Here is a 57,671-nt window from a genome sequence, read left to right on the forward strand (position 1 = left end):
GAGGTGTTATTGCTATCGCGCAGTGTCAGTGTCACCTGTGAAGTATCGCTGCCATTGGCTTCGATATTGTCCGGCGCGGCCACCAAGGTTGAGTTTGTAGGGTTGAAATCACGGCCCTCGCTGTCCAGAGTGACTCTGGCGGGGGTCACATCCAGCGCATTTCCACCCACATTGGCACTCACATTAGCAACTCCTGCAACAATACCCGCAGTCAGGGTGGCTAAATAAACCCCTCCCCCCTGCTCGCTCACACCGCCCAACGTCCCGAGAGTACTGGTAAAGCTGGCGGCCTTACCGGTTACCGGAGTGTTGTTGTTATCACGCAGCGTCAGTGTCACCTGCGAAGTATCGCTGCCATTAGATTCAATATATTCCGGCGATGCTACCAAGGTAGAATAGGTCGCATTTATTCGCGGCTCGTTAACGGTGATAAGCATACTTGCTGGGCTGGAAATATTACCTTGGGTGTCATAAGCGATGGCCGTAAGAATGTATTTGTTACTATTAATCTGATACTCGGGCAGTGTTATCTCCACCTCACTTTTACTGGTTTTTTTTATCCCTCCCCCTGCGGCTATTAGTTTAGATATCTGCCAATCGATACGATCCAATCCATGGGTAGCGACCACTTGCGCAGCTACTGAGAGCAAAGACAGAGGATCACCGGCAAGACTTTCAGGTAATGACAACCGCACCAGACTCTGTTTTTGATAGTTCAAAACAATATTATTGTTACGTTCAACCAAATCATAGCGGCTGCCAGTCAATGTACGGCTATCAACGACTGCTGAAGGGTCAATATGATCTTGCCAGGTATCGCCCAAGCGATAGTTCAACAAAAAATTAATACTGCTGTCGTTCTGCCCACCGGTACCGACGCGATGTTCTGCACCCACGGTGACTAATGGAATAGGTGTATAATTCACGCCGGCAGTAATTGCAGTAGGGTCTTTCTGCCGGCTATCTTTACCAAACAACGCAACTTCATCGCCGCGATATGCTTCATAGATAACCTTACAGCCCAACTGCGGATACGAGGGTAAATAACTTTCAGCTCTAAAGTCATAACCGTTGGCTGGACGTTCGTTGTAATCCCTGGCATCCCGGGATTGATGCCAGTCTGTAATAGCAAAATAGTGATTAGCGGATAATTTAAGATAATCAGTCCAAGCCTCTACGCCCACACCAACACGCCGGTTTTTACCCGTCAGATCATTATCAAAGAAGGTATTCGCGCCGTACATCCAATCACTGTGGAATGTACGCACGCCTCCCCCCATATTGACAGTGTTGCGATTATCTTTATTTCGAATGCCGAGTTGGGTAAACAGTATCGATTCTTTATTGTCATACAATGGGAGCAATACATCTGCCGCACTGCCATCTAAATGAAGATCATCATTAACATTCAACAGTACACGGGCTGTACCAAACTGGCTCAACCACTGCTGGGCGGATTTATTGAATTCATTGCTAGCAGCAGAACGCACTAAACGTTCACCTGATTGAGCAATATCACCCTTTGCTAATGCAGTTGAGGCGATTTTCGCTTGGCTGGCCAACTTGTTGTCCAAGGGAATATCATCATTTTTATTATTAATGGAAAATGGGGACGCCTTACGGGGAATATCAATCTCATCCCCAGATGCCAAATGGACAAATGGCTTAGAAAAAGCACGGTATATATTTATCTCTTTCAACTCATCAACCGTCAGACCGTGCCTTTTGGCCACCGTTGCAACCGTCTCCCCAGCCCTTAATATATAAGGTTGAGTAGGCAAACCAGCCCACTGTTCTGTGGATATGGATGTGGGTGTGGATGTGGATGTGGATGTGGATACTGATGGTTTCGCGACTGCGATTGCAGAAATAAAAGTTATGCTCAGCAGTAAGGCCAGAGGTAATAAAGCCATTAGCCAAGCATGTATTCGAGTTCGGACATTGTTCAGGGAAGTGTATGAGGATTTTTCACTTGGGTTAAGTAATAGCTCAAGTGAAAAATCCTTCGAAAGCACGAATTTCTTATCCATTAAGGACTCCTCAGTTTATTTATCACCAGCTCTCTGCATTAGATTGTCATTAGATAACCTACTGTTTTTAAAAAAGTAATATGGAATATTGCGAATACTAAAAACATTTAACCAGGCTGAACACTCCCGTTAATGTCATAACCCAATATATTCATTGGTATATCGCTGATTAACTGAACTGGCGAAACCTCGAAGAAATAATGGTTGAGCAAAGCATATGCAATCGTGCAACTATGGGTTATCAGGCTAATGCCATTACGGCATAAGATTTTTCGTTGGCATAAGTATGCATTAGCCAACATTCGCTAATTAACGAAATCCTAATCAAAGACAGATACCTATTCTGGCCTCTGGCCAGGTCATTAATTTTCTGCTGACCACCAATAAAAATGCCGCAACTACCTTTGTTATTCCGTAAAATAAACTGCCAAAATGGCGAGCAGGAAGGAAAAGTAATAAATTAAAGTGAGGCGAACATTGCCGCGTCATCTGCCTTCAACACAGAAAAATTAAAGTATAAATATATTGCAACTCACAAGATCAACGCCAGAACCATCCAATATAATTGAATAATTGAAATATCTAGCGATGAATACAGCGCATGCGGACTGTTAAATCATATTAACACCCCAAACGTATTGGTGGTATTTAACCAATCCACATCACACAACATTAAATTATGAGGAATATTAAAACCCCCAATCGTGAGTTTTTGTTATAAATGACATTATAAGAACGAAATGAATTCCCTGGTGATATTTAACAAAATATCATTATTAATAATGTGGCTTTATGATCTTATTTTTATGTAACTTATTTAAATCAAAATGAGAATAGTTATCTTTTCACCTGAAATACTCTTTAAACCAATTACTCAATCTATCCGCACCCATCATTAAGAATAATTAAAAATAGAGGTAATGCAATAGTTTTTATTAGTCCACGTTAAATAATATAAAAGCAGATATCATTACGTACAATTAATTTAAACATTCTTAATCACACCATAAATATGATTTACCGCGCTGACAGCCAGGTTTCCTACTTGAATTCATCCGGGCAGGATTTCAATTCTCCTGCTTGAGGCGAGAGAGTTATCATTGTGATTATCGGCATAAGTGTGGCCATGGTTTGAACCGGCAACATCAAAACCCCAGCGAGTAACACTAGCATCCCCACCAGCAACATCATCATACTTAGTCGCTGACACTTTGCTCACATTCATAAATAATCCTTATGTCGCTCTGTTTTATTTGTGTTCTTGGTAGTTACCAAACACATTAATAACATCATGTTATTATTAAATAAAGCATGAACTCCCGGTATGGTCAAGTAAATTGTCGCAAATAAACCGGCCCTCAGCTCTATTTTTCCAGATCATACGCAAGCGATTGCTAAATAAATCGAACAATTCTGTCGCATTAAGTGAAATAAATAAAAATAACTATATTTCAATTATTTACATCAATATAACCCCAATAAACAGAACCTTAAAACGTCAGTATTATCTCGCCGACATCATCGGTCAGTATACTCCTTAATTTTCCCCTTCCCATTCGGGTTGGCGAAACCGAGAGAAAATGATAGCCAAGTATGATATTGCCCCCTCTTCCTTTACCACGGAGCAATCAGGTTAACATTGTTACTGAATAAAACCTTTCATCATCACTAATGTATAATTGGCCTACTCTGACAAATGGCTTGGTCTATAGCAAAATAAAACTCCAGGACAACATATTTATCACATTGAAAAATATAAACTTTATTACCTTCCCGTGAAGTAAAACCTCTTTTCTTAAAGTGTTCCTATAAGTCCCATAGCCAAAAGAGTAATCATGGATAAAAACTGGGTAATAAAGCAGTTGTAGCGACTCTGTACACAGACATTGCGAAGCAAGACAGCGTCAATATTCGTCAAAATATCCCCTGACGAACCTGATATGACAAGACCACCAAAATATAACGCCACCAACAGGTCCTATATTGAAATTTAAATCACTTCAGTAACTGCAGACTCTATTGGCAAGAATTTAATTGCACCATAGAAAGGCAAAGAATCTCTTTAGTATTACAGATAGTAAGGTTTATCTTTGGGTGAAGCGTTTATTTATTAGCGACGAAAACAGGGCAACCCTATTTCCAGTTGCACTATATTAATGCAAAAAGCCTAATTCCTCATAAGCTTTCAATATGAAGTAATCTTAAAAAGATAATTAAGATTATTCCTAACCGTAAATTGTGATGTAACGCCACTTTCGTTTCCCTTTTCATTACTCATCTCTGTTATAACAAACGCACAATAATTTTAAAGACCCATTTTTATAAAAAAACGTTTTAGTCACGGATAAAAATTCAATCATGGAAGTTTTATAAGGAGATAATAATAAGAAATTTTGATAAGTAAAAAAAGCCAATAACCCAGCAACTTGAAACTTCAACAATATATATCCAATGGATAAGGGAGGTTTACATGACTAAATTAAAAGCCACATATACCATGACGTTATTGACCATACTTATGTCTGCTTCGACCACGATTTTCTCTCAAGACAAGATGGTAGCGCAGAATAAAAACAATAATTATAAACTTGAACAGGTTTTAATTATGAGTCGTCATGGTATACGTGCACCTTTGATGAATTATGGCGAGATGCTTTCTAGCGCAACACCAGATAAATGGCCTGAATGGAATACTCCTGGCGGTTATTTGACCCCGAAAGGGCGAGAAATAGAGGCTATGATGGGCGGATATTTCCGTGAGTGGCTGGCAGAAAACAAGTTACTTAAATCTACAGGATGTCCGACACCTACCTCTGTATTTACCTATGCCAACAGTTTGCCAAGAACGATTGGCACTGCGCAGTATTTCTTATTTGGTGCTTTCCCGGGTTGTAATGTGCCAGTGACTCATCAAAAAAACATTGGCTCAAGAGACCCGGTTTTTAACCCTATAATTACGTTAGATATCACTCCAGAGTTTAAAGAACAAGCCTTGGCTTCGATCAATCAACATGTCGGGCCGGGTGGGTTAGACGGCATGAATAAACGCCTACAACCTAATTATGACCTACTGTCTAACGTATTGGATTATAAAAACTCGCCCGCTTGCCTGGTAGATAAAAAGTGTGATTTGAGTGCGCAACCAACCCAGATTTTGTTAGTACAAAACAAGCAACCCGGTATTACAGGGCCACTAAAACTTGGCACCGGTGCCTCAGATGCTTTCATGCTGCAATATTATGAAGGCTTCCCGGCAAAAGATGTTGCCTGGGGACGAGTCCAGACCGCAGAAGAATGGCGTAAATTAATCGAGATTAAAAATATCTACCATGAAACATTATTCGGCTCTCCTGCCATTGCCGGTAACGCGGCGGAGAAATTAGTCGGTTTCATCAGCTCGGCCCTCTCACCAACGGGTGATAAAACACCGAATGAATTAGCGGCACAAAAAGCCAAACTGGCGGTATTGGTCGGCCATGACTCCAATATTGCATCATTATTGGCTGCAATTAAGACTAAAGAATACCAACTCCCTGGCCAATATGAGAAAACGCCAATCAGCGGTAAAATCGTCTTTGAGCGCTGGAAAGACATTAAACAAAACAAAGACCTGATGAAGATTGAATATGTTTATTTATCAACCGAGCAAATTAGGAATAAAACACCGCTGTCGCTACAGGCACCGCCGAAACGGGTGACACTGGAAATTGAAGGTTGCCCGATTGATAGCAACGGATTCTGTTCAATGGATGACTTTAGAAAAGCGCTAAAACAAAATACTCAAATGTAGTTTGATGCCGCCAAATCTTCGATTTGGCGGCTCGTCAATAAAGGCTCAGCACCAGCAATCCCCCTCTGCTTTAAAAAATGGCCGCTCACCGACTGAGTCAGTCTGCTTTCATTTATTCGCTATAACAAAAAAATAAAACTAAATTTTTAATCACATTACTTGCATATAAATTCATAAACTGGCAATGTAATCACCATAAGTCATCGCAAATAAACTGTGATGAAGCATCACTAGATATAATAAAATCAATAACTAATGACGTAGTCTATTAAAAAATTTCTGACAGGAGTTTAAGCATGAAAAAGTTACTATTGGCGACAATCTTAAGTGGTATGGTTTTCAGTGCTACCGCAGCAGAAACTATTCGTTTTGCCGCCTCGGCGACCTACCCACCTTTTGAATCAATGGATGCCAATAATGAAATTGTCGGCTTTGATATGGATTTGGCAAAAGCCTTATGCAAACAAATGGAAGCCAACTGCACTTTCACCAATCAGGCCTTTGATAGCTTGATCCCAGCGCTTAAATTCAAACGTTATGATGCGGTGATTTCAGGTATGGACATCACGCCAGAGCGCAGCAAACAAGTGGCATTTACCCAGCCTTACTACGCCAACTCCGCCATTGTTATTGCACCGAAAGGGAAATTCAGCTCTTTCGCCGATCTGAAAGGCAAGAAGATCGGGATGGAAAATGGTACGACACACCAGAAATATCTCCAGGATACGCATCCTGAAATCAAAACCGTGGCTTATGATAGCTACCAGAATGCCATTATCGACCTGAAAAATGGCCGTATTGACGGGGTATTTGGTGATACTGCGGTGGTGAATGAGTGGTTGAAAACCAACCCGAATCTGGCAACCGTGGGCGAGCATGTTACTGATCCACAATACTTCGGCACCGGCTTGGGTATTGCCGTGCGCCCAGAAAATACTGCATTGTTAGAAAAACTGAATAAAGCTATTGATGCCGTGAAAGCCGATGGCACCTATAAAGCTATCAATGATAAGTGGTTCCCTAACTGATTCGCGCTGTTAATAACCGGGCTAACACCATTTGAGCCATAGCCAGGTTGTCAGCGAACTTACCCCGATGAGCTTACTTAGGTAAGCGATTCGGGTAAGTAAACCCCCCGTGGCGGCAAGTACTATGGGGTTTAGCCTTTAATTAATAAGGTCAGAACTTCATAGTGGCTGGTGTGCGGAAACATATCAAACAACTGCACCCGCTCAATACGATATTCAGCTAACAGGTTGATATCTTTCGCCATTGTTTCTGCATTGCAACTCGAATAGAGAATAAACTCAGGTGCCATTTGACTCAAATATTCGCAGAGTTGCGCGCCAATGCCACGCCGTGGCGGGTTGACTAAGACTAATTGCGGAACTTGTGTTTCTGCAGTGGCGAAATGGGTTGAATCCAGCGCCGCAAAAGTGACATTTTTTAACCCCAGTTTTTTCGCTGACTGTTGTGCACACATAATAGCTTCAGCGCTGATTTCAATCCCGGTAAGCTGAGTTTGGGTATCGGCGCAATGCAGGCCAAAACCGCCCACACCACAAAATAAATCCCACATACTATCAATATTCAGCGCACGCACCCATTGCCGCGCCGTGGCATACAATGCAGCGGCTACCTGTGGGTTAGTTTGGAAAAAACTTTGCGGGCGGATAAACAGCGGAACCTGATTAAACCACTCCAGCAGCGATTGCTGCTCGGTTAATGCTATCTCCTGCTCGCCTTCCAAAATCGCCATATGTACCGGCTGAATATTGGCCGAGATAACCGCCAACTGCGGTAATTGCTGCTGTAACCAGGGCAATGCTGCCCGAAGTTGCGCCAATTTGGTTTCAGAACGCAAAACAAAGCGCAGCATTAGCTCGCCGCCAGACGTGCTTTCAGTCAATAACAAGAATTTCAGTTCACCGCGCTTACGGGCGACGTTATAGGGTGTCAGGCCCGCACGGGCAATAAAGGTTTTGAGCACCGCAAAAACAGGGGCAAAACTGGCAGGATAAAGTGGGCAGGCGCATAAATCGACGGCGCTACCATCACGATGCAGCATCCCCAATAATGGGCGCTCAACACTGCCACTGACGACCATTTTAGCTTTATTACGAAAAGCATTTTCACGCCCGAAAACCGGATCAAGCCACTGTGACACGCCATGCCCGGATAACAAGCCTTCCAAATGATGTTGTTTGTCAGCCAGTTGCTGAGGATAAGGTTTATCCAGCCACTGACAGGAACGGCAGTTGCCCGCCGTATACTGTGCGCAATGCATTAATAATTAACCGTTATAAACTGAGACATTAAAGAGTTCGCAGCCGAAGCTGTTGATGGGAACGAATTGTAGCACTCTGTCGCGCGAAACACTCATTTTGACGCGATGAAATAGCGATGCCAGGGAAAGAAAAGCAAACCAATAATCACCACATCCGGAATTTTTTGAAGCAGCAGACTGTGCAGGACTTCAGCGCCACTATCACCTTCAATACGAAAAATATTCACATCCAGCGATAACCAATCCAATGAGACCATCAGCAAATAGCCGCTGACCAGTAGCTGGCAAATAAGATAACACCAGCGCGCCCAATTTTGCCGTAGACAAACAGCAATGCCGCAAACAAACTCCAATAATAACAACAAAATACTGGCAATAAAAATCAAGCCAGAACCCCAGCTTTGAAAACTTTCATCGATAAAACTGCCCATACCGCCCCAGCCTAACGCGGCCACCAGCAACACCACGCCGATAAAACGGGTCGCAATAATGGCAGTTCCGGCGATTAATACCGGCACGGGGGTCGTTGCCGCAGTTGAGAACGCTGAGGATGAAAATAACGATTTCATATTGCCCTGTCTGTCTCCCGATTCGGGTTTCACAACCTGATGTTTTCTCTGATAATAATGCCGCTCAAGAGCGGCGTTATAAGAGAACGAAAGACTAACAGCTTTCAGGATAATCAGCTACGGGCAGCTTTGTGTAATTCGCGCAACCGCTGTTTTTCCGTGCGAGACATAAACCACCAGGCAATTAAACCGATGATACCGACCACTAATAAGATAAGTGTCGCCAATGCATTTATTTCCGGATTTACCCCCATGCGCACACTGGAGAACACCAACATCGGCAAGGTGGTGGCTCCCGGCCCGGCGACAAAGCTGGCAATCACTAAATCGTCCAGCGATAAAGTAAAGGCCAACAACCAGCCGGAAATTAACGCCGGCGCTATCATCGGCACGGTAATCACGAAAAACACCTTTAATGGGGTTGCGCCCAAATCCATCGCCGCTTCTTCTATCGACTTATCCAACTCACGCAAACGCGAGCTAATAACCACCGTCACATAGGCGGTACAGAATGTCACATGCGCCAACCAGATGGTGAACATCCCGCGCTCAGCTGGCCAGCCAATCGCATGGCCCATCGCCACAAACAGCAACAGTAAAGACAGACCGGTAATCACATCCGGCATGACCAGCGGGGCTGTCAGCATAAAAGCAAACCCGGTTGACCCGCGAAAACGCCCAAAACGCACCATCACCACGGCGGCGAGAGTTCCCAGCACCACCGCCATAGTGGCGGAGGCGGCGGCAATAGTCAGACTCAGGCCCACCGCGGATATCATCGCCGAGTCATTAAACAGCGCGGTATACCAGCGGGTAGACCACCCCGCCCACACGGTGACCAGTTTTGAGCTGTTAAACGAATAAATCACTAACATCAGCATCGGCGCATACAAAAAAGTGTAACCGACAATCAAAATGACCCGACGCCAGACCGAGCGCACTTCCGGCAGGTTATTCATACCGAACCTCCTGGCTCTTTATTCTGGTGCTTATGGAACCAGAGGATAGGCACAATCAACAACACCAGCATCACCGTCGCGACTGCAGAGGCAACCGGCCAATCGCGGTTATTGAAGAATTCTTGCCACAAAATACGGCCAATCATGATGCTGTCTGGCCCGCCGAGCAGTTCTGGAATAACAAACTCACCCACAGCAGGAATAAAGACCAACATGGAACCGGCCACTATGCCCCCTTTGGTCAGCGGCACAATAACACTGACAAAGGTTTTAAAAGGCTTAGCCCCCAAATCCAATGCAGCTTCGACCAGCGAATAATCCAGTCGGGTGAGCGCGGTATAGATAGGCAGCACCATAAAAGGCAGATAGGAATACACCACGCCAATATATACCGCCAAATTGGTGTGTAAAATAACCAGCGGCTGGTCAATAATCCCCGTCCACATCAGGAAATTGTTCAAAATCCCATTATTTTTCAAAATCCCCATCCAGGCATAAACCCGAATCAGAAATGATGTCCATGAAGGTAAAATCACCAGTAACAATAAGATATTGCGCGTGGATGATTTACTGTGGGCAATCGCCCAAGCCAATGGATAGCCGATAATCAAACAGCAAAATGTGGACACCGCTGCCACTTGCAATGATTGCAGGTAAGCATCGATATACAGGGGGTCATCCAGCAGTTGCAGATAATTGCCAAGATTGAGCGAGATATCCAGCTTGCCGTCCAGCCAGGTCACCAGGTCGGTGTAGGGAGGAACTGCGCGCGCCATCTCCGCCAAACTGATTTTAAATACAATCAGAAAGGGCAACATAAACAACAGGAATAACCATAAATAAGGCACCGCAATAACCAGTTTACGGCCATGCGACATCTGCAAACGTTGAATTAACGCCTTAACCGGCCCTGGCGCAGAGGTCGGTGGTTCGGCGGTTGCGCGGGTAGATTCTGGTATCACAATATTAAGCTCCCGACAGTATTAGCTATTTAACACAACACAGCTATCTGCATCCCAACAAAGTTGCACCTCATCACCCCAGGTTGGCATCCCTTTGCGATAACGATGGCCATTCTGTAACTGCGCACTGAGCATCTGCCCGCTGTGCAGTTTCACGTGATAAATGGACAAATCCCCCAGATAAGCAATGTGCACCACTTCACCCACGGCAAAGTTACAGCCATCTTCCGGCACCTGTTCACACAACATCACTTTTTCGGGGCGCAGGGCCACAAAGACCGGAACACCGTCAACCACCGAAGCATCAGAATCGACTTTTAGCGGATGACGTAAACCAGGGCTGTCGATAATCAACGCCTCGTCCAAACGCTCTTTGAAGACACCTTCAAACACATTTACCGAGCCAATAAATTCAGCACTGAATCTGCTGTTCGGGTGCTCATAAATTTCTTCCGGCTCGCCAATTTGCACAAACTTGCCACGGTTCATAATGGCAATGCGCCCGGCCATCGTCATCGCCTCTTCTTGATCATGGGTAACCATGACGCAAGTAGCCCCAACGCGCTCCAGAATATCCACGACTTCCAATTGCATGCGGTCACGCAATTTTTTATCCAATGCGCCCATCGGCTCATCCAGCAACAGCAATTTTGGCCGTTTAGCCAGGCTACGCGCTAACGCCACCCGCTGGCGCTGACCGCCAGATAATTGGTGAGGTTTGCGTTTAGCAAATTCTTGCATGTGTACCAGTGTCAGCATCTCTGCAACCCGGCTTTTGATTTCATCCGCCGGCAACTTGTCTTGCTTCAGACCAAATGCAATGTTTTGCTCAACAGTCATATGCGGAAATAATGCATATGACTGGAACATCATGTTGATTGGGCGCTGATAAGGCGGTACGTGCGACAAATCTTGCCCATCCAGGACAATCTGCCCTTGCGTCGGCTGTTCAAAACCAGCCAGCATGCGCAACAGGGTGGACTTACCACAGCCTGAAGCCCCCAACAGCGCAAAAATCTCACCTTTATAGATGGTCAAATTGACATCATCTACAGCAGCTTGACCATCAAATGATTTGGTTAAATTGCGAATCTCCAGCAACGGCGTAAACACCTTCTGGGATTTTGACTGCGGGCGGGGAATTACATCATTCACTCAGCGCGCTCTCCGTAACAGCAGAACTGGCCGCACATTAAATGCGGCACAATAAAAAACAGGAACAGGAAGATTCCCTCCCTGTCCCTACCAAATTCTATTTCATTTTTATCAATAGGTTATCAGCACAGAAGCTGAGTCACGCTACTGCTTTATTTACCACTTTTCACTTTAGTCCAAGCCCGGGTAATCACGCGATCGATTTTCGGATCTTGTACTTTTAACGTAAACATTTTGGCGCGCACATCAGCCGGTGGATAAATCCCCGGATTATCACGAATTGCTGCATTCACCAGCGGGGTTGCCGCCTTGTTGGCATTGGCATAAAACACGTGGTTACTGATATTGGCAATCACATCAGGGCGCATCAGGTAATTTAAGAACTGATAAGCTTCATCCTGATTTTTAGCATCCGCTGGCATCGCAAACACATCAAAGAAAGCTAATGCGCCTTCTTTAGGAATGCTGTAGGCCACATTCACACCATTATTGGCTTCTTTGGCGCGATTTGAAGCTTGCAAGATATCGCCAGCCCAACCTACTGCCACGCAAATATCCCCGTTTGCCAAATCATTAATATACTGTGATGAATGGAAATAGCGGATATTCGGTCGCAATTTCAACAATAATTCAGTGGCCGGGCCGGTGTAATCCGTGGCCTGAATACTGTTGGGATCTTTGCCCAGATAATTGAGTACCGTGGCAAAAATCTCACTTGGTGCATCCAGGAAAGAAACGCCGCAGCTTTTCAGCTTCTCAAGATTTTCGGGTTTCAGCACCAGATCCCAACTGTTTACTGGCGCATCTGTCCCTAATGCTGCTTTGACTTTTTCTACGTTGTAACCAATACCGGTGGTCGCCCACAGATAAGGAACAGCAAATTTATTCTCTGGATCGTGTTTGCCAACCAATGCCAACAACTCGGGATCAAGATTTTTGTAATTAGGTAATTTAGATTTATCCAGCGGTTGAAAGACACCGGCAGACAATTGGCGCTCGAGGAAACTGGCTGATGGCACGACCAAGTCAAACCCGGTGCTCCCCGCCATCAATTTCCCTTCCAACACCTCGTTGGAGTCAAACACATCATAAACAACCTTAATGCCGGTTTCCTTCTGGAAATTAGCCAGCGTATCCGGCGCGATATAATCAGACCAGTTGTAAACATGCAGTGTTTTTTCCTCAGCAGATGCTGAGACGGACGCGGCCATTAACAGGCCAGCAGCAACACCCGATAACCACTTTTTACGTTGGGTGAACATCCGTAACTCCTCCAAAACAGGGGGTGAGGTCGTACGCTAAATTTGTATCCGAGAGGGATACAATACCTTTGGCTTACCGAGCGCTATTGCCACATACGCCGGCGCATGATTATGCACGGCGAGTGATTATTAACCTAAGAAGGACAATCACGGATTTTGCAGGAAATATTATGCTCTTTGTAGCACCCGCAGCATAACCGCAGTTGGCAATCCGCACCAGACTCTAGGGTAAAAAACGCCTTTTATCGATTTTTTATGCACATTCTATCTATGTAATGCGCCACTAACGGTATAAACGGCGATAAATATCTGGCAAAGGAGGGCAAAAAGCAGAATATATTATGGTTTCGCAGGAAAAGAGCAACGTGCCACAGGCCGTAACACGCTGATTATTGATGTGAGATGTAAATTAGTGAATAACCGGATAAGCCGTGGCGGTTTGCGGTGACTCATCCTCGTCACTGGTACCAATAAATAACAAATCATTGGCACGCGCTTCCAGAATAATCATTGAAATCTGTTCTTCGCACTGCTGCATATAATAGCCAAACTGGGCTAACGTCACCCCCACTTCGACAGTCAATGACTGGCAGACAATCAGTTTTGGCAGATTATCATCCTGAATATCAATAAACGCTTTTACTGTCAGTGAGCTGGCATTAATTTGGCTAAGATCCGCCACCAGCGGAATCAAGGCCGTCGGCCGGACTTCAGCCAATGCGGAGAACAGGATAATGTTATCAACCAAATCTATTTTGGCATCAAACACACCCTCAAAATTTTGCATATGCGGCAAATGCAGCGCCTGGCAGGAATCGCACTCAAAAAATGAGATACCAAGTTGATCCAGCCAACGCCGTAATAAGGCTAAATCCGGGACGATGAGTGAATCCATAACTATCTACCTCACGATTCTCATGGTACGAAAAGTGGCATAGCTTACGGAATATTGGCCGACAGCGCCACTTCAATCCCGACTAATTTAATGCCCTTAGAAAGACCTTACTCAGATTTATCCTCCTTTTTACTGCGCGCTGCATCTCGCTCTTTTTGAGATTGCGGCCGGGATATCCTATCCGCACTGCCTAATAATGGGCCAAAGCCCTGAGCAACACGCCAAACAATACAGGCTGCCGCCGGAATCATCAGACCCACTCCAACAAAAATCATCAGCACCGCGATTGTCGGTGTACCCATTGCCCCAGGTAATGACAAATAGTCATTAATACTGAGCCAGGCTAAAACCAGCAATACCATCCCCAGCACTTCAAACATGATAACAATACGGGGCATATCTCCTAACGAGCGCATCTTTACCTCCGACAGGCTCTGCACCAACTTTAACTTAGTGTATTGAATCCCCACTATTTGTAACAGTATCGATAAGCAAATAGGTAGAATTAATCAGATTAACAGGCAATTCCTACTTTTTTTTCACTGCGCCAGAGGGCATAGTAGACCTCAGTGAGAACGAGTAATACGCTAGAAGTCATTTAACAGTTGAATGTATCCGTCACTGTTGACGAAGTGATTACACCCCATAGATTTCAAATTGCGAGACGGCGGCAAGCCTGCGAATCTCAGCCCACTGACTAACATCAGTAGCTCGGGTAAGTCAATGCAGCCAACCCCCTGCGAGTTGAAAGATGACGGGGAGCCTCAATTTAATCAAGGAGTTTTACATGTTTGCTGTGATTTTTGGGCGTCCTGGATGTCCTTACTGTGTTCGTGCTAAAGAACTGGCAGAAAAACTGGCAGCGGAGCGTGATGATTTTAATTTCCGCTACGTCGATATTCATGCGGAAGGTATCAGTAAAGCTGATTTGGAAAAAACCGTCGGCAAGCCAGTAGAAACTGTGCCTCAAATCTTTATTGATGAAAAACACATTGGCGGCTGCACTGATTTTGAAGCCTATGCTAAAGAAAATCTGAGCCTGTTCCAGTAATCGGGCTAACAACCAAGCCTGTTTATCTCAGTTTGGTTGGTTTTATCCGAAAAAGGGTGTTTAACACCCTTTTTTACTGCCTGTCATTTCTGACAACACAGTAATAAGCTTGCCTCTCTGCAGTAATTCCCCGGCTATTGATAGCATAGAAGTCCATATCCCGCGGCTAATTAAGCATATCTCTCTGGCTATGCCAAACTTCCTGCTTACTACTGGCTGTCTCGCAGCAGACAGATTAGAATAACCTCGTAATCGCCTTTATTTACCCCATATTGGCGATAAGATTTTTTAATTTAAAGATATGTGCCGCTCTAACATGAAATTAAGGGCGTATACATCGTAAATCATCATCCGGGCAAAATAGAAAGTCATACTAGTGAATATAAACGTCGCAAATTTATTAAACGGCAACTACATCTTGCTGTTATTCGTGGTTCTAGCACTGGGATTATGCCTGGGCAAACTACGACTTGGGCCTATTCAATTAGGTAACGCTATTGGTGTATTGGTGGTATCACTGTTACTTGGGCAACAGCACTTCACCATCAATACGGAAGCACTCAATCTTGGCTTTATGCTGTTTATTTTTTGTGTCGGTGTCGAAGCTGGCCCAAACTTTTTCTCTATTTTCTTTCGCGATGGTAAAAACTACCTAATGCTCGCCTTAGTCATGGTCAGCAGTGCCATGGTGCTGGCGCTGGGGCTGGGTAAGCTATTTGGTTGGGATATTGGTTTAACGGCCGGGATGCTCGCGGGGTCAATGACGTCCACACCTGTCTTGGTGGGCGCTGGCGACACTTTACGCCATACCATCGCCAATAATCCCGCACTGCAACATGCCCAAGACAACCTAAGTTTGGGCTATGCCTTAACCTATCTTATTGGGCTGGTCAGCTTGATTTTGGGTGCGCGCTATCTGCCTAAATTTCAGCATCAAGATTTATCAACCAGTGCGCAGCAAATTGCCCGCGAGCGCGGTCTTGATACCGATAGCCAGCGAAAAGTCTATTTACCGGTGATCCGCGCCTATCGCGTCGGCCCGGAACTAGTGGCATGGGCAGACGGAAAAAACCTCAGAGAATTAGGTATTTACCGCCAAACCGGCTGTTATATTGAGCGAATTCGCCGTAATGGTATTTTGGCGAACCCCGATGGTGATGCGGTGCTGCAAGTCGGTGATGAGATCTCTCTGGTAGGCTATCCAGATGCCCATTCTCGCCTTGATCCCAGCTTTCGTAATGGCAAAGAAGTGTTTGACCGCGACCTGTTGGACATGCGCATTGTCACTGAAGAAATCGTGGTCAAAAACAGCAATGCGGTAGGTAAACGCCTAAGTCACTTAAAACTGACTGACCACGGCTGCTTCCTGAACCGCGTGATCCGCAGCCAAATAGAAATGCCAATTGATGACAATGTGGTATTGAATAAAGGCGATGTTTTACAAGTCAGCGGCGATGCTCGTCGGGTTAAAAGTGTCGCTGAAAAGATTGGCTTTATTTCTATTCACAGTCAGGTTACCGATCTGCTGGCTTTTTGTGCTTTCTTTATTTTGGGATTAATGATTGGCCTGATTACCTTCCAATTCAGTAATTTCAGTTTTGGTATTGGTAATGCGGCTGGCTTATTAATGGCCGGTATCATGCTCGGATTTTTACGAGCCAATCACCCGACTTTCGGCTATATCCCGCAAGGGGCGCTAAATATGGTGAAAGAATTCGGGTTGATGGTTTTTATGGCCGGTGTAGGTTTAAGTGCAGGTGGCGGTATTAACAGCAGCTTAGGGGCCGTCGGTGGCCAAATGTTGCTTTCTGGTCTAATCGTCAGTTTGGTGCCAGTAATTATCTGTTTTCTCTTTGGCGCTTATGTATTGCGCATGAACCGGGCTCTGCTTTTCGGTGCCATTATGGGGGCCAGAACCTGTGCACCTGCAATGGATATCATCAGCGATACCGCCCGCAGTAATATTCCAGCGCTAGGCTACGCGGGGACTTACGCCATTGCGAACGTATTATTGACATTAGCAGGCTCATTAATTGTTATTATCTGGCCCGGAATATTAGGCTAGTGCACAAAAAGTGGCATTTAGGATAAAACTAAATATTATTTTATCCTTTTTTCATTTCCCCAGAACTTTCTTACCAGACTGGGGTCTGATTTAATGCCACTGCTTTTCTTTGATGTCCCCATATTGAGGAGCCCGATAGTCCCGCCTTCTTAGGTTCAAGACTAATCGGGTTTTTTCTTGCCTGAAATTTGAGTCCTTAGCTATCAATACCTTACAACCACATCACATTGCTATTGCCGATGGAATGGCGGCACCGCTCAATTTCATGTACCCAAGTTGCTATCTATTTTCAAATACATCAATGGCTCTATTGGTGGACCAACTTGAAGAAAATAGTGGTTTCAAAGGTTTTAAGTGCTTTAACCCTTTCATAGGCATGAGATGTTTTAATCCTTTCAAGGGGGTCATACCGACCATAGGTTTCATTGGTCCTCCACTTGAATCTGTAGTAAACAAAAGAGCACGCCCCCGAGAATCTCTTATAAACCCATTCTCCCAGTAACCAACATGTCTTCCATTGAATAGATATACAGAATCATCACTGAAGTAACCTATTGGTTTTCCAGAAAACGTATAAATATGAATGCCATCATCAGTGTAAGCGTATGGCACACCTGTACGACCATAAAAATTTATCGTCATATGTCACTCCTTTTATTTTAATAAAATCAGTTCATCCACGGCAGTTCGACATTATTTGGGCCATAAATGTAGCCATCACTTATGTAAAACTTTCCTGAGTGCTTTGGCCCGTATATATATATCCACCTGAATCTAGGTAATAAATCCCAGAGTTTTTGGGTCCATAGATATAACCATCACTGATGTAGAACTGGCCAGACATCTTCGGGCCATAGATGTAACCGTCACTTATGTAGTACTGTCCAGAACTCATATCTCCACCTTAAATTATTCTATCTTTGAGTTTGTTATATGATTTATACACAACCACATAAACTAGTCTGTTTTTCAGTTTTTGCTTACATAACCAATATCATGTCCTCCTGAAAATACTAATTATTAAGAATCTTTCTATCTACAGTCTGATAGTTCTAAATGATCCAATGACTTTACAGAAATCCATAAATTACCATTAGTTTCAATTAATTAGCATTTACCAAAAATCCACGCCAAGATCCAAAAACTGAAACACACTGAAATTCTTTTCATTCTTTTCAGTTGGCGAAACTCCGCAAAGCCCCAGCCACGGTGCGGGCTGGCGGGTGCGGTGTAGTGCCGTTTCCGTGGTGATAACGTTTCTTTCGTTGCGTGTTCTGCTACGTGCGCGGGGCGTGGCTGGCGTGATCCATTTTGGGTGCTGTGGTTGCTTTATCGCGGGGTACTGCGGGCCGCTGGCGGCACTTATGGGCAGGCGTAAAAAAGCCCGCGCGCGGCAGGCTGATTGGGCGAGATCGATTAACCGATCACTGGGGAATATTTATCACGTAATCCGTCTGACTTGGCCCCGGTGGCGGTGATGCTGCCTGCGTTAAGCGGGCCTCCGGTGTTGGTATGAGTATGGGCGGCGGTCAGTGCTGCCAACTCTTTCACCACATCCAGCGTATCCAGCATAAGGGCCATCACGTTAATCTGCTGGCTACCAATCCACACCACTGGCGCTATCACATCCTGCCGGGCTGAGGCTATGCTGCTGCGGATATTACCAATCTTCTCTATCAAATCCTGCCCCACATCGGTGGTTAAGGTTTTGCCCACTTTTGCCACGTAACTGGCTTGCGTGGCCAGACTGTAATCCCCCTCACTAATCTGCTGAATGGCCCCAGCCAGCAAGGTGGCGGTACCCAGTACCGTGGTTTTATCCGTGGCCTGAATAGTGGTCTCACGGGCTACCAGTGTGCGGGTTTCATCGTCGGCAGTAATCACCCTGCTCATGGATTCCTCACGGATAACCTGATCGGTTTTGCGCTCCCAATCCCCTGCTACCGTTACCCGCTGCGATACGCCAACGGCTGGCCCATGCGGTAACCGCTTTGGCCATATCCCGCGCATCCCCCCCGTCTCGCCGTCTTCATCCTCGCCCAGTGCATAGCCATCGATATTCTTTGAGATATATTTCGCGATATAGCCGGTTGCACTGCCTTTGGCCGAGTCAATAGGTTCAGCATGGAAACGGGCTTTCAATGCTTCGGGGCTTTGCAGTGTTTCGCTATCCTCCAACCGGGCGTAATAGCAGAGAATGTCACGCACTTGCTCAACGTCTTGCGGCAACATAAGCAGCAGCACATGCCAGTGTGGGGTACCATCGTGATGCAGCTCAACCACCCGGAAACCAAAGATATTAATCCCAGCCCGAGCAAGCGCGGCACGGGATTTGGCCCATACGCTGCATAAGTATTTTTGTGTCTGCCGTGGGCTGGCCCCATTCCAGTTGGCCACAAAGCCGCCGCCGTGATACACCGCATGATATTTAGACGGCGCGGTAATAGTGTAAAACTCCCCCACGCAGCCCATTTCATTGGCTAAATCCTCAAAACCTCGCATTCTGACCATCAGTTCACATCTCCGTATTGCGGGATTGGCATTGCTGCCATTCACCATGTCTTCCATTGAGACCCGTTCACCGTCCTGATTTTCCAGCTCAAACGCCTTGAAAAACTCCCGGTTACGCCGTTTTTGCTCTACCCATTCGGCCATGGTTGACCGGCTGACATAGGCAGATGCTGATTTCTGTACTTGCCCCACCGCAATGGCCATATGCTCACGGCGCACATCACGCAGGCGTTTTAAACGCACTCGCCACCAATCCGCTGCCATCATGCGCAGCAAGCCGGATTCAATTTTGCGCGGGTTAATTGTTTTGCGGCTGGAAGTAAATTCGCGCCAGTACGGCGGTTCAGTTCCCACTTGTTTGCATAGACCGACGAGGTATCTATATGCCCGCTGGGTGCGCTGCCAGAGTTCGGTTGGATCACTGCTCTGCCCGGTGAAATTACGTTCGATATGGTCGGTAAAACTCTCAGACATAAAATCAGCTACCGCAGGCAAACATTGCAATTGAGACAGCAAGCCATCTAACAGCGTTGGATCTTCGGTAATGTCAGTGAGCGTCAACAATTCGATGCAGCTCAACTGGTGCGGCTGGTCAGGGTTAAGTTTGTTACGCAGCATTTGCGGCTTCATACCGATTTGATCGGCAACCGCCGTTAAATTGTTATTCCGGGCGAAAGCACGGCATGACATATCAAAGCGTGGGTGTTTAGAAAGCTGGAAATCAAACATGGTCGATAGCCTCCCAATAACGCAATATCGAACTAGGCGATTGCAATATCACAATTCGAGAGTGCGTCTACGGTGAGTGCCGCCATATTGATCATGACTTTTTCACGCTTCATATCTTTACGCAGGCGGTGACGAACTAAACGGCCATCAGCAAGCATTGCTCTGATGGTGTCTGAATCTAAGCCCTTTAATTCACTATATTTCTCTACTGTGACATGGGGGGTCAGAAGAGTGATTGAAATGTTAGGTCTCATAGTGCAACATCTCCAATTGGCTTGTGGCGAGCCGTTATAAGTAGTTTTTAACAGTTGTGATTCCCAAAGCGAACTCATGAGTACCCTCAGGTTCGCTTTAGGGATCTGTCAATGGGTTTTGTTCGTTGAGACGTACTTTATGGATTTCAAAAGCGGAGGGCGTAAAGCAATTGACCGTTTGATTGAGGCCTATGGCTTCACTACACGGCAGGCTTTATGTGATCATTTAGGGGTTTCAAAAAGTACCCTCGCAACCCGATATATGCGGGATATCTTCCCTGCGGAATGGATTATTCAAGGCGCACTTGAAACTGGTGTTTCCCTATCATGGTTAACAACCGGCGAAGGTGTGATGTTTGAAAACGCCAAACTGAACGATGTTGTACAAATTCCGCGCCAAAAGTTGTTAGACGGCAAACTCTACGATTCAAATTTCTATATGTTCGACAAGGCGTTCTTGCCTGATGGATTGAAAGACCCGGTTGTTATCCTTGATGGTGATGTCACCTATATTGCTGACCGTAAGTTTGATGAAGTTCAGGATGGCAAATGGGTTGTTGATATAGAGGGAACAATTAGCGTCCGAGATATTATTCGTATTCCCGGTGGCAAAGTGCGAGTTGAGGGCGAGAAATTTGCGTTTGAGTGTAAACTTGATGAAATTTTAATTTCCTCAAGAATTGTGGCCATAAATATATCTTACTGAAATTTTTGAGTATAATTATAAGTAGGAAGCATGGAAAATAGAACCATAGATAGTTACATTAATGAGCTTGAATTCTTGTTATCGAATGAATTAATCGATACTAAAACCCATGAGAAACTTATTGGCTATCTTAGAGATAAGAGACTCGGGATTGTTGACGCCATTCTTTTGGGAATTAAAAATAGACATCAATTAGATTCAAATGATATCAAAGAGTTCACCTCAGAAATAAATAATTACGAGAAAAACAATTTAAACAGAGAAGAATATGAAATAAATTATGAAAAATATGTCTCGGAGTTAAAGAATGAAAACAGAGTATTAAATAAAACTCTAATAAAAACAAAAGAATGGATATCAGATCTTGAAAAGACCATCACCGACATTACAGAAAAATGCAATGCATTAATTATAGAAAAAGAAATTTTAATCAATGAGAAAGACACGGTAATTGAAGAAAAAGATATTCTTATAAAAGAAAATAATGAGTTAAAAGCACTATCTCAACAAAAAAGAATTGATAAAGAAATACCTCTGTATGTAGAAAAGGTGAGCCAAAAACTTGATACAGATGACAGTTTCTTTACTGAAATGTCGCGTAATTGGTCAATCGCTGGTATTACCATAACTTTGGTTGCGGTATTAGCAGCATTCTGTACATTCGCACAAGGAACAGATTTAATATTAAAAAATGAGAATATTGAGTGGATTGGATTTATATATATATTTATTCGTGGCGGATTAGGCATTGGCTTACTTTCATGGCTTGCATTTGTTTGTTTTTCTAACGCTCGCAACTATACACATGAATCAATCCGAAGAAAAGATAGACAACACGCATTAAGTTTTGGCCAATTATTTTTACAAATATATGGCTCTAGTGCAACAAAAGAAGATGCAATGTTAGTCTTTAAAGATTGGAATATGTCCGGTGATTCAGCTTTTTCTAAGGCCGCGGATACACCACCAAATATTCTTGAAGCATTGAAATCAATAATACCATCGGCTAACAAAAATAAAGGATTAAGTAATGAAGGAAAATAAGCACGTTATCAAATTTAAGTCTTCACATTTGAAATCAGGTGAAAGCGTTGTTGCTTGGTCAGATGGCTACATAGGCAATGTAATGGGATCGGGTAAAAATACTCAGCGCAATGGAGTCTTACTTGTAACTGATCTGAGGGTTACATTTTATAGAAAAGGTATAATCGGTGAAATAATTCAAAATATACCTTTAAAATCAATAACATCAATTGAAAGAAAATCAACTCTGGGTCATAGAGTTATAAGACTACATACCAGTCATGATGATCTTGAGTTTAAAACTTTTAGTAAAGAGGGTGAATCGCAACTCATTGATGCAATTGAATTAGGACGAGGATTAACAACGTCAAGTAATACAGAAGTAGTGAAGAATGAAGAGAATAAGGAAGATGAATTCTCAAAATTGAAGAAATTAGCCCAATTAAAAGAGGCAGGAATTATTTCAGAAGAAGAGTACCAAGTTAAGAGATCTGATTTACTATCAAGAATTTAGAAAGTTAAACTTCAAATATTATCTGAGGTATTACTATGAAACTAAAATCTAAATCCGTAAGAAAAATTGATAAAATAATCAAAATGGCTGCTGGTATTGATACTATAATTTTAGGTTTACCTATTAATAATATAGATATCATTAAATTACAAGAACTTGGATTTACTAAGGAATTACCGGAAGGAGAGTCTATATTGCCTTTTGCAGTTGGCAAATACACTGAATTTAATGCCAGAGGTAAAGAGATACTTAGGCCAGATCTGCCAAAAGAGATATATTATGTCAGCTATACGAGCACTACATATGATTGGCATAACCATCCTCATTATGGAATTAGAACAAGATCAGGTCTAAGAACAGCTAGAGAATACATCCCTGCTCCCTCAGAGTTTCTTAGTATCGCAATTGTAAATAACGAGAAATATATAATTACCAACACACTTAATCTTAATGATGGTAATTCTGAAATTAACATTCACATAACAAACTTAATGTTAGAATGTTTTGGTGAGTTTGAAATATTAGATAAAGAAAAGACAGCAATCAAAACAACAAAGTTTAAAAAACTCCAATGGGATATATTACCAAAAGGCGTTTACCCGTGGAGCAAAGTATCAGAGTTAATAAAAAGTAGCACTAGCAGACTACAAGATGACGAGGCAGAAATAATAGAAGATCGGCTTAAAACAATAAATGTATACCAACCTGACTTCATTGGATCAGGAGTAGGAGGATTCAATGGATATTATGTTTTCGGTTTCACAAAAAATAATATATATGTCTTAGAGAGTGTATTTTTAGATAATGCTACATATGTTTTTCATGATAATTGGGAAGAGTTATCTAAATTGACAAAAAATGAAATAATTAATAGTGACATTCCACACACAAGAATAATACATGATAAAAAATGGAAACAAGCTATAGGCATAGTTATAAGCCGAGCTAAAAACGCTTAACATGTAATTTTACTAACCTGTTAGGATTCTATTAGTATTAACTTAAGACTAGTAAATATTAAAATTATTTTTTTAATAAAATCAAACATTGACCACTGTTCATTAATACAGTTAAATACCCCCTTATCTTCCAAGGGGGCTCTCAATGTCAGTACGCAAACAACCAACAGGTCAATGGCTTTGTGAATGTTACCCGGCAGGCCGCACAGGTCGCCGGGTGAGAAAAATGTTTGCGACCAAAGGTGAAGCACTAGCCTTTGAACGATATACCATGGATCAGGTGAGCAATAAGCCTTGGTTAGGGGATGCACCAGACCGCCGCACGTTAAGCGAGGTTGCCGAACTCTGGTATAACCTACATGGCCGTTCCCTAGAAGCCGGTGAAAAAGTTTATCAGAAGTTAAAATTAATAGTTGCTGCGCTAGGTAATCCCCCTGCTCATAGTTTGAGTGGAAAAGATTTTGCTCACTATCGGTCTAAGCGTTTGTCAGGTGAGATTTATTTCTCAGAGAAATGGAAGAAAGGCGCAAAGCCGGTAACCGTAAATCTGGAACAAAGTTTTTTAAGCGGTATGTTTAGCGAATTGGCCAGATTAGGCGAATGGAACTTACCGAACCCATTAGACAATCTGCGCAAGTACGCCGTGGCAGAAAAAGAAATGGCGTGGCTCACCCATGAGCAGATTAAAACACTATTGGCCGCATGTAGCTTTGGCCGGGCAGATTTGCCTATGGTAGTTAAAGTTTGCCTCAGTATCGGGCGCGATGGAATGGAGCAGAAAAGCTCACCCGCTCTCAGGTCAGCCCGCACAAAATTACCTTTGTCAGAACCAAAGGTAAAAAGAACCGCAGTGTGCCAATCAGCAAAGAACTTCATGACGAGTTAATCGCGTTAGAGGGAGACCGGCTTTTCAGTGAGTGTTATTTCCGCTTTATGGCCGCAATCAACACCACAGATATAAAGCTACCCGCTGGCCAGCTCACACACGTTTTGCGCCACACCTTTGCCGCGCACTTTATGATGTCCGGGGGCAACATTCTGGTATTGCAGCGCATCCTTGGCCACAGTGATATTCAGATGACAATGCGTTATGCTCACTTCGCGCCTGAGCACCTAGAAACCGCTGTGCAGTTCAACCCGCTAACCACCATGAGCACTGGCGACAAAGTGGCGGCGGAGGTTACTCTTCCCTAGTATTTACTACCCCTCAATAACTAATCAACTCACTGTTTTTATTATATATTATTGTTTTATATAGACTTCTGAGACTAATCGGGTTTTTTCTTGCCTGAAATTTGACTACCACCTTTTCTCGCCCCTCTCCGCCCCCTTAAGGCTTTCTTAAGACAGCTTTATTACCATTCGAATATCATTAATTCCGTTTCAGGTTATTTCGTGAAGACCAATAAACCAACGTCGCAATCGGGTATTACGACGCCAACATTAAATAATACCTCAACAGCACAGGTAATTAGGACAAAGTCCCTTTACTCACTCCCATTATCCTTTTACTTTTGGCAGGTTTTTGGTCTGTTGATCAGTGGATTGCTGTTTTTTTGGTTATCTTGCGACGAGCAGCTAGATTGGCTTATCAGTAATTATTGGTTTGATCCTGTCGGGCAGAATTTTCCTTGGGAAAATAATTACTGGTTGGATTTACTTAATCACCGGTTGCTGAAAATGACCATTATCAGTGCGGCAGTTGTCACATTGTTGTGGGGCATTTATCGTCGCAATGCGCGGTTGATCACCACCATGTTGCTGCTGGGTATTGGCCCATTAGTGATAGGAATTTTAAAAGCCACCAGCGCACACTCCTGTCCTTGGGATCTGGTGGAGTATGGCGGCAAATCCATTAGCTATGTGTTGATGGGAACTGCGCCTATCGGGGCAGGCCCGGGTCACTGCTTCCCTGGCGGCCATGCATCAAGCGGCTTTGCCGTGATGAGTTTGTTTTTCTTGTTTTACCCCGAGCGACCTCGTCTGGCCACTTTGTGTTGGCTCGCCGGAGTCATCCTTGGCATGTTGATGGGCTTTGGTCAAATCATGCGTGGGGCACATTTTCTCACTCACAACCTGTGGGCGGGTTGGTGGGTATGGCTCAGCCAGTTGGCTGTGTTTTGGATGATTAGCGGTTATTGCAACCGTGATAAAGGTACCGACTGATGGAACAAATGAATTACTTTTTCTTTTCCATGATAAATGCAACGCCGGCATCACCATCATGGATGATTTCTTTTGCGACTTTTATCGCGCGCGACGCCATTATGATTATCCCGGTGTTATTGGTGGGGATGTGGTTATGGGGGCCGAAAGCAACGATGGACATCCAGCGCACTGTGGTCGCCAAAGCGGCCATCGCGCTTGCTTTCTCTATGCTCTCAGCCGCCTGTATCGGGATGCTTATCCCGCATGACCGGCCTTTTGTCGTGGGTTTCGGTTATAATTTTCTACCCCATGCACCGGACAGTTCTTTCCCAAGTGATCACGGTACCGCAATATTTACCTTTGCCTTAGCCTTTGTTTTCTGGCACAAACTTTGGTCGGCGATCAGCATGATGATAGTGGCCGTCGCCATCGCGTGGTCACGTATTTATCTGGGGGTTCACTGGCCATTAGATATGGTGGGAGCCTTTTTGTTAGGCATTGTCGGTTGCCTGTTCGCACAGTTAGTGTGGAATTTATTCGGGGATACACTCTCGAAGGGGATAATCCGCCTTTATCACCTAAGTTTTGCCATGCCTATCAGCAGAGGATGGGTCAGGAGCTAATTCCCCTTCATGTTACATTGCCGGTAAACTAAAAAGCCGGCAATCCCCTCCTTTAAAGTCTCAACGCTGTTTTAAACCTTTAAAATCATGAAATTACATTAAAAACACTCATTTTTACTGTCTATCTTATAGCCACAAATGTAATAAAAATAACAAAATAAATTCTAAAACAGTTAATTTTGTGAGAATTGTCTTTGTTTTTTCTTTATAATGTTATTATTATAACAACATAACCACTTACAGATGAATAAAGGATAATAATTATGACAATCAATTACGCTAACTACATTGACCATACCCTGCTGGCAATGGATGCCACTGAAGCACAAATCATTAAGTTATGTGAAGAAGCCAAACAGAATAATTTCTATGCTGTATGTGTAAACTCTGGCTATGTCCCTGTCGCCGCACAGCAGTTAGCTGGCAGCCAGGTTAAGGTCTGTTCAGTCATTGGCTTCCCACTGGGTGCCGGTCTGACTGAAACAAAAGCCTTTGAAGCTCAAGCTGCAATCAAAGCAGGCGCACAAGAAATTGACATGGTTATCAACGTTGGTTGGTTAAAAAGCGGTAAAATTGATAACGTTAAAGCCGACATCAAAGCCGTGCGTGATAATTGCGCCGCTACACCGTTGAAGGTAATATTAGAAACCTGCTTACTTAGCGATGCGCAAATCGTACAAGTGTGTGAAATGTGCCGTGAGCTTGATGTCGCTTTTGTTAAAACCTCTACCGGTTTCAGCACCGGCGGCGCTAAAGAAGAACATGTGAAATTGATGCGCGCTACTGTCGGCCCGGTAATGGGCGTTAAAGCATCTGGTGCAGTGCGTGATAGAGCAACAGCAGAAACGATGATTAAGGCCGGAGCGACACGAATTGGTACCAGTTCTGGGGTGGCGATAGTGTCAGGCCAACAAGCATCCGCATCAAGCTACTAAATTATTGTAAGCCCGGTTATTGCCGGGCTTAATTATTGCTATGTCCTGTTTTGCACCACTTTTGTTTTGTAATGGCTTGTTTTATATCGCATAACAAGAAAAATGCTTATCATACATGGCCTTGAAAATAACTTGTCCGGGATGGCTTATGGAAACTCGCCGCGCAGAACGAATCAATAAACTTACTCAGGCCCTTAAGCGTTCCGATAAAATCCATCTAAAAGATGCCGCTAATCTGTTGCGTGTTTCAGAGATGACAATTCGGCGGGATCTCAGCGCCGAACCCACTGCCGTCATTTTGTTAGGCGGTTATGTGGTGCTGGATCCCAAAAGCAATAACGCCAATAACTATTTTGTTTCTGATCAGCAAGCCAAACAGGTGGAAGAAAAACGTCGAATTGGCCAGCTGGCAGCACGTCTTATTGCAGAAAATGACACCGTCTTTTTTGATTGCGGCACCACAATCCCTTCTATCATTGACGAGATAGATGAAGAGCTGTCATTTACAGCCATTTGTTATTCCCTCAACACATTCCTTTCCTTACAAGACAAACCCAATTGCAAAGTGCTGCTGTGCGGGGGCGAATTCAAACCTAATAACTACATTTTCACCCCTATCGGCCAGCACCATGAGCTGGATAATGTCTGCCCGAACAAGGCCTTTATCTCTGCGGCAGGGGTTTCAGTGGAGTATGGCGCAACCTGTTTTAACTTTGACGAAATCTTACTGAAGCACCGTGCGTTGGCTAAATCTCAGCATAAAATTCTGGTGGCTGACCACAGTAAATTTGGCAAAATCAAACCGGCCAGTATCGGGGCGTTAACGCTCTTTGATGCGCTGGTCACTGACCGCCAACCTGATGATGAATTCAGCCAGTTCTTTTTGCAGCAGGGCATTAAAACTTACTATTAGAGCGCCCCCTCCCCGACTGACTCTTCCTCTTGCTGATAGAGATGCTGATATTGTGCATCTCTATCTCTATGGCCAAGACCTTGCCCACTCAATGACTCAGTCATGCCTTGGCCGCTAACCGACCCCATTGACCTTGATTTAATAGCAAAAATCCTAACACTGTAAATAGCAGATGGGTCATCCCCGGCAGGTATTATCTAAAATATGTATTATATTTAAGCGAAACAAATAACCACTATTAATTTATGGATAAATATTTTTATTAATCCATAAAAAACTTAAAACACAATTTCATTATTAAATGAAACCTTTTTGGACAACTGAACTTAAGATGAATTGATTTAACATTTAGTGCATTTTTAATACAATCAAGTAAAAGAATAGCGTTAATTTATTGTCTGACAAATTGTCGTCGGTAAATATTCATATGACAAATAAGGTAAAAAACAACAAAGACAGGTTGTTAAACCATTTATAAACCACAATTGAATTTTTATCTAAAATCTTATTTTACGGTTTATATTGCTGCACCCCAAGAACTTAACCCCAATCAAGAATAAAAATAAAATACATAAATATCATCTAGTTACGTTAATTTCATTATTATGAATTAATGATATCAATCAACAAAACAGTGAAAAAAACGATTTTAACTAGATTCATGAACAAGGTTAAAATATATTGCCGCCAATAAAAAAGGGGTAGAGAATTTCATTGTTTATTTATTAATCAATGCAAATTATATATTTTCACCACCTTTATTGATAATAAAAACACATTCATGCAACAAACAGTTGTAAATTCACAACAAGTCATCAAGAACGATTTTATTGGGCAATTGAGAGCAGGATCACGGTACTTTTCACTGCAAATAAGTACATTTACACCAGCAAAAACTACCACCAAGACAATAACAATAAAAATATCCGATAACACATATCCACCCCTTAATATCGGTCAAATTTTGCACTTTACCTTTTAGGTACCACACACGAATACGGCACCAATGTAATAACCAGGGCACACATTTTAAACAAATCGTTTTGACTGAATTGTTCACCTGATAATGTCGCTAAATAAAGCATTACAGGCACCAGACTTTCGGCTCTTAATTTTAAATTAACGTGTTCAATACGGAGATTTTTATGGACACTACTCAAGCGGGCACTATTGCCTCCACGGGAAATACTTCAACAAGCACATGGCGTAAGAGTGACACCATGTGGATGCTGGGGCTGTACGGCACCGCAATCGGTGCTGGCGTCTTGTTCCTGCCAATCAATGCCGGTATCGGCGGTCTTCTGCCTCTTATCGTTATGGCTATCATTGCTTTCCCGATGACCTTCTATGCACACCGCGGTCTGTGCCGTTTTGTGTTGTCAGGTAAAAATCCGGGCGAAGATATCACTGAAGTGGTTGAAGAGCATTTTGGTCAGGGCGCTGGTAAACTGATTACCCTGCTTTACTTCTTCGCTATCTACCCTATTTTATTGGTCTACAGTGTGGCGATTACCAATACTGTTGATAGCTTTATTACCCACCAGATGCATCTGCCCTCTCCACCACGTGCCATCTTGTCACTGATCCTCATCATCGGCTTGATGACTATCGTGCGTTTTGGTGAGCATGCCATTGTGAAAGCAATGAGTATTCTGGTGTTCCCATTTGTTGCTGTGCTGATGCTGTTGGCGGTCTATCTGATCCCTAACTGGTCAGGGGCAATATTTGAAAATGTCTCTATGGATGGCAATGGCACGGGTAGCGGCCTGTGGATGACGCTGTGGCTGGTGATTCCGGTGATGGTGTTCTCATTCAACCACTCCCCGATTATCTCTGCCTTTGCAGTCGCAAAACGTGAAGAATACGGTGTTGAAGCTGAGAAAAAATGCTCTCGCATTTTGGCTTTTGCCCACATCATGATGGTTGTTACTGTCATGTTCTTCGTATTTAGCTGTGTATTAAGCTTGTCTCCGGCAGACCTGGCCGAAGCAAAAAGCCAAAATATCTCTATTCTGTCTTACCTGGCTAACCATTTTAATACGCCGATGATTGCCTACATGGCACCGGTCATTGCCTTTATCGCTATCACCAAATCTTTCCTCGGCCATTACCTTGGCGCACGTGAAGGCTTTAATGGCATGATGATCAAGTCTTTGCGCAGCAAAGGCAAACCTATCAATCATGACAAACTGAACCGCATTACTGCACTGTTTATGCTGGTCACCACCTGGATAGTTGCAACCATGAACCCAAGCATTTTGGGCATGATTGAAACATTGGGCGGCCCAATCATCGCGATGTTGTTATTCCTGATGCCAATGTATGCAATCCATAAAGTGCCAGCGATGCGTAAATACAGCGGCAGCATCAGCAACGTATTCGTGGTCATCATGGGTCTGATTGCTATCTCTGCAATCTTGTTCAGCCTGTTCGGTAAATAATTCTGAGGCTAACCCTTTCCAACGGTTAGCCCATGACCCTTTTCTGATGGTGTAATTGCTTCAAAAGCCGGTGCGTCCGCGCCGGCTCTCTTATCCACGGCAATGTAAATACTTTAATAATTAGAACCTTTCAGAGGCTAATATATGGTCAGCGTTTTTGACATTTTCAAGATTGGTATTGGGCCATCCAGCTCCCATACTGTTGGCCCAATGAAAGCGGGCAAACTGTTTACCGATGACTTAATCACCCTAGGGCACCTTGCTGCCGTCACCCGAATTGCTGTTGATGTTTATGGCTCTTTATCTCTTACCGGTAAAGGGCACCATACCGATATTGCCATCATCATGGGTCTGGCCGGGAATTTGCCGGATACCGTTAATATTGATGCCATCGCCGGGTTTATCCGCGATGTAGAATTGCGCCAACGCCTACTGCTGGCTAATGGCAGCCACGAAGTTGACTTCCCCACCAGCGGCGGAATGAACTTCCATGAAACCAATTTACCGCTGCACGAAAATGGCATGTCCATCAGCGCCTATGCGGGTGACTTGTGTCTTTTCAGCAAAACCTATTACTCCATCGGCGGCGGGTTTATTGTTGATGAAGCACAATTTGGTCAGCAAGATAGCCATGCGGTTTCTGTACCTTATCCTTTTAACTCCGCCCAAGATTTGCAAAAACACTGTAAAGAAACCGGCTTATCTTTATCCGGTTTAGTGATGCAAAATGAGCTAGCTTTACACAGCAAAGCCGAAATCAGCGCGCACTTTGCCGCCATTTGGGAAGTGATGCAGGCCGGCATTGAACGCGGCATTAACACTGAGGGGCTGTTGCCCGGCCCCATGAGAATTCCTCGTCGAGCCGCTGCCTTGCGCCGTCTGCTGGTCACCACAGATAAGCATAATGCAGATCCGATGATGGTGGTGGATTGGATAAACATGTATGCCTTAGCCGTTAACGAAGAGAATGCGGCAGGCGGACGAGTCGTGACAGCACCGACCAATGGGGCCTGTGGCATTATCCCTGCGGTGTTAGCTTACTACGATAAATTTATTCGCCCAGTGAATGAAAACTCCTACAGCCGCTATTTCCTTGTCTCTGGCGTAATTGGCGCTTTGTATAAAATGAACGCATCCATTTCTGGCGCAGAAGTGGGCTGTCAGGGAGAAGTGGGCGTGGCCTGTTCAATGGCAGCGGCCGGTTTGGCTGAACTCATGGGCGGCAGCCCGGCTCAGGTTTGTATCGCGGCTGAAATCGCCATGGAACATAATCTGGGGCTAACCTGTGATCCTGTTGCGGGGCAAGTTCAAGTTCCTTGCATTGAACGTAATGCCATTTCTGCCGTGCAGGCGGTTAACTCAGCCCGTATGGCATTACGTCGCACCAGTGAGCCAAGTGTCTGTCTGGATAAAGTCATCGAAACCATGTATGAAACCGGTAAAGATATGAACTCAAAATACCGCGAAACCTCTCGCGGCGGTCTGGCAATCAAGATAGTGGCCTGCAACTGATTTATCGCAGTGATAATAAAAGGGCAGCGCTGACAACATTGATTAGCGGGAAAGGTGCCGACTGGGTCACTATTGGTTAGTAAATAATCAGTGGCCTAAGTGGCCGGAGCGCCCCCAAGTGCAGCCGCCCCGACTAACTCAGAACTAAACATATCGGTTTGTTATCAAATTTAAGGCGACTATCACGTCGCCCTTAAATTTAGCCCAATATTCCACCAAACCACTGGCTAAACTTCATCATCACAAAGTCCCACATGCGACTAAAGAAACCGCCCTCTTTGACTTCGTTTAACACCACCAGCGGGCGCTGTTCAATCGTTTTACCGTCAAGCTGGAAATCAATGGTGCCCACCACCTGATGCTTCGCCAATGGCGCGCGCAATTCAGTTTGATCCAACTTATAGCTGGCTTTCAGATTTTTCATCTGCCCTTTCGGGATAGTGACAGCCGCATCCTGCGCGACGCCAAGCTCTACCTGCCCGGTATCACCAAACCACACTTTCTGAGTGACAAAAGGATTCGCGGCTTTAATTGGCACCACGGTTTCATAGAAACGAAAGCCCCAAGTTAGGAGTTTCTCACTCTCGCTAAAACGCACTCTGTCACTTGGCGCACCCAACACCACCGAGATCAACCGCATCGGCCCATCAGTAGCAGAAGCCACCAGATTATGCCCGGCCCCAGTGGTAAAACCGGTTTTCATGCCATCAACATTAATATTTGTGCTCCATAACAGACGGTTACGGTTGATTTGGCGAATTTTATTAAAGGTGAATTCTTTCTCTTTATGCAGCGCATATTCTTCCGGCACATCGCGGATAAGCGCTTGCCCCAATACCGCCATATCCCGCGCAGTACTGTATTGCCCCGGTGCATCCAGGCCATGAACTGTCATAAAATGCGTGTTATCCAGACCCAGCGCTTTGGCATAATTGTTCATTAAGCCCACAAAGCTATCCTGGCTTCCGGCAATATAATCCGCCAGTGCGATACTGGCATCATTACCTGACTGAATAACAATTCCTTTATTTAAATCGGACAATTTCACCTGATCGCCCGGTTTCAAAAACATCAGTGAGGAGCCGCGTAATGCGGGGTTACCGGTGGCCCAAGCATCTTTGCCAACGGTCACTAAATCATCCGGGTGGACTTTACCCGCTTTAATCGCCTGCCCAATCACATAGCTGGACATGATTTTTGTCAAGCTGGCGGGGTCAAGGCGCTGGTCACTGTTGCCTTCCGTCAGCACTTTCCCACTGTTGTAATCCATCAAAACATAGGCTTTAGCTTCTATTGAAGGCGCAGCCGGAGCATCAGCCGCATAAGCGGCGGGCAGAGCCAAAAGCAATAAACCGGCACTGAAAGTCAATTTTTTTAGTTTAAACGGGAGGATAAATTTCATCATGAGGTCGCCAGAGTATCCTTGCAAATAATCGGAGTTAAGTGGTATTCCCAGAATACATCACCGCCCAATTAGCGAATGGGTAACGTCTTTTCATTGATACTGAAATAGTAGCTTAGTCATATTTCAGTGCGCTTTCTAAATTTATCCCATTGCGGTGTCAATTGGGCATAGTTTTACCTTTTTTTTGTAAAGACGCCGCTTTTCAATGAATCCTGATGGCTATACGGCTAAGCGTCTTACTGTCTAAACACCCCGACACCTAAGCATCCAAACGTCTAAAAATCACCATTTATATTCCAAAAAGGAATATAAGAGGGTTATTTGTTCTTTTTAGTGCCTAAGTCGCTGGCGCTATTATCCCGCCATAGGTTGTTAACCGAAGCTCTCTGTTAACTCAATTTTATTGGAGCAAATAATGGCTATCCCACGTTCGGTGCTGTCTCTTATCGGCCACACTCCCCTGCTGGAACTGACCCGTTTTGATACCGGCCCGTGCCAATTGTTTGTGAAGTTGGAAAATCAAAATCCCGGTGGTTCGATTAAAGACCGCGTCGCGCTTTCCATGATTGAGCAGGCGGAGCAAGATGGCCTGCTGCAACCCGGTGGCACCATTATTGAAGCCACTGCGGGTAATACCGGCCTTGGCTTAGCATTAGTTGCGGCGCTAAAAGGCTACAAGTTGGTTTTAGTGGTGCCGGACAAAATGAGCCAGGAGAAAATTTTCCACCTGCGGGCGCTCGGCGCACAAGTACTGCTGACCCGCTCGGATGTGGGCAAGGGGCATCCGGCCTATTATCAGGATTATGCCTTGCGTTTGGCGCAGGAAATACCTGGCGCTTTCTATATTGACCAGTTCAATAACCCGGCGAATCCAGCGGCGCATCGGACATCAACCGGCCCAGAGCTATGGCAACAGATGGGGGAGAAAATCGATGCCATTGTGGTCGGGGTTGGCTCCAGCGGCACCTTGAGCGGGTTGAGCCAATATTTTGCATCCGTGTCACCAGAGACCGAGTTTGTCCTGGCTGATCCGGCAGGTTCCATTCTGGCAGATTATGTCGACAGCGCGCAGCTAAATGATGCCGGCAGTTGGTTAGTCGAAGGAATTGGTGAGGATTTTATCCCCCCGCTTAGTAATTTTTCTCAAGTAAAAAAATCCTATCGCATTGATGATGCTGAAGCTTTCCGCACCGCACGCACCCTGTTACGCGAAGAAGGCGTGCTGGCGGGTTCATCAACCGGCACCTTACTGGCCGCCGCCTTACGCTATTGCCGCGAGCAAACCACCGCCAAACGGGTGGTGACCTTTGTTTGCGATAGCGGCAATAAATACCTGTCTAAAATGTTCAATGACTACTGGCTACTGGAACAAGGTTTATTGAGCAAACCGCAACATGGCGATTTACGCGATTTCATCACTTATAGCCATCAGGATGGCGCTACTGTTTCCGTCTCGCCGCAGGATACGTTGGCCGTCGCTCATGCCCGCATGCGCTTGTATGACATTTCACAGTTACCGGTATTAGAGGGCGAAAAGGTGGTCGGGCTTATCGATGAATGGGATTTGCTGAATGCCGTGCAAGCCGATGCCAGCCATTTCACATTACCGGTCAGTAGCGCCATGACCGCTCAGGTCAACACACTACCCAAAGAGGCGGATTACCGCGCGCTGCTGGCCACATTTAATGAAGGCCATGTGGCGGTGATATTGGATGGAGAACATTTTCTCGGCCTGATTACCCGCACTGATGTATTGAATTCCTGGCGTCACAAGCTGGCTTAACCTTCTCTTATTAAGGATTTTTATTATGGCAAAGTTCGATACGCTCACCGTCCACGCCGGTTATACCCCTGACAGCACCGGTGCGGTCATGCCCGCAATTTACGCGACCTCCACCTTTGCGCAGCCCGCCCCCGGCGAGCACACCGGGTATGAATATTCGCGCAGTGGCAATCCTACCCGTAGCGCTCTGGAACAAGCGATTGCAGAACTGGAGGGCGGCATTCGTGGCTACGCCTTTGCCTCTGGCCTTGCCGCCTGCTCAACTGTGCTGGAGCTGCTGGATCAAGGTAGCCATATCATTGCGGTGGACGATTTATACGGCGGGACATATCGCCTATTGGAGAAAGTTCGCAGCCGCACTGCGGGCTTGCGGGTGACTTATGTCCCGCCTGCGGATACCGCCGCTCTGGAACAGGCGATTTTACCAGACACCAAAATGATCTGGGTGGAAACCCCGACCAACCCGCTGCTGAAGCTGGCCGATTTGGCCGCCATTGCCGCTATTGCCAAAAAACATCAGCTGATTTCTGTGGCTGACAACACCTTTGCCTCGCCTTATATTCAGCGCCCGCTGGCATTAGGATTTGATATTGTGGTGCATTCAGCCACTAAATATCTTAATGGCCATTCTGATGTGGTGGCCGGTGTTGCGGCGGTGGGCAATAACCCGGAACTGGCCGAGCAATTGGGTTTTTTACACAATGCGGTGGGCGGAATTTTAGACCCTTTCAGCAGTTTCCTGACATTACGCGGTTTGCGCACTTTGGCTTTACGGATGGCTCGGCATAATCACAGCGCCCAGCGCATCGCCGAATGGCTGGAACAGCAACCACAAGTGGAAAATGTGTATTATCCGGGGCTGAAAAGTCACCCCCAGCACGCGCTGGCAGCCCAACAGATGGCCGGTTTTGGTGGCATGATTTCGGTGCGGTTGAAAGGCGATGATGCCTATGCTCGGGCGGTAATTAAGCGCTCACATTTGTTTACGCTAGCCGAAAGTCTGGGCGGTGTAGAAAGCTTAATCAGCCAGCCTTACAGCATGACGCATGCTTCAATTCCATTGGAAACCCGGCTAAAGCACGGTATCACACCGCAATTATTGCGATTGTCAGTCGGTATTGAAGATACTGAAGACCTGATTGCCGATTTAACACAAGCGCTAAACGGCTAATTATCATGATAAAACCGGTGAGATTTGTTCAATTAGCCCGAAGATAACAGCCTAAAATGCAGTAGATGCCAATCCAGCGCCCTTCTTTACCCCCCTCATTTGAGAGATAAAAAAGGGCGCACCAGAGAGAATTTGAGTAAAAAACCAAGATAGGAATACATGCAAAATCATTTATCGCCGATGAGCTAGCGACCTGACCCACTTATCCCCCAAACTTTGTACTCCCTGAACCAGAATCACCAATATAATTAATGTCGCGACCATTACTTCATTATTAAATCTTTGATAACCATAGCGAATAGCCAAATCCCCCAAACCGCCGCCACCAATTACCCCGGCCATAGAGGAGAACCCCACCAGCATTACCACCGTTAACGTAATACCCGCCAATAACGCCGGCAGCGCCTCTGGTAATAGTACTTTTTGAATCACATGACGGGCAGATCCCCCCATTGAGAGAATAGCTTCAACTCGCCCTTGATCAACTTCATCCAAAGCCGCTTCCACCACTCGGGCAAAAAATGGAATAGCTCCCAAGGTAATGGGTACAATGGCGGCGGTACTGCCCAAGGTGGTGCCAATAATCCAGCGGGTAATCGGAATTAATGCAATGAGCAATACCACAAATGGCATTGAACGCCCTAAATTCACCATAGCCCCTAGCAAGGTATTTAGCCGAGGTGCAGGAAATACGCCATTAGGGCGCGAAACAAATAATAAAACCCCCAATGGCAAACCAATTAAGACCGTGAAAAAGGTAGCAATTACCACCATGTAGATGGTTTCACCGGTGGCATTGGTGACTAATGCCAGCAGATCTTGCCAACTCATCTTGTTGCTCATATCAGCTCAGCCCTCACACCACGATCGTTAAGAAACTGTAAGACTTCTGCCAAATTCAACCCGCCGTCTGGGTGGCTGAAATCAACTTGTAAGCGCCCAACCCGCAGACCACCAATGGACTCCACCCCGCCGCCGAGCAAGGTGACCCCCACGGCATGATGCTGGGCTAATTCACTGAGCACCGGCGAGGCCGATAACGTGTCGAAGAAAGTGAGTTCCGCCACCGGCGTGCCGGACAAAGATGCTGGGCCACGGGCGGGCAATAATAAGCGGCCTAAGCGAGAGTCAGACGAAGCCAGCAAATCAGCAATAGCCCCGGTTTCTGCCACTCGCCCACGTTCCAGTAACGCCGCGTTATCACAGATGGATTTCACCACCTCCAACTCATGGGTAATCAAGACGATAGTTAGCCCCAACTGACGGTTAATATCACTAAGCAGTGCCAGGATAGAGGCGGTTGTTTCCGGGTCCAATGCGCTAGTGGCTTCATCCGATAATAAATAGGATGGTTTGGCCGCCAATGCTCTGGCTATCCCGACCCGCTGCTTTTGTCCGCCGGATAATTGCGAGGGAAAAGCAAGAGCTTTGTCACTTAATCCCACTAAATCCAATAGCTCGGCAACACGTTTTTGGCGCAGTGGTTTGGCCATACCAATAATTTCCAAACCAACTGCTACGTTGTCCCATACATTGCGTGAATGCAGTAAGTGGAAATTCTGGAAAATCATGCCGATATTCTGTCGTTGCAAGCGCAATTCGCGGTCAGAAAGTGTGGTCAGCTCACGGCCATCCACCTGAATACGGCCCGCAGTGGGCCGCTCCAGTAAATTTAGACAGCGGATCAGGGTGCTTTTCCCGGCCCCGCTGCGGCCAATAATACCGAACACCGAGCCGGTCGGGATCTCGAGCGAGACATCCTCCAGGGCCACCATCGGCAGCCCACCTTGCGAATAGGTTTTACTCAGGCGTTCGATGCTGATCATGATTTAATGCCTGCCACGGGGATAACTGAACCGGCATATTTTTCAGTGATAAATTTCGCCACTTCTGGTGATTGCAAATCTTTCGCCAGCTGTTGGATGCGCGGGTCATTGGCTAAGGCGGGGGTGGTAACCAGAATATTGGCATACGGATTCCCCGCGGCTTTCTCCAGCCCCAGAGCATCTTTTGCCGGGCTTAATCCCGCTTCCAAAGCATAGTTGCCATTAATCACTGCTAAATCAACGTCATCCAATGAACGCGGAATCTGCGGTGATTCAATTTCCAGGATTTTTAGCTGTTTAGGATTACTGGCGATATCCTGGGGTGTGGCTTGATTGTTAGCCGGATCAGTAAAGCCCGGTTTCAAGGTAATAAGCCCCTGGTCTTGCAATAAATAGAGCGCACGGCTGAGGTTGGTGACATTATTTGGCACCGCCACTGTGCCTTTTTCTGGTACCTCGGCCAGCGTTTTATGCCGATGAGAATAGATACCCAGTGGCTCAATATGCACCGTCGCGGCAACCGCAAATTTCTGCCCCAGCGCCTGTTCTTGGGAGTGCAAATAAGGAAGGTGCTGGAAATAGTTGGCATCAACATCGCCGTGGGCTAATAGCTCATTGGAATTGACGCCATTGGTTATTTCAATCACCTCCAGCTTCAATGACGGATCCAGTTTTTGCACAAATTGCAGTATAGCCGCATGTGGCACTGGGTCTGCGGCCACCCGCAAGGCGTCTGCTGCTTGTGCCGAAAATGAAAAAGTGGAGGCCAGTACAGTAAACAGTGCCGCACCTACCAAGCCAGAAAGGCCGGTTTTAGTCATTATTGTCTTTGTCATCATCATCACCCTAAAATAATTAATTAGCCAAAATTATTGGAAATGCGGCCGGGCCGTAACACGCCCTCGATGTACTGATTCGAGTCAGTATTTGAGTTTTTTGCGCGTGAACAGTTTTGCCTGCGAATAGCTTTACCTACCCACCGCTTCGGGGTAGTAGCGCTCGGCAACATCCGGATGAGAGCGCAAGCGCCCCTTGAGATAATTCAGCCCAACATCACGAAACAGGGGATTGTGTGGATCACTGGCAGGCCCCTGAGCTTGCTCCGCAAGAGCGGTTGGCAGCTGATACAGTGGCACTACAGCATCCAGCCGCGCGCCAAGGAAAAAGGCGATGGATAGGCGGTCAAAACCTGCCGGCGGGGTTTCTACTCGATGCACCGTGGCCCGCAAATAACCATTAGTGGCCAGTTCCAGCAGTTCACCAATATTGACCACAAAGGTGCCTTGCTGCGGGCTCGCCTCAATCCAGCGCCCCTCTTCGATTTCAACTTGCAGGCCAGGTTGCTGGTCTTGTAGTAAGAAACTGAGGAAGCCCGAGTCTTTATGCGCGCCAACTCCCTGCCCGCTTTGTGTCGTTTCTCGCCCCGGATAGCGGATAAGTTTGATGTGCTCATTGGGCTTGTCGCCATACAATTCATCAAAGGCGTTTTCAGTCAAATCCAATGCCAGCGCAAAGGCGCGCAGCAAACGCAATGCCATACCCGTCATTTCCTGTTGCCATTGCAGCAATACTGGTTTTAACTCAGGCAGGGCTTGCGGCCACTGGTTGGGGCCTTGCAGCCGCGCCCAACTTGGCGTCTTGTCTGTTTGGGGCAATGGGTTTCGCTCAGCGCCGATATCAAACTGTTCGCGCCAATCGGGCTGACCGCGAGTGAGTTCAGAAGCCGCCCGGTTATAACCGCGAAAATGGGGAGAATGCACCATAGCAACGGCCAGCTTTTCTTCCTCCGGTAGAGCAAAGAATTCCCGTGACAGAGTTTGGAGTTGTTGCAATAACGCGGGGTCAATTCCGTGGCCGGTAAGATAAAAGAACCCAATATCTCGTGCGGCATGGCGTAAAGTAGTTAAGAATTGCTTACGTTCTGCTTCACTGCCATTGAGCAATGAAATGTCCAGTAAAGGTAATGTATTAGCAGATTTAGCATTAGCGCCCGATTGATTCACTAACAATTGATTGCTTACGGATTGGTGGTTCATTTTTCACTCCAGAATGTTCAGTTGGTGGCTTTTTTTGCTCAGAACCAATGAAAACTGGACAACCATACAAACGAATAATCAGCATAATCAGCTCCTGAGCTGTAGGGGTGAAAATCAGTTTTAAGCACGTTTAAGACTATATAATTAACAATCTATATTTAAACGGTATAAACAATTAACACCCAAATTCATCTGCGCACCAATATCAATCCGTTCTATGTTATTTCTTTCACTACTCTGTCTTAATTTTCAGCTACTTTGCTATCAATCAGTCTATTTAGCCAGGCCGCAAAGGTGTACATCACGATCAGCTGACTCAGGTCAGTGGCGCAGGTAAATGAGCGCAAAGCACAATTTTGCAACATTAAACACGAAAGGTATTTACTTCCATGGCAGGATGGAAAATATTAGTTTAACTGTACATACCCGTGGTATTCGGTGGGGAGTTTCCTGATGACCGGCAGTCGCACTGTTAAGTTTTACTTCAATCAATTTTTCTCTATGGGAGGGAGGCTTAATGGATTTGGCCCTGTTTGACCTTGATGAAACGCTGATCAGCGATGATAGCTCTGGCCTCTGGTCGCACTGGCTGGTTGATGAGGGGCTGGCTCCCGCCGAATTGGCAGAACAAGAACAATATTTAATGAAACAGTATTATCAGGGAAGCCTATCGATGCCCTGCTATATGACGTCAACCTTGTCACCCTTGGTGGGCAAGCATATGGCTGAGGTCTCTGGCTGGGTTGAGCGCTTTATTGAGCGCGATATTTTACCCCGCATTTATCCGCAAGCCCAAAAGTTACTGAGTTGGCACCGTGATCGGGGCGATTACATCATGATTATTTCCGCAACAGGTGAGCATTTGGTTACTCCGATTGCCCGGCATTTCGCTGCCAATGCGGCGTTATCTATTGGCGTGGAAGTTGAAAATAGCTGCTATACCGGCAAGACTTATGGCACCCTGACTTATCGCGAAGGAAAAGTGGAGCGGTTGAAACAGTGGCTCACTGAGTCACCTCAGTTAAATTTCCAGAACACCTATGGTTACAGTGATTCAATCAATGACAAACCGCTGTTGGAATATGTGGATCGCGCAGCAGTGATTAATCCGGGAACGGAATTAGTAGATTTGGCAATTTTACATGACTGGGATATTCATCATTGGCAACGCGTCAAATAAAGAGGGTTTACTATGTTAAGGGTCTGGGGTCGGAATAATTCGACCAATGTCAAAAAAGTGCTTTGGTGTCTGGAAGAGTTAGGGCTGAGTTACGAGCGAATTGATGTCGGCGGCCAATTTGGCAAGTTGAACGACCCCCAGTATCGCGCATTGAATCCCAATGGCCTGATCCCCTGCCTGCAAGATGAGGATTTTATCCTGTGGGAATCCAACACTATTGTGCGTTATTTGGCAGCACAATATGGCGATAACTCACTTTACTTACCTGATGCCCGCCAGCGGGCGAGCGCTGAGAAGTGGATGGACTGGGCGACATCCAGTGTAGTCGATCCCTTTAAAACCGTGTTTATCGGCCTGGTGCGCACCGCCCCTGAGCGACAAAATAAAGAGAAAATTGCTCAAGGCATTGAGCAACTGAATCAATTAATGACAATTGCAGATGAGGCCCTTAGCCAGCAAGATTATCTTTCCGGGGAGCACTTCGGGATAGGTGATATTCCATTAGGATGCCTGGCATATGCCTGGTTTAATCTGCCAATTGAGCGCCCAGAATTGCCGCACTTACAGCACTGGTATCAACGCCTGACCACCAGAGCAGCATTTCAGAAAGTGATTGATATTGGGCTGAGCTGAACCACTAAATTGGAGGCACACCGACTGCCCCCAGATGTCAACCCATTAGCATAATACCCAAAGTTATTGACGTTGCAGGTAGGCGGCAAGCTAACCCCCTGCAACGTCAAGAATGAAGGGTTTTAGAAATCGTAGCTGGCACCAATCATATAACGGCGCCCATCCAAGACTTTATCGTTAACCTCAATATCCACACGTTTATCCAGCACGTTGTAGATGCCGCCCATCAGACGAAATTCTTTTGTCAGCTTATAGTTAGCGCCTAAATCAACAAAAGTGTAAGACGGAGTGGTGGTGCCCATGCTGGTGCGATTAAGATATTCTGAGGTTTTGCCACGGTAGTTCGCTCGTATCCAGGTTGCCAGTTCTTCACTGGCCTGCCAGTTCAGCGTGCCATTCAACATATGTTTTGGCATCTGGTTCAATGGCTGACCGGCGAATTGCCCGCTCTTTTGCTCAGACTGAGTAAAGGTATAGTTAGATGTCAGTGACCATGACTTGTTGATTTCCCAGCCAAAAGTCGCTTCTGCACCACGGGTCACGGCTTTATCCACATTGGTACGGTCACTGATAAATTTATAGGAAGTGCCATTAATCATGCACTGGCCAGAAGCCCTTCCTGTGGTATCAGTACAGCGGCGCACTTCGGTGATTTTATCTTTGAAATCAGTATTAAATAGCGTCAGTCCAGCATTCATGCCTTCCTGATCATCCCACAGAATACCGATTTCCTGGCTGATACTTTTTTCTGGTTTCAGGTTGGCATTGCCAATAATAATGGCTGGGTCACCACGACCCCCTCCGGTGAGTTGCCCCCAGTTTTCAGTGGCTTGACGTAAATCAGGTGAACGATAGCCACCGGATACCCCACCTTTTAAAGTCCATTGCTCAGCTAAATGCCAAACGCCGTATAAACGCGGTGTCCAGTGAGTGCCATAGTTTTCGTCCTGATCCATACGGATACCGCCGGTCAGTGCAAAATCATTGGTCATTTGCCATTCATCTTCAGCAAATAATGCCCAACTCCAGCGGGTCAATTTAGTCAAATCACTGGCAGAAACTAATTGGTTGCCTTCATCGTATAATTCTTCATAGCGATATTGGCCGCCAAGAATTAATGTATGGTTATCAAACAAGAATGACGTTTGGCTATTAAATATATTATCAACACTTTTCATTTCCCGCGATGGATTGCGGGTTTCATCGCGTTGAACATAACTGGTCGAGTTACCAAAGTCATAATAACCGTGATGCGTAATAGCATAATTATTGCGGTCATATTGTACATCACTGCTTTTACCGTTTAATGCCACAGTGCGTCCGGCAGTTGAATTTCTATCCTGCACATAATGACCAATATCAAAATCAAATTCGTTCTTATCATCTGGGGTCAGGGTAAATGTCGCTGCACCATTTCTTAGGCGCTGTTCATTATAGCCATCAATAATTTTATCTTCGCTACGATGAGAAAGCAGACCGCTGACTTTTAATCCCAACAAACCGTCAATTAATGGGCCAGAGGCGTAGGCATTGGTCTGGTAAATATCACCAGAGTTGGAGTCCTCCTGCAAGGTGGCATCCGCACGCACAGTACCTTGCCACTCTTTACCCACTTTCCGAGTAATGACGTTTATCACCCCTCCCATCGCATCTGAGCCATATAAGGAGGACATTGGGCCGCGTACCACCTCAATGCGTTCAATGGCCGCCAAAGGGGGTAACCAACCCTGCTCAATACCCGCACCATCACTGTTTGGTCGCGTACCGCGGGTATCAACACGTTTGCCATCCACCAGAATCAAGGTATATTTCGCTGACATACCACGAATACTTATATCACTGTGACTCCCTCCGCCGGTAACCACCACGCCAGGGACATCTTTCAGTGCATCGGTAATATCACGATAGGCTTTATTCTCAATTTGTTCGCGGGTCACAACTGAAATAGATGCAGCTGAGTCTTGAATACGTTGTTGGAAGCCAGTTGCCGTTACTACCATAGTATCTGTGGGGGTGGTATTAGCATCAGCGGCATACACCGGGGCAGATATAATTGCAGCTATCACCAATACCGCAGCATTAGATTTCCTAAAATTCTTATTGGCCTTCGCCATTATACTTTCTCCATGAGATATAAATTCAGAGCCTTTCCGTCAGGTTCTTTTTGCCTGTGGCGATACCGCCTGGCGGGCAGGTGATAAATATTATTTCTATAAAAATTGGCAATAGCTCACCAAAGCCAAAATAGCGCTTATAGCCATTCCTGCTTAATACATAATTATTATTTTTTGCAACTTGCGACTGCTTAAATAAATACCCTGAGTAATGGAACTGGCTAGCAGGTTATTCAGGATGGTCGGTATTTTTATCATCGGCTCAGTAGATAGATTCATTTCTGTCACCTTCTACGGGGTATCAGTGCTGTTAGCTTAGGTCACAGCCACACTAATCCCGTTATGCGTCCTTACAAGATAAGTGTAACAATAAAGCAAACGATAATAATTATCAATGAGATTACTGCAAGTAATTTAGAGTTTCTATATATAACTGGTTATTTTGTAAGGGTATTTAACCCTAAGAGGGAATTTCAAAAAGAGTAACATAATGGGGTGCAGACAACGTTGGCTAAAATATTCGCTGAATAAAGTACAAATAATCATCAAGTTATAGACGTAAAAAAGGGCGATAACATTATCGCCCTGCTCTCATTGCGCCATTATGTTAGTCAGAAACCAGTTCCGATTTTTTCGGTTCCTGAGCTTCTTCACTCTCATCACGCCATTTCGGGAATTTCATATCTTGATATTTAATGACTCGAGTGCCACGGGTCAGCTTGTAGCCAAACCAAATTATCAAGAACAATGGAATACCGATATAAGTTGCCGTTACACCATACCAATCAATGCGGTCTTGCAAGAATGCCTGATAGTTCTGACCCAAGGTAATTATCAGACACAATACAAAGGCAAAAATTGGCCCTAATGGGAAGAAGCTAGATTGATAGGGCAAGTCGTTCAAATCACGACCCTGCAGCATATAACCGCGACGGAAACGGTAATGGCTGATGGCAATACCCAACCAGGCAATAAAACCCGTCATCCCCGAGGTATTCAGTAACCATAAATACACAGTTTGGTTGCCAAACATCGAACTTAAGAAGCATAAACCGGCGACAACAGTGGTCGCATATAACGCATTACGTGGCACACCACCACTTGAAAGCTTAGCAAAAATACGCGGCGCTTTACCTTCTGAAGCCAGGGTAAATAACATGCGAGTTGAAGCATACATGCCGGAGTTACCGGCAGATAATACCGCCGTCAGAATAACCGCATTCATAACCGCCGCCGCTGATAATAGCCCCGCGTTCTGGAAGACTAATGTAAACGGGCTGACGCTAATATCTTTAACATCATTACGTAACAGACTTGGGTCGGTGTACGGAATAATCAGGCTAATAATAAGAATAGCCAGGATATAGAACAGTAAAATACGCCAAAATACCTTACGTATCGCCTGCGGAATATTTTTGCCCGGATCTTTTGATTCACCCGCCGCGATACCGATGAGTTCAGTTCCCTGGAAGGAGAAGCCGACAATCATCGCCACACCAATCATCGCCGAGAAACCACCCGCAAAGGGTGCGTCACCGATAGCCCAATTGTGCCAACCGGCGCTCTCACCGCCTTTCATTATGCCGGTTATCATCATGACACCCACAATGATAAAGATAATGACTGTGGTGACTTTAATCAGTGAGAACCAATATTCTGCTTCACCAAAGCCTTTCACTGATATCCAATTCAGTAAAAACATCAGGGCGAGGAATAACGCACTCCAGATCCAGCCTGGGGCATCAGGGAACCAGTAATTCATCACTAATTGTGCTGCAACCAAGTCGACGGCGATGGTAACCGCCCAGTTGTACCAGTAGTTCCAGCCAAGGGCGAAGCCGAAGCCTTCCTCAACATATTTTGAACCGTAAGTCGAAAACGAACCTGATACCGGCATAAATGCTGCCAGTTCACCCAGGCTGGTCATCAAGAAATAAACCATCAGGCCAATCAATGCATAGGAGAGCAATGCTCCACCTGGGCCTGCCTGTGAGACTGTCGCCCCGGAGGCCACAAATAAACCGGTGCCAATAGAACCACCGATAGCTATCATGGCTAAATGCCGAGACTTAAGCTCTCGGCGTAAGCGCTGTGCACCCTGCTGCGCTGGGATTTTAGTATGTTGCTGAGTCATTCTTACCCTAATCCGCCCTTAAAAATAAGGCGGGATTGTAACAAATCCCACCGGCTCTGTTAGCAACAATGCGCTGATATAAGATACCTTCATGATCCCCGGCCAATTATTAGCAAAAGCGCAATTGTCAGAATAAACTCACACCTACAGAATATTCTTACCGCAATACATTTTTATACTGGTCTAAATCACTTAAAATCCTTTCCTTTATATGGCTAATGCACTGATGTAAAAATCACCCTTTTCATATCTCTTCCTGACAATAACTCAGGAAACGTTGCAAAGCGTTGGAGATATGTTTTTGCCGATGATGAATCAGGTATAACGTTCGGATTAGCGGCGGCAAAGGAATATTAAGCGCGACAAGTTCACCGCGGGCCAGTTGATCAGCAATGACTCGATGTGACAAACAACTTATTCCCATGCCGTAATGCACCGCCCGCTTAATCGCCTCTGAATTACCCAGTTCCATGACTAATTTAAAATGAGGTAATTTTGTGAGCAGCAAGTGGTCAAGAACTTCTCGCGTACCCGACCCCCGTTCGCGCAGGATCCAAGCGGCATTCGCTAACTCTTCCAGCGTCAACATTTTATGGCATAACGGATTATCGGGTGCTGCAAATACGACCAACTCATCGTGCTGCCAAACCTGTGTTATCAATTCCGGCATATGACACGGCCCTTCAATTAGGCCAAGATCTCCGCGAAAGTCAGCAACGGCTTCAATAACATCTTGCGTGTTACCAATATTCAGTTCCAGCGGGGTACCAGGGAAATCATGTCGATATTTTGCAATCATGCCTGGCAACATATAATTGCCAATGGTGCTGCTGGCTGCAATCCGCAACGCCCCTAAATCCTGTAAGAAAAGCTGTTCTATTTCAATGGCCTGATCGAGAAGCGCACGAGCTTTAGGGTAAAGCAGTCGCCCATGCTCATTGGTCACTAAACGCTTACCAACTCTATCAAAAAGTTGCACCCCTAATTGCCCTTCCAAATCTGCCAACGCTGCACTGACTGCCGATTGTGAAAGCGCAAGCACAACCGATGCTTGGGTGGTAGAACCGCTTTTTAGCACCTCAGTAAAGACTTCAAGTTGACGTAAGGTTATGTGCATAACGGTCTCTGTAGTGAAAAATTGAGAATGCTATCATCTGCCAGTTCGCCGGTTGCCCAATTAGATGAGCGAACCTTTTTCCATAATAATTACTGACGAAAGGATTATATAGCCGCAACTATTTTATAAGATTAACACCTTTGACTAAGACTGGCAGGCTACTGGTCCTCAAACTAAGCCAGAGAATACGATTTACCGTAACCAGGCAGAAACAATAGCTAATGAAAATTGTCCTAAACACACCCAAAATCACCATTGGAATCAAATAAATAATCAAAAAGATAAAATAAAACAGGATAGCGAATAGTGTTTTAACCGAAATAAAAAACAACACCGATATAGGTGCAACAAGGAAGGATTCAAATCATATAATATCAAAAGCAATGCTATTTAATATATAAGGGAACTTAACCACCAGCTTCTCATTCAATCTCATCTCATCTCATTAAAGATAATGTTTTTCACTCTGAAAAATAATCATATGAAGTCTCAATCGCAAACAGGTTATTTGTCATTTAATGATCTCAGAAAATTCAGCGATACTGTCATGACAGTATAATTTCCATCATGGTGAAAACAGCAAAGGCCATGCTGTTCCTATTAAAATGAAAACTCTATTTTCCCTCAACTCTAACTGCATATAGAGGCATAAACGGATTAAGATAGAATTGAGCAGTATAAATCTCGTGACAAAATCTTGCCGCCCCAAAAGACCCCACTGTAAATTCCGAGAGCAAATGCAAAACCCCCGAACAAAGCCAGCCGCTACCTATACCAAGCATGATTAAAAAGTGTTTTCTTTCAGCGTGCTGCGGCCCTCTGCCGTATTCCACAAAAAAACACTGCTGGGCCCCTAGCCCTTCAGGCTAACAGCGTTATCACTTATATCGATTGATTATAAATATATAATCAATTTATCTATTATGCGAAAAATAGGTAAACTGTGCGCAATCTTTACAGGACATAGGACATAACATGGCGACTTCACAGGCTACAGGACTCTCCCGACCACGGCAGTTTAATCCGACCCGTTATATCCCGGGCTTGGTATTGACCGGTGTGATGACTGGGTTAGCGCTGAAAGTGGGTGATATGCCGTGGTTTATCGATATGGGGCTGGGGGCACTGACTCTGGCTATCTTATTCGGCATTGTCGTGGGTAACACCCTTTACCCTTGGGTTCAACCGGTCTGCTCTGACGGGGTGATGCTCGCAAAACAGCATTTGCTGCGTCTGGGTATCATTTTGTATGGTTTCCGGCTGACTTTTCAGCAGGTTGCTGATGTTGGTGCCACCGGGTTGATTATCGACCTTTTAACCCTGAGTTCGACTTTCATACTGGCATGCTGGTTAGGTAAACGGGTATTTGGTCTAGATCAGCAAACCGTGATGTTAATTGGTGCCGGTAGCAGTATTTGTGGTGCTGCGGCGATTATGGCCACAGAGCCGGTGTTGAAAGCCGATGCCAGTAAAGTGGCGGTGGCCGTCGCGACTGTGGTGATTTTCGGTACGCTGGCTATCTTTGTTTATCCTTGGCTGTATCAGTTGAATTTGCATTACCAATGGCTGCCGTTTAGTCAGGAAACTTTTGGGATTTTTGCCGGTTCAACTATTCATGAAGTGGCGCAGGTGGTTGCAGCCGGTCATGCCATTGGGCCTGATGCTGAAAATGCAGCCGTCATTACTAAAATGATCCGCGTCATGATGCTGGCCCCCTTCTTGCTGCTACTTTCTGCTTATCTGGGCCGCAGTAGCTTGAAAACCAGCGGTAAAAAACGTGAGAAAAGTGCCATTACTATTCCGTGGTTTGCCGTGATATTTATTCTGATGGCTGGTTTCAACTCATTAAACTTGTTACCAGAAACTTGGGTTAACCATCTGATTGTATTAGATACTGTATTACTGGCGATGGCGATGGCAGCTCTGGGGTTAACCACCCATGTGGGTTCTATCCGCCAAGCCGGGATAAAACCACTATTACTGGCGTTGATGTTATTTGCCTGGTTGTTGATAGGCGGTAGCGGTATCAATGTATTGGTGCAGCACTTGGCGGCTTAATACCGATATAACGCTATCTGACTGTCATTTAAAGGCCGCATTCACGTAAGCGGCCGGAGCGCCCATCAGGGGAATCGCCCCGACGAATACGAGACTGTAAATATCGATTTATCATCAACTTAGAGGGCCGCATCTGCGGCCCTTTTGTTCTTAGCCGCTTTCGCCATTCAATCAGACCGCTATCAATGCCATAATGGGCCGGTTATCAAAGGAGAATGGAATGAAATTTGTCGGTGCACATGTCAGTGCAGCAGGTGGTGTAGACCAGGCTGTGATTAGAGCGCACGAACTTGAGGCCACGGCCTTCGCCCTGTTTACCAAGAATCAACGCCAATGGCGGGCTGCGCCACTCGCAGAAGATGTTATTGATAAATTTAAGCAGGCTTGCGAGCAGTACGGCTACACTTCAGCTCAAATTCTGCCTCACGATAGCTATTTGATTAATCTTGGTCATCCGGTCACAGAGGCACTGGAAAAATCCCGCGACGCTTTTATTGATGAGATGGTTCGTTGTCAGCAACTGGGTTTATCATTGCTGAATTTCCATCCCGGCAGCCATTTACTGCAAATTGATGAAGATAAATGTCTGGCCCGCATTGCGGAATCTATTAATATCGCCCTGGATGCAACCCAAGGCGTGACCGCCGTGATTGAAAACACCGCCGGTCAGGGCAGTAATTTAGGATTCAAATTTGAACATCTGGCCGCCATTATTGCCGGTGTAGAAGATAAGAGCCGGGTCGGTGTTTGTATTGATACCTGCCATGCCTTCGCAGCTGGTTATGATTTACGTACCGAAGAGGATTGCCAGCGCACCTTTGCGGCACTGGGCGATATTGTCGGGTTCCAATATTTACGCGGTATGCATCTTAATGATGCCAAAAGCGAATTTAACAGCCGTGTCGACCGCCATCACAGCTTGGGTGAAGGGAATATTGGCAAAACTGTCTTCAGCTATATTATGCGTGACGCGCGTTTCGATAATATTCCGCTGATTCTGGAAACCGTGAATCCAGATATCTGGGCAGAAGAAATTGCCTGGTTGAAGTCACAAGCGGGCATCTAGTGCAATCGCATTAAATAGAAATAAAAAAACCGGCACTTGAGGCCGGTTTTTTATGGGCAATACTATATCAACGCGATATTAGGCAACTTTCGCCACCACCGCGTCAGGGCGTTTGAGCAAGGCGTACAAGCCGCCAGCCAAGACAGTCCCGGCGATAATAGCCACCAGATACAGCAGTACCGGATGAATCGCGCCTGGAATTAACAGCACAAACAAACCGCCATGAGGTGCCATCAGCTGTGCGCCAAAGGCCATTGACAGCGCCCCAGTCAGTGCGCCACCGGCAATACAGCAAGGTAAGACACGCATTGGGTCGCGAGCGGCGAATGGAATCGCACCCTCGGAGATAAAGCACAGACCCAGTACCAGTGCTGCTTTGCCTCCTTCCTGTTCGCCTTTATCAAATTTATGACGCGCCAACAGTGTTGACAGCCCCATCGCTAACGGAGGCACCATCCCCGCCGCCATAATCGCCGCCATAGGTGCATAAACTGACGAACTCAGCAGTGCGACACCAAAGGCGTAAGCCGCTTTGTTCACCGGCCCACCCATATCAGTACACATCATGGCACCGAGGATAGCCCCCAAGAGTACCGCATTCGCTGTACCCATAGATTGCAGCCAGTTAGTCAGGCCAGTCATGATTTTTGCCACCGGCGTGCCGACCACATAAATCATCACCAAACCGACAATCAAGCTAGCGACTAGCGGGATAATCAGTATCGGCTTAAGCGCTTCCATACTTTGCGGCAAGTGCAGCTTGGTGCTGATGGCTTTCGCCACGTAACCAGCAAGGAAACCGGCAATGATACCGCCAAGGAAGCCCGCGCCAGTGCTGACCGCTAACATACCGCCAATTAAACCCGGTGTCAGACCTGGGCGGTCAGCAATCGAGAAGGCAATAAAACCCGCCAAAACCGGAACCATCAAGGCAAAGGCAGAGCCGCCGCCGATTTGCATCAAGGCCGCCGCCAGAGTGCCTTTAACTTCAAATGCTTTAATACCAAACACGAACGAGAGCGCAATACACAAACCGCCGGCAACAACCATTGGCAACATGTAAGACACGCCGGTCAACAGATGGCGATAGGGGCCACCGGTTTCAGCTTTTTTCGCCCCGGCACTGCCGGTTTTCGGCTGATACTCTTGGGCTTCAATTAATGCTTTATCCAGCTCTTGCGCAGTTTTCTTTAAAGCCAGACCCGTGGTGGTGCGGTACATAGGCTTACCGGCGAACTTATCCAAGTCCACTTCGATATCAGCCGCCACAATCACCAGATCGGCTGCTGCCACTTCTTCTGGGGTAATTGCGTTGCCCGCGCCAACCGAACCGCGGGTTTCAACTTTCACCCACCAGCCACGTTTTTTAGCTTCACTTTCAATGGCTTCAGCTGCCATAAAGGTATGTGCCACACCCGTTGGACAAGCCGTAATCGCGACAATGCGTTTAGGGCCAGTGGCTGGCGTTGCACTGACCGCAGCCTGATAAGGTTTAGCTTGTGCAATGGCCTGAGCCAAAAAACCTTCAGGATCGCGAACCGCTTTCTCCACTTCACCGACATACACTTTTTTGCCGTTCAGCGCACTGTCAGCAGGGACTGATTGCCCAGCAACAATCACCAACTCCGCATCAGCGGCACTCGATACCCAGCTCAGCCCTGCTTTTGCCGCCGCAGCACCCAACATCAGGGTCGCAAGGTGGCCTCTGGCCTGCCCGAGCGAACTGTCTATTATTAGTAGCGTTTTCATTTCGCCTCCGGAGATCAATTAAAGGGTTTCAGGTCAACTCTCGCCATCATGGCTGCCAACTGCGGGCGATCCGTAATACCAACATTGCTCTGACTCACGGCCAACGCAGCAACCGCCGTTGCTAAACGCAACGTGTGTTCGCTGGATTCGCGCATCAACAATCCATAGATCAAGCCACCGACCATCGAGTCACCCGCTCCCACGGTACTGACCACTTCACAAGCCGGTGGTTTTGCCAGCCATGCTCCAGACGCATTGACCCACAGCGCCCCTTCCGCTCCGAGCGAAATCACCACATGAGCAATTCCTTGATCACGCAGCGCATGTGCTGCTTCCACCACATCACTCAGTTCAGGTAATGGGCGACCAGCCCAGATCTCCAGCTCACGGCGGTTTGGTTTAACCAACCACGGCGAGGCTTTCAGACCTGCAACCAGTGCTTCACGGCTGCTGTCGAAAATAATGCACGGACATTGGCTGCGCAGGCGTTTCATCCAATCGGTAAAATCATCAGGATTAACACCGGATGGCAGACTGCCGCTCACGGCAACCATGTCGAACTGCCCTAACCAACTCAAAGAATCAGTGACAAAGCGATCCCAATCCGGTTTGGTGACTTCAAAGCCGGAGAAGTTGAAATCCGTCACTTCGCCATCTTTTTCGGTCAGTTTGACGTTAATGCGGGTGCGGCCGGGCACCACCTGAAAACGGTTGGCGATACCCAGTTCGCTAAATAACAGTTGGAAACCGTCTTGGTTATCTTTACCAAGGAAGCCGCCGACAGTGACATCAATTCCCAAGTCTTTCAGTACCTTGGCAACATTAATACCTTTACCTGCGGCATGCAGACCGGCAGTTTTCACTAAGTTAACTTCACCGCGTTCAATTTCCGGGCAAAAACCGACCAGATCATAAGCCGGGTTCAGTGTGATGGTTGCGACTCTTCTGCTCATGCTACCCCCTCGCCCAAACCGGCGGAGATAGCTTCACCAATCGCATCCAGTGCGGCCTGTGCATCTTCACCGCTGGCGGTAAAGCGCAGGCGATTGCCTTTTTTAATCCCTAATGCCACCACTCTCATCAGACTCCGTCCATTAGCAGGTTTACCGGTGCCGTCCAGATTGGTTACGGTAATTTCACTGGTAAACTGTTTGATTGTATTGACTAAAATTGTTCCTGGGCGCGCATGTAACCCGTGTTCATTACGAATAACAAACTCAGCGCTTAACACTTCCTTCTGCTCAACATATTCACTGCTCAGCAATGCCAGCAGTGCCGCGGCATCGGCGTTCAGCAACGCGTCAGCTTTTTTCGCCAGCAGTAAATCACTTAAATAGTTCAGCACAGAGAGCGGCTGGTCATCCGCAACGGACAGTGTCAGCAGCAACGCCACTTTTTCACCATGATGCTCAAAGGCCGTAGCCGGGCGACTGACAGTGGCGGCACTCATCAGGTTGCCTTCAGTACTGTCGCTCAGCCAAATGCCCTGCCCCAGATTCAGTGGCTCACGGGTGATGACATCGCTAACAAAATGCGCATCTACGGCCCCGATTTGCTGTAAACGGCCCGCATTTAGCGCCTGCAAGGTAATCAAATTATCCGCCGCGACATCAAGTGCTATCAGTGACGTGTCAAAGTGGAATTCAGCGGCTTTTTGCTCGCCCATCAGCAAACTGCGTAACTCTTCAGCTGAAGTGGTTGTTGCCAGCTGAGCGGCGACCGCATCATCGCTTAATACATGGGTCAATTGGCGCAGTAATGCCAAATGTTCATCTGAACGAGCGGCAATCCCAATGACGATATAGGCGGTTTGATCTTCCCCCCACGCAATACCTTGCGGGAATTGGAAAACCTGCACTCCAGTGTTGAGCACCAAGTCGCGGGTATCAGTGGTACCATGTGGAATGGCAATGCCATTACCCAGATAAGTCGAGGTTTGCAGCTCACGGGCTAACATGCCATCGACATAAGCGGCGCTAACACAGCCAGCCTGAGTCAGCGCCGCTGCCACTTGGTTAATCGCCTCGTTTTTGCTGTCTGCTTGAGCAGCCAGATGGATATCTTTCGTAGATAACTGGAACATTATGTCTCCTCTCCGCTGAAATTGAATCGTTTCAGCTTTTGTGAGAAAAAGGAGCGTTACCCTTTATCATCTGGTGACGAGATAACGCTGAAACGTTTCAAGGAGTGTGTTTCCGACTAAGAATATATGCAAGTTTTCTGCTTTTATTCTTGATAGATTTTTGACACTCCGCACATTTTCATGATGAACGTGCTGATGTCAGCAACAAATCAGCCTAACCAGCTGATGCTTGCTGACAGCTATTATAAAGGAGTCAAAACAATGGCAGTTGTAGTCGGTGTGGGTGTCATTATTGTTAATCAGCAAGGTGAAATACTGCTGGGTAAGCGCTGCGGTCAGCATGCGCCTTATTGGTCAATTCCTGGCGGACATATGGAGGCCGGAGAGTCTTTTGAACAAGCAGCTCAACGCGAAGTAGCCGAAGAAACAGGTTTATATATCAATGAGATGCAGGTCATTGCGCTGTGCAACAACCTGCTCACCTGGCGTGAGGAAGGCAAACATACCGTGTCGGTTTGTTTGTTAGCACAACATCCCGGCGGGCAAGCGGAGCTGAAAGAGCCGGATAAATGTCAGCAATGGATCTGGTGCAATCCACAAGAGTTACCCGAACCTCACTTTGAGGCCAGCCGCCATGCGATTGATTTATGGCTAAATCAGCAATTTTACGCGCCCCACAGCTAAGTTAAGGCGCGGTATCCGCTTCCAGTTGGATTAAATACACCAGCGCCTGGTCGCGAGTATCAAAACACATCTCCCGCAAGGCTTGTAGGCTGGCACATACTGCTGGGCGCAAAGGGGAGTGGAAAATATCGCAGCGCATATTGTCATTCAAATGCAGGCAACGCGTATTGGCGGGCTTGCCGAATGGCATGCCGGGGATGGGGCTGGAAATCGAAGGAGCAATACAGCATGCACCGCAATCTGAGCGACAGTCCATCAGCAAGCTCCTGTAGGCTGGTGGATTAAGTGCCGACAATAGCAATCTCCCTCATTAACTGCCAGTGTTAAAACTGAACTCATCACATTAAGACGCGCCGGTACTCTTTTGGCGCGGCGACCTACTGCCGGAGCGCCTCATGGCGCATCGCCCCGACTCACTCGCAACAGCCAAGGTCGGATGGTTATCAGCCGCGCCTTTAATCGGATATTTTCCCATCCCACTGCCCAAGTTGTACGATATTCACTCAGTTATAAATGTGATAGCCAGACGAATAACTGACTGAATTATCCCTGCAAGCATATTCAACTGTTTACAGCGGCAACGCCAACATGTACCATTGAGCTAGTACAAAAGATCTATTAACTATAGAACGACATTAACCCCCTTATTTATCCCCAAAGTAGTTGCCGTTGCCGGCAGGCCGCAAGTGAACTTATCCAGTTGATCTTACAACAGTAAGTGATTCGGATAAGTGGAAAACGCCCCAGCGACACCAAGTACCAAAGGGATTTGGAGTTACCATGGATTTGCCTCAACCCCTAGCACGCCCCTCCGTCCTTGGTGGTGCCATGATAGTTGCTGGTACCGCAGTCGGCGCTGGCATGTTCTCAATCCCCATAGTGACAGCTGGCGTCTGGTTCAGTGGATCAGTGATGCTGCTGATTTATACTTGGGCTTGTATGTTAATTTCCGGTCTGATGATTTTGGAAGCCAATCTAAACTATCCGAGTGGAGCCAGTTTTCACACTATGGTGCAAGACTTGCTGGGCAAAATCTGGAGCTCTATCAATGGGTTGTCGATAACCTTTGTCCTCTACATCCTGACCTACGCCTATATCTCTGCCGGCGGTTCAATTATTACGCATACACTGCAAAATACCTTTGGGATTAGTCAGTCCGGGGCGGGCTTTATTTTTGCATTATTAGTCGCCTTTATTGTGTGGTTATCTACCCGCGCGGTAGACCGTTTAAGCACAATATTGATAGGTGGCATGGTTATCACTTTCGTTATGTCCGTCGGTGATATGTTCAGCCATGTAGAAACGGCCGTTTTGTTCAATCAAACGGATAGCACCGCCAATTATTTACCTTATGCATTGGCAGCACTGCCCTACTTACTGACCTCATTTGGCTACCACGGCAATGTGCCGGGGCTGGTAAAATATTACCGCAAAGACAGCAAAGCCGTCGTGCGCAGCTTGCTGTATGGCACTTTGATTGCATTAGTCATTTATGTTTTATGGCAGTTCGCCATTCAGGGCAATATTACCCGGGAAGCATTCAAACAAGTTATTGCCGATGGCGGTAATATTGGCAGCCTGCTGAAACAGATGGATATGGTTTCTGCCAGTCAAACCACCAGCCAGCTACTTAATGCTTTCTCTTATATGGCCCTGGCCAGTTCATTCCTCGGCGTTTCTCTTGGATTATTTGATTATATTGCTGATTTCTTTAAGTTTTCCGATGATCGCGGCGGGCGAACCAAATCAGCATTAATCACCTTTATACCGCCAACCCTCGGAGCCCTGCTGTTCCCGAATGGTTTTCTCTATGCCATTGGTTTTGCGGGGTTAGCCGCCACCATTTGGGCGGTGATTGTGCCAGCCTTGATGGCTCGCGCCAGCCGTAAACGCTTCCCACGTGCGGTTTATCGTGCTCCCGGTGGACGCGCTATGATTGGTTTTATTATCCTGTTTGGTTTGATTAATGCCGTCGCTCATATTGCAGCATTGTTTGGCATTTTACCGGTGTATGCGTAAGGCGGATTTTATAGTGAAAATCTTAGGCTTTTTTGCGCTATCCGCTTGCCTGAAACCAGCGGCGCGAGTAACTTGTCGCAACTTATCTTCAATTCTGATTGGCGGTTAATAAATGGCAAGAGCTAACGAAATAAAACGCGGTATGGCGGTCAACCTCAACGGCAAATTACTGCTGGTGAAAGATATTGACGTACAAAGCCCAAGTGCCCGTGGTGCAAGTACCCTATATAAGATGCGTTTTTCTGACGTGCGTACAGGGTTGAAAGTTGAAGAGCGTTTTAAAGGTGATGAAATTCTCGATACCATCACCCTGACCCGCC

General features: G+C 46.0%; 49 protein-coding genes and 3 pseudogenes (1 of these 52 running past the window's edge). 25 read left to right on the forward strand and 27 right to left on the reverse strand.

The features are described 5' to 3' along the window. The coding region (locus YROHD0001_RS05940) for an inverse autotransporter beta domain-containing protein (RefSeq protein ID WP_004715450.1) at positions 1 to 1,733 on the reverse strand (1,733 nt) is incomplete at its 3' end. 82 nt (positions 1,734 to 1,815) lie between these two features. Here YROHD0001_RS05940 and YROHD0001_RS20585 point away from each other — a divergent pair. Beyond that, the gene (locus tag YROHD0001_RS20585) at positions 1,816 to 2,109 is read left to right on the forward strand and encodes a hypothetical protein (RefSeq protein WP_169310654.1); all 294 of its coding nucleotides are present in this window, start codon (positions 1,816 to 1,818) and stop codon (positions 2,107 to 2,109) included. A gap of 972 nt (positions 2,110 to 3,081) precedes the next feature. On the opposite strand, the gene YROHD0001_RS20475 is transcribed toward YROHD0001_RS20585, so the two are convergent. Beyond that, complete coding sequence (locus tag YROHD0001_RS20475) at positions 3,082 to 3,255, reverse strand: hypothetical protein (protein WP_156171972.1); 174 nt, start codon at positions 3,253 to 3,255, stop codon at positions 3,082 to 3,084. Positions 3,256 to 4,500: 1,245 nt separating this feature from the next. Between YROHD0001_RS20475 and agp the strand changes: the two genes are divergently transcribed. Continuing rightward, complete coding sequence (gene agp / locus YROHD0001_RS05935) at positions 4,501 to 5,820, forward strand: bifunctional glucose-1-phosphatase/inositol phosphatase (protein WP_004715453.1); 1,320 nt, start codon at positions 4,501 to 4,503, stop codon at positions 5,818 to 5,820. A 296-nt stretch (positions 5,821 to 6,116) separates the two neighbouring features. Further along, entirely contained in the window at positions 6,117 to 6,848 is a 732-nt protein-coding gene (gene artJ / locus YROHD0001_RS05930) for an arginine ABC transporter substrate-binding protein (RefSeq protein ID WP_032817280.1), read from the forward strand. A 131-nt stretch (positions 6,849 to 6,979) separates the two neighbouring features. On the opposite strand, the gene rlmC is transcribed toward artJ, so the two are convergent. From rlmC to YROHD0001_RS05890, 8 genes are all read right to left on the reverse strand, one after another. Next, positions 6,980 to 8,107 (reverse strand): 23S rRNA (uracil(747)-C(5))-methyltransferase RlmC, encoded by a 1,128-nt coding sequence (rlmC, locus tag YROHD0001_RS05925; protein ID WP_004715455.1) that lies wholly within the window; start codon positions 8,105 to 8,107, stop codon positions 6,980 to 6,982. 92 nt (positions 8,108 to 8,199) lie between these two features. Then, entirely contained in the window at positions 8,200 to 8,676 is a 477-nt protein-coding gene (locus tag YROHD0001_RS05920) for a YbjO family protein (RefSeq protein ID WP_004715456.1), read from the reverse strand. Positions 8,677 to 8,789: 113 nt separating this feature from the next. After that, complete coding sequence (gene potI, locus YROHD0001_RS05915; protein ID WP_032817282.1) at positions 8,790 to 9,635, reverse strand: putrescine ABC transporter permease PotI; 846 nt, start codon at positions 9,633 to 9,635, stop codon at positions 8,790 to 8,792. Next, positions 9,632 to 10,597, reverse strand: a complete 966-nt coding sequence (gene potH, locus YROHD0001_RS05910; RefSeq protein ID WP_004715458.1) for a putrescine ABC transporter permease PotH — start codon at positions 10,595 to 10,597, stop codon at positions 9,632 to 9,634. Before potH ends, potI begins: the two co-directional genes overlap by 4 nt. Positions 10,598 to 10,618: 21 nt before the next feature. Continuing rightward, on the reverse strand, positions 10,619 to 11,752 hold the full coding sequence (potG, locus tag YROHD0001_RS05905; RefSeq protein WP_032817284.1) for a putrescine ABC transporter ATP-binding subunit PotG: 1,134 nt from the start codon (positions 11,750 to 11,752) through the stop codon (positions 10,619 to 10,621). 152 nt (positions 11,753 to 11,904) lie between these two features. Next, positions 11,905 to 13,014 carry a spermidine/putrescine ABC transporter substrate-binding protein PotF gene (gene potF, locus YROHD0001_RS05900; RefSeq protein WP_004715460.1) on the reverse strand — a complete coding sequence of 370 codons (1,110 nt, stop codon included), beginning with the start codon at positions 13,012 to 13,014 and terminating at the stop codon, positions 11,905 to 11,907. Between the two features lie 409 nt (positions 13,015 to 13,423). Then, positions 13,424 to 13,909 carry a type III secretion system chaperone family protein gene (locus YROHD0001_RS05895; RefSeq protein WP_004715461.1) on the reverse strand — a complete coding sequence of 162 codons (486 nt, stop codon included), beginning with the start codon at positions 13,907 to 13,909 and terminating at the stop codon, positions 13,424 to 13,426. A 107-nt stretch (positions 13,910 to 14,016) separates the two neighbouring features. Then, positions 14,017 to 14,325 (reverse strand): YbjC family protein, encoded by a 309-nt coding sequence (locus YROHD0001_RS05890; RefSeq protein ID WP_004715462.1) that lies wholly within the window; start codon positions 14,323 to 14,325, stop codon positions 14,017 to 14,019. A 371-nt stretch (positions 14,326 to 14,696) separates the two neighbouring features. Between YROHD0001_RS05890 and YROHD0001_RS05885 the strand changes: the two genes are divergently transcribed. Together YROHD0001_RS05885 and YROHD0001_RS05880 are read left to right on the forward strand one after the other, a co-directional pair. Then, complete coding sequence (locus tag YROHD0001_RS05885) at positions 14,697 to 14,960, forward strand: GrxA family glutaredoxin (RefSeq protein WP_004715464.1); 264 nt, start codon at positions 14,697 to 14,699, stop codon at positions 14,958 to 14,960. A gap of 376 nt (positions 14,961 to 15,336) precedes the next feature. Beyond that, complete coding sequence (locus YROHD0001_RS05880) at positions 15,337 to 17,025, forward strand: aspartate:alanine antiporter (RefSeq protein ID WP_004715465.1); 1,689 nt, start codon at positions 15,337 to 15,339, stop codon at positions 17,023 to 17,025. Between the two features lie 279 nt (positions 17,026 to 17,304). On the opposite strand, the gene YROHD0001_RS0118185 is transcribed toward YROHD0001_RS05880, so the two are convergent. From YROHD0001_RS0118185 to YROHD0001_RS0118200, 5 genes and pseudogenes are all read right to left on the reverse strand, one after another. Further along, positions 17,305 to 17,667: a 4-fold beta flower protein gene (locus YROHD0001_RS0118185; protein ID WP_042542285.1), complete on the reverse strand. Its 363-nt coding sequence runs from the start codon at positions 17,665 to 17,667 to the stop codon at positions 17,305 to 17,307. A gap of 774 nt (positions 17,668 to 18,441) precedes the next feature. Beyond that, complete coding sequence (locus YROHD0001_RS0118190) at positions 18,442 to 18,918, reverse strand: hypothetical protein (protein WP_032817286.1); 477 nt, start codon at positions 18,916 to 18,918, stop codon at positions 18,442 to 18,444. A 64-nt stretch (positions 18,919 to 18,982) separates the two neighbouring features. Then, positions 18,983 to 20,022, reverse strand: a pseudogene (locus YROHD0001_RS19340) (replication endonuclease); the annotation flags it as partial. Between the two features lie 54 nt (positions 20,023 to 20,076). Then, positions 20,077 to 20,265 (reverse strand): annotated as a pseudogene (locus YROHD0001_RS20745) (phage regulatory CII family protein); the annotation flags it as partial. Positions 20,266 to 20,297: 32 nt separating this feature from the next. Further along, the gene (locus YROHD0001_RS0118200) at positions 20,298 to 20,519 is read right to left on the reverse strand and encodes a hypothetical protein (protein ID WP_032817288.1); all 222 of its coding nucleotides are present in this window, start codon (positions 20,517 to 20,519) and stop codon (positions 20,298 to 20,300) included. 139 nt (positions 20,520 to 20,658) lie between these two features. Between YROHD0001_RS0118200 and YROHD0001_RS05875 the strand changes: the two genes are divergently transcribed. From YROHD0001_RS05875 to YROHD0001_RS05845, 11 genes and pseudogenes are all read left to right on the forward strand, one after another. Further along, a complete protein-coding gene (locus tag YROHD0001_RS05875; protein WP_004715468.1) occupies positions 20,659 to 21,225 on the forward strand; it encodes a phage repressor protein CI in 567 nt (188 codons plus the stop codon). Between the two features lie 30 nt (positions 21,226 to 21,255). Further along, a complete protein-coding gene (locus YROHD0001_RS20750) occupies positions 21,256 to 22,269 on the forward strand; it encodes a hypothetical protein (RefSeq protein ID WP_004715469.1) in 1,014 nt (337 codons plus the stop codon). Beyond that, the gene (locus tag YROHD0001_RS0118210; protein WP_032817290.1) at positions 22,256 to 22,762 is read left to right on the forward strand and encodes a PH domain-containing protein; all 507 of its coding nucleotides are present in this window, start codon (positions 22,256 to 22,258) and stop codon (positions 22,760 to 22,762) included. The genes YROHD0001_RS20750 and YROHD0001_RS0118210 overlap by 14 nt, the downstream gene beginning before the upstream one ends. 35 nt (positions 22,763 to 22,797) lie before the next feature. Next, the gene (locus YROHD0001_RS05870; protein WP_004715471.1) at positions 22,798 to 23,721 is read left to right on the forward strand and encodes a hypothetical protein; all 924 of its coding nucleotides are present in this window, start codon (positions 22,798 to 22,800) and stop codon (positions 23,719 to 23,721) included. Between the two features lie 145 nt (positions 23,722 to 23,866). Then, a pseudogene (locus YROHD0001_RS19345) lies at positions 23,867 to 24,915 on the forward strand (phage integrase). A gap of 276 nt (positions 24,916 to 25,191) precedes the next feature. Continuing rightward, the gene (locus YROHD0001_RS05865; RefSeq protein WP_235427900.1) at positions 25,192 to 25,887 is read left to right on the forward strand and encodes a phosphatase PAP2 family protein; all 696 of its coding nucleotides are present in this window, start codon (positions 25,192 to 25,194) and stop codon (positions 25,885 to 25,887) included. Continuing rightward, positions 25,887 to 26,492 carry an undecaprenyl-diphosphate phosphatase gene (gene ybjG / locus YROHD0001_RS0118220; protein ID WP_032817291.1) on the forward strand — a complete coding sequence of 202 codons (606 nt, stop codon included), beginning with the start codon at positions 25,887 to 25,889 and terminating at the stop codon, positions 26,490 to 26,492. The genes YROHD0001_RS05865 and ybjG overlap by 1 nt, the downstream gene beginning before the upstream one ends. A gap of 263 nt (positions 26,493 to 26,755) precedes the next feature. Continuing rightward, positions 26,756 to 27,427 (forward strand): deoxyribose-phosphate aldolase, encoded by a 672-nt coding sequence (gene deoC, locus YROHD0001_RS05860; RefSeq protein WP_004715479.1) that lies wholly within the window; start codon positions 26,756 to 26,758, stop codon positions 27,425 to 27,427. Between the two features lie 148 nt (positions 27,428 to 27,575). Beyond that, positions 27,576 to 28,340, forward strand: coding sequence for a DNA-binding transcriptional repressor DeoR (deoR, locus tag YROHD0001_RS05855; protein WP_004715480.1), 765 nt, complete (start codon positions 27,576 to 27,578; stop codon positions 28,338 to 28,340). A 1,145-nt stretch (positions 28,341 to 29,485) separates the two neighbouring features. Continuing rightward, complete coding sequence (locus tag YROHD0001_RS05850; protein ID WP_032817293.1) at positions 29,486 to 30,781, forward strand: HAAAP family serine/threonine permease; 1,296 nt, start codon at positions 29,486 to 29,488, stop codon at positions 30,779 to 30,781. 144 nt (positions 30,782 to 30,925) lie between these two features. Beyond that, on the forward strand, positions 30,926 to 32,293 hold the full coding sequence (locus YROHD0001_RS05845; RefSeq protein ID WP_004715482.1) for an L-serine ammonia-lyase: 1,368 nt from the start codon (positions 30,926 to 30,928) through the stop codon (positions 32,291 to 32,293). 199 nt (positions 32,294 to 32,492) lie between these two features. On the opposite strand, the gene YROHD0001_RS05840 is transcribed toward YROHD0001_RS05845, so the two are convergent. After that, the gene (locus YROHD0001_RS05840) at positions 32,493 to 33,698 is read right to left on the reverse strand and encodes a serine hydrolase (protein WP_004715483.1); all 1,206 of its coding nucleotides are present in this window, start codon (positions 33,696 to 33,698) and stop codon (positions 32,493 to 32,495) included. A gap of 415 nt (positions 33,699 to 34,113) precedes the next feature. On the opposite strand from YROHD0001_RS05840, the gene YROHD0001_RS05835 reads away from it, so the two are divergent. Together YROHD0001_RS05835 and YROHD0001_RS05830 are read left to right on the forward strand one after the other, a co-directional pair. Next, entirely contained in the window at positions 34,114 to 35,481 is a 1,368-nt protein-coding gene (locus YROHD0001_RS05835) for a pyridoxal-phosphate dependent enzyme (RefSeq protein ID WP_004715484.1), read from the forward strand. 25 nt (positions 35,482 to 35,506) lie between these two features. Continuing rightward, positions 35,507 to 36,652: a trans-sulfuration enzyme family protein gene (locus tag YROHD0001_RS05830; RefSeq protein WP_004715485.1), complete on the forward strand. Its 1,146-nt coding sequence runs from the start codon at positions 35,507 to 35,509 to the stop codon at positions 36,650 to 36,652. 171 nt (positions 36,653 to 36,823) lie between these two features. On the opposite strand, the gene YROHD0001_RS05825 is transcribed toward YROHD0001_RS05830, so the two are convergent. The 4 genes from YROHD0001_RS05825 to YROHD0001_RS05810 form a co-directional block, all read right to left on the reverse strand. Further along, a complete protein-coding gene (locus tag YROHD0001_RS05825; RefSeq protein ID WP_032817295.1) occupies positions 36,824 to 37,495 on the reverse strand; it encodes a methionine ABC transporter permease in 672 nt (223 codons plus the stop codon). Then, on the reverse strand, positions 37,492 to 38,478 hold the full coding sequence (locus YROHD0001_RS05820; protein ID WP_032817296.1) for a methionine ABC transporter ATP-binding protein: 987 nt from the start codon (positions 38,476 to 38,478) through the stop codon (positions 37,492 to 37,494). Before YROHD0001_RS05820 ends, YROHD0001_RS05825 begins: the two co-directional genes overlap by 4 nt. Further along, positions 38,475 to 39,299, reverse strand: a complete 825-nt coding sequence (locus tag YROHD0001_RS05815; RefSeq protein ID WP_032817298.1) for a MetQ/NlpA family ABC transporter substrate-binding protein — start codon at positions 39,297 to 39,299, stop codon at positions 38,475 to 38,477. Before YROHD0001_RS05815 ends, YROHD0001_RS05820 begins: the two co-directional genes overlap by 4 nt. 147 nt (positions 39,300 to 39,446) lie before the next feature. Then, positions 39,447 to 40,514, reverse strand: a complete 1,068-nt coding sequence (locus tag YROHD0001_RS05810; RefSeq protein ID WP_004715490.1) for an isopenicillin N synthase family dioxygenase — start codon at positions 40,512 to 40,514, stop codon at positions 39,447 to 39,449. Positions 40,515 to 41,031: 517 nt separating this feature from the next. Between YROHD0001_RS05810 and YROHD0001_RS05805 the strand changes: the two genes are divergently transcribed. Together YROHD0001_RS05805 and YROHD0001_RS05800 are read left to right on the forward strand one after the other, a co-directional pair. After that, entirely contained in the window at positions 41,032 to 41,694 is a 663-nt protein-coding gene (locus YROHD0001_RS05805) for an HAD family hydrolase (RefSeq protein WP_004715492.1), read from the forward strand. A gap of 12 nt (positions 41,695 to 41,706) precedes the next feature. Beyond that, positions 41,707 to 42,327 carry a glutathione S-transferase family protein gene (locus tag YROHD0001_RS05800; RefSeq protein ID WP_032817301.1) on the forward strand — a complete coding sequence of 207 codons (621 nt, stop codon included), beginning with the start codon at positions 41,707 to 41,709 and terminating at the stop codon, positions 42,325 to 42,327. Between the two features lie 122 nt (positions 42,328 to 42,449). Here the strand turns inward: YROHD0001_RS05800 and YROHD0001_RS05795 are convergent, their stop codons facing one another. From YROHD0001_RS05795 to yieE, 3 genes are all read right to left on the reverse strand, one after another. Beyond that, positions 42,450 to 44,441, reverse strand: a complete 1,992-nt coding sequence (locus tag YROHD0001_RS05795) for a ligand-gated channel protein (protein ID WP_004715496.1) — start codon at positions 44,439 to 44,441, stop codon at positions 42,450 to 42,452. A 607-nt stretch (positions 44,442 to 45,048) separates the two neighbouring features. Then, on the reverse strand, positions 45,049 to 46,575 hold the full coding sequence (locus YROHD0001_RS05790; RefSeq protein WP_004715498.1) for an amino acid permease: 1,527 nt from the start codon (positions 46,573 to 46,575) through the stop codon (positions 45,049 to 45,051). 244 nt (positions 46,576 to 46,819) lie between these two features. Then, positions 46,820 to 47,692, reverse strand: a complete 873-nt coding sequence (yieE, locus tag YROHD0001_RS05785) for a DNA-binding transcriptional regulator YeiE (RefSeq protein WP_004715499.1) — start codon at positions 47,690 to 47,692, stop codon at positions 46,820 to 46,822. 975 nt (positions 47,693 to 48,667) lie between these two features. Between yieE and YROHD0001_RS05780 the strand changes: the two genes are divergently transcribed. After that, entirely contained in the window at positions 48,668 to 49,750 is a 1,083-nt protein-coding gene (locus YROHD0001_RS05780; RefSeq protein WP_004715500.1) for a YeiH family putative sulfate export transporter, read from the forward strand. A 220-nt stretch (positions 49,751 to 49,970) separates the two neighbouring features. Next, positions 49,971 to 50,816 (forward strand): deoxyribonuclease IV, encoded by an 846-nt coding sequence (gene nfo / locus YROHD0001_RS05775; RefSeq protein ID WP_032817302.1) that lies wholly within the window; start codon positions 49,971 to 49,973, stop codon positions 50,814 to 50,816. Between the two features lie 78 nt (positions 50,817 to 50,894). Here nfo and fruA read toward each other — a convergent pair whose 3' ends face one another. From fruA to fruB, 3 genes are read right to left on the reverse strand one after another with little or no spacing between them, the layout of a single operon-like run. Next, on the reverse strand, positions 50,895 to 52,565 hold the full coding sequence (fruA, locus tag YROHD0001_RS05770) for a PTS fructose transporter subunit IIBC (protein ID WP_004715502.1): 1,671 nt from the start codon (positions 52,563 to 52,565) through the stop codon (positions 50,895 to 50,897). 14 nt (positions 52,566 to 52,579) lie between these two features. Further along, positions 52,580 to 53,518: a 1-phosphofructokinase gene (gene fruK / locus YROHD0001_RS05765; protein WP_032817304.1), complete on the reverse strand. Its 939-nt coding sequence runs from the start codon at positions 53,516 to 53,518 to the stop codon at positions 52,580 to 52,582. Then, on the reverse strand, positions 53,515 to 54,648 hold the full coding sequence (fruB, locus tag YROHD0001_RS05760; RefSeq protein WP_004715504.1) for a fused PTS fructose transporter subunit IIA/HPr protein: 1,134 nt from the start codon (positions 54,646 to 54,648) through the stop codon (positions 53,515 to 53,517). Before fruB ends, fruK begins: the two co-directional genes overlap by 4 nt. A gap of 261 nt (positions 54,649 to 54,909) precedes the next feature. Here fruB and YROHD0001_RS05755 point away from each other — a divergent pair, with 261 nt between their 5' ends. Next, positions 54,910 to 55,332, forward strand: coding sequence for a nucleotide triphosphate diphosphatase NUDT15 (locus YROHD0001_RS05755; protein WP_032817321.1), 423 nt, complete (start codon positions 54,910 to 54,912; stop codon positions 55,330 to 55,332). Between the two features lies 1 nt (position 55,333). Here the strand turns inward: YROHD0001_RS05755 and YROHD0001_RS0118225 are convergent, their stop codons facing one another. Continuing rightward, positions 55,334 to 55,588, reverse strand: a complete 255-nt coding sequence (locus tag YROHD0001_RS0118225) for a YkgJ family cysteine cluster protein (protein WP_032817306.1) — start codon at positions 55,586 to 55,588, stop codon at positions 55,334 to 55,336. Positions 55,589 to 56,112: 524 nt separating this feature from the next. Here YROHD0001_RS0118225 and mtr point away from each other — a divergent pair. Both mtr and yeiP read left to right on the forward strand, forming a co-directional pair. After that, the gene (gene mtr, locus YROHD0001_RS05750) at positions 56,113 to 57,351 is read left to right on the forward strand and encodes a tryptophan permease (RefSeq protein WP_004715507.1); all 1,239 of its coding nucleotides are present in this window, start codon (positions 56,113 to 56,115) and stop codon (positions 57,349 to 57,351) included. Between the two features lie 112 nt (positions 57,352 to 57,463). After that, positions 57,464 to 57,671, forward strand: the 5' portion of a protein-coding gene (gene yeiP / locus YROHD0001_RS05745; RefSeq protein WP_004715508.1) for an elongation factor P-like protein YeiP. 365 nt of this gene lie beyond the right edge of the window; 208 of the gene's 573 nt are visible here — the first part of the coding sequence; it begins with the start codon at positions 57,464 to 57,466; its stop codon lies beyond the right edge, outside the window.

Source organism: Yersinia rohdei ATCC 43380 (genome assembly GCF_000173775.1).
Lineage (GTDB): Bacteria > Pseudomonadota > Gammaproteobacteria > Enterobacterales > Enterobacteriaceae > Yersinia > Yersinia rohdei.

Excerpts from the sequence above, each read along its gene's own strand:
- YROHD0001_RS0118185 (WP_042542285.1), bottom strand. The coding sequence starts at position 17,667 with ATGACGATAAATTTTTATGGTCGTACAGGTGTGCCATACGCTTACACT.
- rlmC (WP_004715455.1), bottom strand. The coding sequence starts at position 8,107 with ATGCATTGCGCACAGTATACGGCGGGCAACTGCCGTTCCTGTCAGTGG.
- YROHD0001_RS20475 (WP_156171972.1), bottom strand. The coding sequence starts at position 3,255 with ATGAATGTGAGCAAAGTGTCAGCGACTAAGTATGATGATGTTGCTGGT.
- YROHD0001_RS05890 (WP_004715462.1), bottom strand. The coding sequence starts at position 14,325 with ATGCGCTCGTTAGGAGATATGCCCCGTATTGTTATCATGTTTGAAGTG.
- fruB (WP_004715504.1), bottom strand. The coding sequence starts at position 54,648 with ATGTTCCAGTTATCTACGAAAGATATCCATCTGGCTGCTCAAGCAGAC.
- YROHD0001_RS05875 (WP_004715468.1), top strand. The coding sequence starts at position 20,659 with ATGGATTTCAAAAGCGGAGGGCGTAAAGCAATTGACCGTTTGATTGAG.
- artJ (WP_032817280.1), top strand. The coding sequence starts at position 6,117 with ATGAAAAAGTTACTATTGGCGACAATCTTAAGTGGTATGGTTTTCAGT.
- YROHD0001_RS05795 (WP_004715496.1), bottom strand. The coding sequence starts at position 44,441 with ATGGCGAAGGCCAATAAGAATTTTAGGAAATCTAATGCTGCGGTATTG.
- YROHD0001_RS05885 (WP_004715464.1), top strand. The coding sequence starts at position 14,697 with ATGTTTGCTGTGATTTTTGGGCGTCCTGGATGTCCTTACTGTGTTCGT.
- YROHD0001_RS05780 (WP_004715500.1), top strand. The coding sequence starts at position 48,668 with ATGGCGACTTCACAGGCTACAGGACTCTCCCGACCACGGCAGTTTAAT.
- YROHD0001_RS05845 (WP_004715482.1), top strand. The coding sequence starts at position 30,926 with ATGGTCAGCGTTTTTGACATTTTCAAGATTGGTATTGGGCCATCCAGC.
- YROHD0001_RS05825 (WP_032817295.1), bottom strand. The coding sequence starts at position 37,495 with ATGAGCAACAAGATGAGTTGGCAAGATCTGCTGGCATTAGTCACCAAT.
- YROHD0001_RS20750 (WP_004715469.1), top strand. The coding sequence starts at position 21,256 with ATGGAAAATAGAACCATAGATAGTTACATTAATGAGCTTGAATTCTTG.
- YROHD0001_RS05870 (WP_004715471.1), top strand. The coding sequence starts at position 22,798 with ATGAAACTAAAATCTAAATCCGTAAGAAAAATTGATAAAATAATCAAA.
- YROHD0001_RS0118210 (WP_032817290.1), top strand. The coding sequence starts at position 22,256 with ATGAAGGAAAATAAGCACGTTATCAAATTTAAGTCTTCACATTTGAAA.
- YROHD0001_RS0118190 (WP_032817286.1), bottom strand. The coding sequence starts at position 18,918 with ATGAGCAGGGTGATTACTGCCGACGATGAAACCCGCACACTGGTAGCC.
- YROHD0001_RS0118200 (WP_032817288.1), bottom strand. The coding sequence starts at position 20,519 with ATGAGACCTAACATTTCAATCACTCTTCTGACCCCCCATGTCACAGTA.
- deoC (WP_004715479.1), top strand. The coding sequence starts at position 26,756 with ATGACAATCAATTACGCTAACTACATTGACCATACCCTGCTGGCAATG.
- YROHD0001_RS05920 (WP_004715456.1), bottom strand. The coding sequence starts at position 8,676 with ATGAAATCGTTATTTTCATCCTCAGCGTTCTCAACTGCGGCAACGACC.
- potI (WP_032817282.1), bottom strand. The coding sequence starts at position 9,635 with ATGAATAACCTGCCGGAAGTGCGCTCGGTCTGGCGTCGGGTCATTTTG.
- YROHD0001_RS05755 (WP_032817321.1), top strand. The coding sequence starts at position 54,910 with ATGGCAGTTGTAGTCGGTGTGGGTGTCATTATTGTTAATCAGCAAGGT.
- YROHD0001_RS05895 (WP_004715461.1), bottom strand. The coding sequence starts at position 13,909 with ATGGATTCACTCATCGTCCCGGATTTAGCCTTATTACGGCGTTGGCTG.
- fruK (WP_032817304.1), bottom strand. The coding sequence starts at position 53,518 with ATGAGCAGAAGAGTCGCAACCATCACACTGAACCCGGCTTATGATCTG.
- potF (WP_004715460.1), bottom strand. The coding sequence starts at position 13,014 with ATGTTCACCCAACGTAAAAAGTGGTTATCGGGTGTTGCTGCTGGCCTG.
- YROHD0001_RS05815 (WP_032817298.1), bottom strand. The coding sequence starts at position 39,299 with ATGACTAAAACCGGCCTTTCTGGCTTGGTAGGTGCGGCACTGTTTACT.
- YROHD0001_RS05835 (WP_004715484.1), top strand. The coding sequence starts at position 34,114 with ATGGCTATCCCACGTTCGGTGCTGTCTCTTATCGGCCACACTCCCCTG.
- fruA (WP_004715502.1), bottom strand. The coding sequence starts at position 52,565 with ATGAAAACGCTACTAATAATAGACAGTTCGCTCGGGCAGGCCAGAGGC.
- YROHD0001_RS05820 (WP_032817296.1), bottom strand. The coding sequence starts at position 38,478 with ATGATCAGCATCGAACGCCTGAGTAAAACCTATTCGCAAGGTGGGCTG.
- YROHD0001_RS05790 (WP_004715498.1), bottom strand. The coding sequence starts at position 46,575 with ATGACTCAGCAACATACTAAAATCCCAGCGCAGCAGGGTGCACAGCGC.
- YROHD0001_RS0118225 (WP_032817306.1), bottom strand. The coding sequence starts at position 55,588 with ATGGACTGTCGCTCAGATTGCGGTGCATGCTGTATTGCTCCTTCGATT.
- agp (WP_004715453.1), top strand. The coding sequence starts at position 4,501 with ATGACTAAATTAAAAGCCACATATACCATGACGTTATTGACCATACTT.
- YROHD0001_RS05800 (WP_032817301.1), top strand. The coding sequence starts at position 41,707 with ATGTTAAGGGTCTGGGGTCGGAATAATTCGACCAATGTCAAAAAAGTG.
- YROHD0001_RS05805 (WP_004715492.1), top strand. The coding sequence starts at position 41,032 with ATGGATTTGGCCCTGTTTGACCTTGATGAAACGCTGATCAGCGATGAT.
- deoR (WP_004715480.1), top strand. The coding sequence starts at position 27,576 with ATGGAAACTCGCCGCGCAGAACGAATCAATAAACTTACTCAGGCCCTT.
- yieE (WP_004715499.1), bottom strand. The coding sequence starts at position 47,692 with ATGCACATAACCTTACGTCAACTTGAAGTCTTTACTGAGGTGCTAAAA.
- YROHD0001_RS05840 (WP_004715483.1), bottom strand. The coding sequence starts at position 33,698 with ATGATGAAATTTATCCTCCCGTTTAAACTAAAAAAATTGACTTTCAGT.
- YROHD0001_RS05850 (WP_032817293.1), top strand. The coding sequence starts at position 29,486 with ATGGACACTACTCAAGCGGGCACTATTGCCTCCACGGGAAATACTTCA.
- mtr (WP_004715507.1), top strand. The coding sequence starts at position 56,113 with ATGGATTTGCCTCAACCCCTAGCACGCCCCTCCGTCCTTGGTGGTGCC.
- YROHD0001_RS05810 (WP_004715490.1), bottom strand. The coding sequence starts at position 40,514 with ATGAACCACCAATCCGTAAGCAATCAATTGTTAGTGAATCAATCGGGC.
- ybjG (WP_032817291.1), top strand. The coding sequence starts at position 25,887 with ATGGAACAAATGAATTACTTTTTCTTTTCCATGATAAATGCAACGCCG.
- YROHD0001_RS05830 (WP_004715485.1), top strand. The coding sequence starts at position 35,507 with ATGGCAAAGTTCGATACGCTCACCGTCCACGCCGGTTATACCCCTGAC.
- nfo (WP_032817302.1), top strand. The coding sequence starts at position 49,971 with ATGAAATTTGTCGGTGCACATGTCAGTGCAGCAGGTGGTGTAGACCAG.